General features: G+C 60.5%; 34 protein-coding genes and 1 tRNA gene. 15 read left to right on the forward strand and 20 right to left on the reverse strand.

Annotation, left to right across the window (positions count from 1 at the left end; all coding sequences use genetic code 11):
* Positions 1 to 155: 155 nt before the first annotated feature.
* A complete protein-coding gene (locus tag ACUN9V_RS18415; protein WP_075563248.1) occupies positions 156 to 818 on the reverse strand; it encodes a fumarylacetoacetate hydrolase family protein in 663 nt (220 codons plus the stop codon).
* Positions 819 to 988: 170 nt separating this feature from the next.
* Complete coding sequence (gene thpD, locus ACUN9V_RS18420) at positions 989 to 1,939, reverse strand: ectoine hydroxylase (RefSeq protein WP_110693833.1); 951 nt, start codon at positions 1,937 to 1,939, stop codon at positions 989 to 991.
* Between the two features lie 387 nt (positions 1,940 to 2,326).
* Between thpD and ACUN9V_RS18425 the strand changes: the two genes are divergently transcribed.
* Entirely contained in the window at positions 2,327 to 2,533 is a 207-nt protein-coding gene (locus ACUN9V_RS18425) for a hypothetical protein (RefSeq protein ID WP_439304669.1), read from the forward strand.
* A 78-nt stretch (positions 2,534 to 2,611) separates the two neighbouring features.
* Here ACUN9V_RS18425 and ACUN9V_RS18430 read toward each other — a convergent pair whose 3' ends face one another.
* The 4 genes from ACUN9V_RS18430 to ACUN9V_RS18445 form a co-directional block, all read right to left on the reverse strand.
* Positions 2,612 to 2,929 carry a hypothetical protein gene (locus ACUN9V_RS18430; protein WP_445512431.1) on the reverse strand — a complete coding sequence of 106 codons (318 nt, stop codon included), beginning with the start codon at positions 2,927 to 2,929 and terminating at the stop codon, positions 2,612 to 2,614.
* Between the two features lie 178 nt (positions 2,930 to 3,107).
* Positions 3,108 to 3,644: an HPP family protein gene (locus tag ACUN9V_RS18435; protein ID WP_075563244.1), complete on the reverse strand. Its 537-nt coding sequence runs from the start codon at positions 3,642 to 3,644 to the stop codon at positions 3,108 to 3,110.
* A 172-nt stretch (positions 3,645 to 3,816) separates the two neighbouring features.
* Positions 3,817 to 5,112 carry an ergothioneine biosynthesis protein EgtB gene (egtB, locus tag ACUN9V_RS18440; RefSeq protein WP_445512432.1) on the reverse strand — a complete coding sequence of 432 codons (1,296 nt, stop codon included), beginning with the start codon at positions 5,110 to 5,112 and terminating at the stop codon, positions 3,817 to 3,819.
* A 491-nt stretch (positions 5,113 to 5,603) separates the two neighbouring features.
* Entirely contained in the window at positions 5,604 to 7,070 is a 1,467-nt protein-coding gene (locus ACUN9V_RS18445) for a TIR domain-containing protein (protein ID WP_445512433.1), read from the reverse strand.
* Between the two features lie 461 nt (positions 7,071 to 7,531).
* Between ACUN9V_RS18445 and ACUN9V_RS18450 the strand changes: the two genes are divergently transcribed.
* Together ACUN9V_RS18450 and ACUN9V_RS18455 are read left to right on the forward strand one after the other, a co-directional pair.
* The gene (locus ACUN9V_RS18450; RefSeq protein ID WP_445512434.1) at positions 7,532 to 7,825 is read left to right on the forward strand and encodes a type II toxin-antitoxin system HigB family toxin; all 294 of its coding nucleotides are present in this window, start codon (positions 7,532 to 7,534) and stop codon (positions 7,823 to 7,825) included.
* Positions 7,822 to 8,283, forward strand: coding sequence for a helix-turn-helix domain-containing protein (locus ACUN9V_RS18455; protein ID WP_445512435.1), 462 nt, complete (start codon positions 7,822 to 7,824; stop codon positions 8,281 to 8,283). The genes ACUN9V_RS18450 and ACUN9V_RS18455 overlap by 4 nt, the downstream gene beginning before the upstream one ends.
* Positions 8,284 to 8,366: 83 nt before the next feature.
* Here the strand turns inward: ACUN9V_RS18455 and ACUN9V_RS18460 are convergent.
* The 3 genes from ACUN9V_RS18460 to ACUN9V_RS18470 all read right to left on the reverse strand — a co-directional run bounded on the left by ACUN9V_RS18460 (position 8,367) and on the right by ACUN9V_RS18470 (position 11,302).
* A tRNA-Thr gene (locus tag ACUN9V_RS18460) sits at positions 8,367 to 8,442 on the reverse strand.
* A gap of 109 nt (positions 8,443 to 8,551) precedes the next feature.
* On the reverse strand, positions 8,552 to 10,117 hold the full coding sequence (locus ACUN9V_RS18465; RefSeq protein WP_445512436.1) for an efflux transporter outer membrane subunit: 1,566 nt from the start codon (positions 10,115 to 10,117) through the stop codon (positions 8,552 to 8,554).
* 66 nt (positions 10,118 to 10,183) lie between these two features.
* On the reverse strand, positions 10,184 to 11,302 hold the full coding sequence (locus tag ACUN9V_RS18470; protein WP_445512437.1) for an AI-2E family transporter: 1,119 nt from the start codon (positions 11,300 to 11,302) through the stop codon (positions 10,184 to 10,186).
* Positions 11,303 to 11,736: 434 nt separating this feature from the next.
* Between ACUN9V_RS18470 and ACUN9V_RS18475 the strand changes: the two genes are divergently transcribed.
* The 3 genes from ACUN9V_RS18475 to ACUN9V_RS18485 all read left to right on the forward strand — a co-directional run bounded on the left by ACUN9V_RS18475 (position 11,737) and on the right by ACUN9V_RS18485 (position 22,403).
* The gene (locus ACUN9V_RS18475) at positions 11,737 to 11,988 is read left to right on the forward strand and encodes a hypothetical protein (protein WP_075563238.1); all 252 of its coding nucleotides are present in this window, start codon (positions 11,737 to 11,739) and stop codon (positions 11,986 to 11,988) included.
* A gap of 345 nt (positions 11,989 to 12,333) precedes the next feature.
* Positions 12,334 to 12,810, forward strand: a complete 477-nt coding sequence (locus ACUN9V_RS18480) for a hypothetical protein (RefSeq protein WP_445512438.1) — start codon at positions 12,334 to 12,336, stop codon at positions 12,808 to 12,810.
* Positions 12,811 to 13,406: 596 nt separating this feature from the next.
* Positions 13,407 to 22,403, forward strand: coding sequence for a GH36-type glycosyl hydrolase domain-containing protein (locus tag ACUN9V_RS18485; RefSeq protein ID WP_445512439.1), 8,997 nt, complete (start codon positions 13,407 to 13,409; stop codon positions 22,401 to 22,403).
* 93 nt (positions 22,404 to 22,496) lie between these two features.
* Here ACUN9V_RS18485 and ACUN9V_RS18490 read toward each other — a convergent pair whose 3' ends face one another.
* From ACUN9V_RS18490 to ligD, 4 genes are all read right to left on the reverse strand, one after another.
* Entirely contained in the window at positions 22,497 to 24,170 is a 1,674-nt protein-coding gene (locus tag ACUN9V_RS18490) for a methyl-accepting chemotaxis protein (RefSeq protein WP_445512440.1), read from the reverse strand.
* A 479-nt stretch (positions 24,171 to 24,649) separates the two neighbouring features.
* The gene (ku, locus tag ACUN9V_RS18495; RefSeq protein ID WP_445512441.1) at positions 24,650 to 25,819 is read right to left on the reverse strand and encodes a non-homologous end joining protein Ku; all 1,170 of its coding nucleotides are present in this window, start codon (positions 25,817 to 25,819) and stop codon (positions 24,650 to 24,652) included.
* Positions 25,812 to 26,585, reverse strand: coding sequence for a non-homologous end joining protein Ku (ku, locus tag ACUN9V_RS18500; RefSeq protein ID WP_445512442.1), 774 nt, complete (start codon positions 26,583 to 26,585; stop codon positions 25,812 to 25,814). The genes ku (ACUN9V_RS18495) and ku (ACUN9V_RS18500) overlap by 8 nt, the downstream gene beginning before the upstream one ends.
* 62 nt (positions 26,586 to 26,647) lie before the next feature.
* Positions 26,648 to 29,350 (reverse strand): DNA ligase D, encoded by a 2,703-nt coding sequence (gene ligD, locus ACUN9V_RS18505; RefSeq protein WP_445512443.1) that lies wholly within the window; start codon positions 29,348 to 29,350, stop codon positions 26,648 to 26,650.
* Between the two features lie 204 nt (positions 29,351 to 29,554).
* Between ligD and ACUN9V_RS18510 the strand changes: the two genes are divergently transcribed.
* The 4 genes from ACUN9V_RS18510 to ACUN9V_RS18525 all read left to right on the forward strand — a co-directional run bounded on the left by ACUN9V_RS18510 (position 29,555) and on the right by ACUN9V_RS18525 (position 35,081).
* Complete coding sequence (locus ACUN9V_RS18510; protein WP_445512444.1) at positions 29,555 to 30,019, forward strand: hypothetical protein; 465 nt, start codon at positions 29,555 to 29,557, stop codon at positions 30,017 to 30,019.
* A 312-nt stretch (positions 30,020 to 30,331) separates the two neighbouring features.
* The gene (locus ACUN9V_RS18515; RefSeq protein ID WP_445512445.1) at positions 30,332 to 31,156 is read left to right on the forward strand and encodes a manganese catalase family protein; all 825 of its coding nucleotides are present in this window, start codon (positions 30,332 to 30,334) and stop codon (positions 31,154 to 31,156) included.
* 193 nt (positions 31,157 to 31,349) lie between these two features.
* Complete coding sequence (locus ACUN9V_RS18520; protein WP_445512446.1) at positions 31,350 to 32,579, forward strand: acetate/propionate family kinase; 1,230 nt, start codon at positions 31,350 to 31,352, stop codon at positions 32,577 to 32,579.
* A 96-nt stretch (positions 32,580 to 32,675) separates the two neighbouring features.
* Complete coding sequence (locus ACUN9V_RS18525) at positions 32,676 to 35,081, forward strand: phosphoketolase family protein (protein WP_445512447.1); 2,406 nt, start codon at positions 32,676 to 32,678, stop codon at positions 35,079 to 35,081.
* Positions 35,082 to 35,115: 34 nt separating this feature from the next.
* Here the strand turns inward: ACUN9V_RS18525 and ACUN9V_RS18530 are convergent, their stop codons facing one another.
* The 3 genes from ACUN9V_RS18530 to ACUN9V_RS18540 all read right to left on the reverse strand — a co-directional run bounded on the left by ACUN9V_RS18530 (position 35,116) and on the right by ACUN9V_RS18540 (position 37,032).
* Complete coding sequence (locus tag ACUN9V_RS18530; protein ID WP_445512448.1) at positions 35,116 to 35,865, reverse strand: cytochrome c oxidase assembly protein; 750 nt, start codon at positions 35,863 to 35,865, stop codon at positions 35,116 to 35,118.
* A complete protein-coding gene (locus ACUN9V_RS18535) occupies positions 35,862 to 36,341 on the reverse strand; it encodes a DUF2243 domain-containing protein (protein ID WP_445512449.1) in 480 nt (159 codons plus the stop codon). The genes ACUN9V_RS18530 and ACUN9V_RS18535 overlap by 4 nt, the downstream gene beginning before the upstream one ends.
* A gap of 445 nt (positions 36,342 to 36,786) precedes the next feature.
* On the reverse strand, positions 36,787 to 37,032 hold the full coding sequence (locus ACUN9V_RS18540) for a hypothetical protein (protein WP_445512450.1): 246 nt from the start codon (positions 37,030 to 37,032) through the stop codon (positions 36,787 to 36,789).
* Here ACUN9V_RS18540 and ACUN9V_RS18545 point away from each other — a divergent pair.
* The 4 genes from ACUN9V_RS18545 (at position 37,031) to ACUN9V_RS18560 (ending at position 40,280) form a co-directional block, all read left to right on the forward strand.
* Positions 37,031 to 37,375: a hypothetical protein gene (locus tag ACUN9V_RS18545; RefSeq protein WP_445512451.1), complete on the forward strand. Its 345-nt coding sequence runs from the start codon at positions 37,031 to 37,033 to the stop codon at positions 37,373 to 37,375. The two genes, ACUN9V_RS18540 and ACUN9V_RS18545, sit on opposite strands and share 2 nt — an antisense overlap.
* A 657-nt stretch (positions 37,376 to 38,032) precedes the next feature.
* Positions 38,033 to 38,848 (forward strand): Crp/Fnr family transcriptional regulator, encoded by an 816-nt coding sequence (locus tag ACUN9V_RS18550; RefSeq protein ID WP_445512452.1) that lies wholly within the window; start codon positions 38,033 to 38,035, stop codon positions 38,846 to 38,848.
* Positions 38,849 to 38,996: 148 nt separating this feature from the next.
* Entirely contained in the window at positions 38,997 to 39,320 is a 324-nt protein-coding gene (locus ACUN9V_RS18555; RefSeq protein WP_445512453.1) for a hypothetical protein, read from the forward strand.
* 141 nt (positions 39,321 to 39,461) lie between these two features.
* Positions 39,462 to 40,280, forward strand: a complete 819-nt coding sequence (locus ACUN9V_RS18560) for an MBL fold metallo-hydrolase (RefSeq protein ID WP_445512454.1) — start codon at positions 39,462 to 39,464, stop codon at positions 40,278 to 40,280.
* A 9-nt stretch (positions 40,281 to 40,289) separates the two neighbouring features.
* On the opposite strand, the gene ACUN9V_RS18565 is transcribed toward ACUN9V_RS18560, so the two are convergent.
* From ACUN9V_RS18565 to ACUN9V_RS18580, 4 genes are all read right to left on the reverse strand, one after another.
* On the reverse strand, positions 40,290 to 41,600 hold the full coding sequence (locus ACUN9V_RS18565; protein ID WP_445512455.1) for an arsenic transporter: 1,311 nt from the start codon (positions 41,598 to 41,600) through the stop codon (positions 40,290 to 40,292).
* Between the two features lie 94 nt (positions 41,601 to 41,694).
* Positions 41,695 to 42,447: an arsenical resistance protein ArsH gene (gene arsH / locus ACUN9V_RS18570; RefSeq protein WP_245392319.1), complete on the reverse strand. Its 753-nt coding sequence runs from the start codon at positions 42,445 to 42,447 to the stop codon at positions 41,695 to 41,697.
* Positions 42,448 to 42,454: 7 nt separating this feature from the next.
* On the reverse strand, positions 42,455 to 42,871 hold the full coding sequence (arsC, locus tag ACUN9V_RS18575) for an arsenate reductase (glutaredoxin) (RefSeq protein ID WP_445512456.1): 417 nt from the start codon (positions 42,869 to 42,871) through the stop codon (positions 42,455 to 42,457).
* Between the two features lie 7 nt (positions 42,872 to 42,878).
* Positions 42,879 to 43,229, reverse strand: coding sequence for an ArsR/SmtB family transcription factor (locus ACUN9V_RS18580; protein ID WP_445512457.1), 351 nt, complete (start codon positions 43,227 to 43,229; stop codon positions 42,879 to 42,881).
* Between the two features lie 704 nt (positions 43,230 to 43,933).
* Here ACUN9V_RS18580 and ACUN9V_RS18585 point away from each other — a divergent pair.
* Positions 43,934 to 44,161, forward strand: a complete 228-nt coding sequence (locus ACUN9V_RS18585) for a hypothetical protein (RefSeq protein WP_445512458.1) — start codon at positions 43,934 to 43,936, stop codon at positions 44,159 to 44,161.
* Positions 44,162 to 44,605: the final 444 nt, after the last annotated feature.

The raw sequence follows: 44,605 nt of genomic DNA on the forward strand, positions 1-44,605 counted from the left end.
TAGCTCGTAGCTCGTAGCTCGTAGCTCGTAGCTCGTAGCTCGTAGCTCGTAGCTCGTAGCTCGTAGCTCGTAGCTCGTAGCTCGTAGCTCGTAGCTCGTAGCTCGTAGCTCGTAGCTCGTAGCTCGTGGCTCGTGGCTCGTGGCTCGTAGTGGCCTTATCGCGTGCGCGTGCCCACATCCAGCCCCAGCGACAGCGACAGCCCGAGAACGGCGTCGCGGGGAAGCTGGCCGACGCCGGAAGGCGTGCCGGTCAGGATCACGTCACCCGGTTCGAGGGTGAAGGTGCGGGTCATCTCCTCGAGGAGCGCCGGCAGGCCGAACAGCATGTCGCTGGTCTGGCCGCTCTGCTGGCGCTGGCCATTGATATCGAGATGGAAAGTCACCGCCTCCCAGTCGACATCCCCTTCCACCGGCACGAAGCGTGACAGCGGGCAGGCGCCGTCGAACGCCTTGGCCCGCTCCCACGGGTGGCCTTTCTCCTTGAGCGCGGACTGCACGTCGCGCAGGGTAAGATCCAGCGCCAACCCCGCGCCGATCACGCCGCTCATCGCGTCTTCCGCGCTGACCTGGCTCATGCGCTTGCCGATCAACAGCGCCAGCTCCGTCTCGAAGTGCACGTCGCCATGGCTGAATTGGCGTTCGATCGGGTCTTCGAGCTCGACCGCGCTGGTCGACGGCTTGATGAACAGGATCGGCGACGTCGGCACCGGATTGTTGAGTTCCTTGGCATGTTCGGCGTAGTTACGCCCCACGCAGAGAATCTTGCCCAGCGGCAGGCCGGTCTCGAGACCGTCGGTAAATCGGGTGATGAAAGGCATGGCGAGCTCCAGGGCAAAGGCGATGACCGTAAACGAAAGAAGCCGCCGCTGGCGGCGACTCAGCGAGTCTACCTCCAACGGCGGCTTATGGCATCAGCCCGACCTGCCGCGAATCATTACCTCTCGAAAGCGGTTCGCGGCGAGATCACTGTAGCCCTCGCACTGTTGTCTTAGTGCGTGTCCTGCTGCGGCGTCCACACTTCGTCCGGCTGGTGAGCCAGGAACGAGGGCCGCTCCTTCTTGGCGCCGAACGGTTGCACGCAGGCGTTGTCGCGACGGTTGTAGACGAAAAACGCGTTGCTGCGCGGATCCGGCGACATGTTGGCGTTGGAACCATGCAGCGTGTTGCAGTCGAACATCAACAGCCCGCCAGCGGCGCCAGTGGGCGCTTCGATACCGCGCTGCTCGATCAACTCACGTAGCGCGTCGTTGCTCGGCACGCCGAGTTCCTGCTGCTTCAACGACTGCTTGTGGTTGTCGTCCGGCGTTTCGCCCAGGCAGTGCACGAACACCTTGTGCGAACCGGGGATCAGCATCAGCGGACCGTTGAAATGATGGTTGTCCGTCAACACGATGGAAGCGCTGACGGCGTGCATCCCCGGCATGCCATCTTCGGCGTGCCAGGTTTCGAAGTCCGAGTGCCAGTTGAAGCCCTTGCCGTGGAAGCCGGGCTTGTAGTTGATCCTCGACTGATGCACGTAGACATCGCCACCGACGATCTGGCGGGCACGGCCGACCATTCGCGCATCGTTCGCCAGCTCGGCGAAGCGCTGCGACAGATGATGAATGGCGAACAGCGAACGGATTTCATGGCTGCGCGGTTCGGTGATCGAGAAATCGCGATCACGAAAGTCGTCCCGGTCGAGCATGACGGCCAGTTCGGCGCACAGCTCGTCGAGTTCTGCCTGACCCAGGAAATTGGGTTCGAAAAGAAAGCCATCGCGTTCGAAACGATTCAGTTGCTCGTCGTTCAGCGGGCCATCGAGATGGCGGCCCTTGACGACGTCCTCCTGCCGTTGTTGCCAGAGCGCGTCCTGCGGCTGGCGCAAACGAGTCGGGTAGCGATCCTGCTCCGTCCACGTGGAATTCTGGGTTTTGGGGGATGCGGTCTGTACTGACATCCAATCACCTCCGAGTTTGTGATCAGGTTTCAGATCCAGTCCTAGGTGCGGTGCACCATGGGATAACGCTAGGCGCTAAACTTGATTAGGAAAGGGTCAATAAATCCTCAGCTGTTTTTCAGTGGGATACTCATCCTAGAAAAGAGTACGGGAATTTCAATACTCCGACAGTCGGAGCCGATGGCTCTCGTCTAGTGCATCCACGGTGCCAGCCGGCGTTCGCAGTCACGATAACTTATGTCAATTCCGGCCAAATGAGCGTCAGATCGGCTCAGATCAGGACACGCGAACGCCATCGTCCGTTCATCACCACGTCATACGGTCGCGCCAGACTATCGCCCACGAAACGACGATGCTCAAAACCTTCACCCTCTCCAGAGGTGCGTCATGATTCGCGTCACGCTCGATCTCACCTGCTCGATCTGCGACCACGACCAGTTCTTTCTCCCGGTACGCGCCGAGGAGAGACAACAGGTGCGATGCGCCAACTGTGCCGCATTCAAGTGCTATTCAGCGGATCTGGAAAAAGCGATGATCGCCCTGTCTCGCGACCGGAAACGTCGTTGCGGACACGGGCAAGCCAACGCCGCGTGATGGCCAGCGCGACGGTTTGAGGGTCAAGTTCAGGCGGGTGACACCCAAGACAGGCCGAGGCGGTTCACCGCACGGCGATCAATCCCGAGCCGAGGGCCGGTGCCCCGCTTCATCGGAAGCGTCCTCTCGGGGCTGGCGAGATACCGGCATTTGCCGGGCCGTGGGTTCCCAATCGCGGTAGGGCCGCATCGGCTTGACCACCGAGTCGCGATAGAAAGAGACGAAGGGCTCCGCGATCAGCGGTGAATGCGCTTTCGGCACATCGCCAAAATCGCAGCGGAAATTGGCGCAACCCGTGGTCGAATCGGCGCCCGTCTCGCTAGCCCAGGCAATTCCCCAGCCCGTGCCCCCGCTCATCATCCAGCCCACGATCAGGCAACATCCGAGGGTTTTCATGGCATCCCCATCCCGTTGATCCGCCGACGTGGATTCGCCAGTCTTGCCGGAATCACGACGAAAACCCCGAGTGTAAGGAGCGCCAGCGGCCGCTGCCGCCTGAAAGGTGTGGTACCCGGAACGCGAGAAGGGTGAGAAATCGAAGCCGCCGCTGCGGCGATTGCGCGAACCGCGCGCCCTACCACCAGTGCAGCGGGTAGCGGCGATGCCGTGCCAGGTTATTGATCAACACCGCGATCAGCAGCATCAGCAGACAGCCGGTCGCCACCGGAAAGAACGCGTAGGACCAGCCCAGCGTATGGAGTTCCCCGGAGCCGATCACCGCGATCAGCGCCGTCGCGCCGCCCGGCGGATGCAGGGTATGGGTCAGCTGCATGAGCAGGATCGAGGTCGACACTGCCACCGCCGCCGCGACCCAGCTATCGCCCAGCAGCTTCCAGACCAGCACGCCGCACAGCGCCGAGAGCACATTGCCGAACAGCACGTTACGCGGCTGGGCCAGCGGGCTTTCCGGCGCAGCATACAGCAGTACCGAAGTCGCCCCGAAAGAGCCGACCATCAGCAGCGAATGGGTTTGAAGCGACTGAGCGCTCACCCAACCGACGCCTGCCATGCCCAGAAACGCCCCCAGCCACGACCAGATGGCATCGCGCCAATCCGGTGCCTTCCGGTTCGGTGGCGAGCCCTTCATCTTGCCGAGATATCGTTTGACCATCGTGACGCGAGAACCGGTGAAAAAAGGAGCGCTATAGTGCCACTCGTCACCGGTTCCGCCAAATGGCGTCTAACGTCTACCGACCGCGAATTCTTACAACGCCTCTGTTCTAATCCCGCCGCTATTCTGATCCCGCCCCTATTCTGATCCCACCGCTATTCCGACACCGCCTCTATTCTGACGTCGGGAGATCCCTGGCCAGGCGGAAACCGGAAAAAGCCCAACGGGCATGCGGGGGGAAGAAGTTCCGATAAGTGGGACGGATATGGTCTTCCGGCGTTACACAACAGCCGCCACGAAGAATCATCTGCCCGGACATGAATTTGCCGTTGTACTCGCCAAGGCTCCCCGGCAACTTCTTGAACCCTGGATAAGGCCGATAGGCGTTGCCGGTCCATTCCCAGACATCGCCGAACATCTGTCTCGGCACGTCCCTGGGCGCGGCGGCAGCAACCGGCTGCAAATGGTCCCGCTCGATGAAATTACCCCGCATGGGGACATTCCGCGCGACCGTTTCCCATTCGGCTTCGGTTGGCAGCCGGGCGCCGGCCCACTGGGCATAGGCGTCGGCCTCGAAGAAGCTGACATGACAGACTGGCGCACTCAAGTCGACCGGCACCAGGCCGCCGAGGGTAAAGTGATACCAGGCGCCATCTCGTTCGACCCAATAGAGCGGTGACTTCCAGCCTTCGGCCTTGACCGTGGCCCAGCCGTCCGCCAGCCAGGCATCGGGCTTGTCGTATCCTCCCGCCTGCATGAACTCGAGAAACTCGCCATTGGTCACCGGACGGTCGGCGATCTGGAAGGCTTCGACGAACTGACGGTGCTGGCCCATCTCGTTGTCGTAGGCAAAACCCTCCTCGGTTTCGTCATGGCCGATGAGCCGGACCCCGGCGGGATAGCCATGCCACCGGAGCTCGCCGGCCTCGTGTGCGGGCGCCGGCGCCAGGTCGTTTCGGTAGACGGCGCCGAGCGGGTTCTGGGCCAGAATATGCTTGATATCCATGAACAACAGTTCCTGATGCTGCTGCTCGTGAGGTAGCCCCAACTCAACACGGCGGAGGATCTCCTCGACATGGGCTTGCGGAGGTTCCTCGAGGAGTTCCTGCATCGCCCGGTCGATATGAGCCCGGTAGCGATAGACATCGTCGACAGTCGGCCGTGAAATCATGCCGCGGTCGGAGCGCGGAAACGGCACGCCATGCGTCTCGTAGTAGGAGTTGAACAGGTAGTCGTACGCGGGATCGAGGGTCTGATAAGCGGGGTGAAAAGGCTTGAGGATAAAGGCTTCGAAGAACCAGCTGACATGGGCGAGATGCCACTTGGGCGGGCTGACGTCCGGCATGCTCTGCACGATGTAGTCTTCCTTGTGCAGCGGCGCACAGATCGCTTCAGTGACCGCTCGAACACGCTGATACCGACGCAACCATTCCTTGGCATGGAACGTATCGGACGTCTCCCTCATCATTTTTTGGCCCTGTGGCATCGGATTCCCTCCCAAACGGCTCCATGGATTTCTGTCGGGCGAACGCACGGCAACGACTATCACGGCCCTCGTCCGCTCGCCCAACAGCTCCTTAACGATAGCCCCGGAATCAGAGGACGTCATCGTCACAAAGGCAACGATGCGTAAGTCAAACGACGACAGGCGGTATCGAGGGTTACAGCGAACGCAGCCGAGACGTACCCCCCGGATATCGAATACCACAGCGCTACGCCCATTCAGGACCTCAGCCACAAAAAAACCGCCGGATTTGGCGGTTTGGATAATCTCAGCACATTGAAGCCATCCGATGGCTTGGTGCCAGTAAGTGGACTAGAACCATCGACCTGCGTATTACGAATTCGTCTTGAAAATGGTCGCTGGCCGTCTTTGTACGTAAAACAGCCACTTACAAGAACCCAAACTGTCAACGCACGTCTCTAGGCGTCAATGTGGTTGACAGATTGTTGACACTTTTACTGAACTCTCTTCTGGATCTCGATAATTTCTGCAGCCAGCATTTCAGCGTTATCGTCCCATTTCCTGTAGAGTTTATCTTGAAGCAGAGCATATTTTCCCAACAATTTATCCCCATCACCGTTAACTAGTACAAGCAATTTGCTTTCGCCTTGTATCTCTCTCGCTAGTACCGCGTTTATTTCTTTTCTCGGCCAGCTTTTGTCCACAGAGTTTTCTGAGACTATCGCCACAACCAATTTAGCCTTGTAGAGGGCATCGTTGATAGTATCGACCAAAGAATCTCCCCACAAAATAGCTTTATTATCTATAAAGGTAGAGACACCTTTTTCATCTAAAGCATTATATAATGGCATTGCAACTTCATCTTTATCTTCTGAAGCATGACAGATAAAAACTTGATACTCATGATATTTTGCCATAACACCCTTCAAGAACTTTGGTGGGTCAGAATCATGGCGCCCCATCTTCATGGCCAACTTTATATATGAGGGATCACTATCGCCCTTCACCTGAGCCATATAAGACAAACGCCCATATATATTCCTTTTTAGGACCACTCCTCCTTCAGAGATTTCTATGTCACCTTCTTCTTTCTTTACTTCCATTAAAAACTTTCTTTCCGCTGCTTCGGGGTCATCACACCATTGATGAATAGCGCTCCTGAGCTGTTTTTTAAACTCAACAGGAACATTGAGCTTTTTATTAACCACTATTCCGGTGACTTCCTGCCTACTACGTGGAAATTGCAACCTAAGCTTCTTTTGATTGATTGAAAATCCCGACTTCGAAAACACGGCAGCTAGAACATCACCCATTATCGTCTCACCGCCAGATATATAAGCAAGTTCTCGATTCGGAACTCCATGCCCTGAGAAAGTTATATCATCGGCGTAACGGGTATATTTTATTCGATACTTTTTGGCCAACCTCAAAAGCTTATTGTCTAAAGACGATGCAACGATATTTGATATAACAGGGGACGAATGACTACCTTGAGGCAAGGAATTATTCAAAATGGTCAGCCTGGCTATCAAAGTTGCAACCTTTTCTGGCAGCTCAAACGGCTTGGAGATAAAGACCCCTCTTACTCTGCCGAAGTTTATACTGCCAAAAAAATCTTCTATATCTACATTAAGAACCCATTTCGCTCTCTTGTGTTCGTCGGCATTCCTTATAATGCCTTCATCTAGGACAAAACCTTTTACACATGTCTTGAACTCTATATTGCCAGCCAAAAGTCTGTGCGTGCGATCAAGGGCAAGTGCTAAACCTTTTTGAGGGCTTGAAATTGATCTTACTCCGCCACTCTTCTTGGGAATAGTGAAATGTTCATATCTTTTCTCAACACCCAAATCATAAAGCAGATAATAAACTTGACCTTTATTGATACCTATAGCGTCGCAAAAATCTTTTTCTGTTTTTATCGTTTTTAGAAAGTTTTCGTCACCGCCCGTTAATTTCATTGAGAACGCTCCCCCCGTCACTTTCAGGCATTACGATTAATCGCACAATGTCCAATTAGCGAGGATCACCATGAAGCGTATGTCCTCACATTTTCGCTTTTTGCAACGGTTGCATTGCATAGTTAAGGGGGAGCGTTTCTGTAACATAGCACTCGTTCTGCCTGTCGCCTACCCCTAGCTATCCTCTCCCTTTTCCCATCCAACACTAATTCCCTGTTCACCGGTGCCAACGATCCGCTACTCGCTTTGCGATCCTGTATCCGTTCCGATCGGTTTGAGCCGGCCTAAGTAACGTTTTGACACGTTTTAGAAAGCCTACCACAGCGTCCATGTAAGCGGGCTTACGACAATGGATGCAAGCGAAACAACATGGTCAACCTGATGCCGCGCAACGAAATATAGCATATTGCTATATATGACAGATTGCTATACCCTGCTCTCAACGCTACAGGGAAGTTCGCATGCACATCATCACTCAAAAGCGCATCTGGGAAGCCATGAGGAGATGGCCTCAGTCCTCGACCGCGCTAGAGTCGTGGTTTCGAATCATGAAGGTCAGCGAACCGAAAGACTTCGCAGCGATGAAAGCTATCTTCCCTGCAACCGATAAGGTCGGCCGCCACCACATATTCGATATAGGCGGAAACAAGATCAGGCTGATCGCCATCGTCCATTACCGGGCCAAACGGGTGTACATCCGCGACATCCTGGACCACAAAGAGTACGACAAGGGCAAATGGAGGAGTGACACATGAACGCCATCCTTGACCAAGCCGCCGTGCATTGGGGTCACATCGCCCCTCTGCTCTCCGAGCCGACCAGCGACGACGAGTACGACGGCAAGGTAGAAGCGCTGGATGAACTGCTCGACACCATCGGTGATGACGAGAACCACCCTCTGGCTGGCCTGGCCGAACGCCTGGGCGATCTCATCGAGGCATATGATGAAACACATCGTCCGTTGCCCGACGCCTCCGATGTCGACGTATTGCGCTACCTGATGCAAGAGCATGGCGTAGCCCAAAGCGGGCTACCCGAAATTGGAGCGCAACCCGTAGTTTCAGCCATCCTGGCTGGTAAGCGCTCCTTGAACTGGCGACAGATATGCGAGCTCTCGGATCGATTCGGCGTGCCGACTGATGCTTTCAGGGGGCCACAAACGACTCGAGGGCAAGCGAGGCCCGCAGCCGGTCGCCCTGGAGCGACTCTATAGCGAGATCAGGTATCTAAAGATGGAACTCGATTGGCTGAAAAAAGTGTCACGGGGCGGGATCGGGCGCAAACCCTTGATATGCCTGGTGCCGGTAAGTGGACTCGAACCACCGACCTACGCATTACGAATGCGTTGCTCTGCCAGCTGAGCTATACCGGCCAGGCGGCGCCTATGATAATCATCAACGCCGAGACGAACAACTGAAAACGCTATCCGCAAATCGTCCTGAAACAGGCGGTTGGCGTTGACGCCTGGGCGCCGACCGCGATCATTTCGTGGCGGTCGCGTTGGGGTCCGGGGCGGAGACGAACCCGCCACTGTGGTGCGGTACGGCGGCGTCCAGCGCGAGGCCGCCACCCAGCGCCTGGACGAGCTGCACCGAGCGGTCGAGACGCTGCGAGTCGACCTGGGTCAGGCTCTGTTCGGCCGATATCAGTTGCTGCTCGCTGCTGAGCACGTCCAGATAGTCGACCAGCCCGGCGCGGTAGCGCTCCTCTACCAGGCCATAGGCCGAACGCGCGCTTTCCAGCGCCTGCTGCTGGCTCTCGCGCTGGCGCTCGAGAGATTCCAGCGTGGTGATGTCGTCCGCCACTTCCCCCAACGCCGAGACGATGGTCCGGTTGTATTGCGCCACGGTCAGGTCGTAGTCGGCATCGGTACTGTCCAGATTGGCGCGGAGTCGGCCGCCTTCGAAGATAGGCAACGAGATCGCCGGCGTGACGCTGCCGGATTTCGCCGCTTCGCTGAAGAAGTAGTCACCCAGCACCGAACGGAACCCCGCCATCGCCGAGAGGTTGATGTTGGGGTAGAACTGCGCCTTGGCGGCCTTGATGCTCTGGGAGGCGGCCTCGACCCGCCAGCGCGCGGCGACGACATCCGGCCGATGGCCGATCAGTTCGGCGGGGATCACGCTGGGCAGCGCGGCGATGGCGGGCGAAAGCGCCGTGGGCCGGGGGATCGACTCGCCGCGGTCCGGCCCTTTGCCGAGCAGAATGGCCAGCGAGATTCGCTCGCTGCGGATCGACTGCTGCGCCGACTCCAGCGATTGGCGAGCGTTGGCGGCCGTCACCTGCGACTGCAGACTCTGGGATTCGTTACGGATGCCGGCCTGCAGCAGCTCGTCGTTGATATCGTTGATGCGCTGCGCCCGGTCCAGCTGGCGTTGAGCCACGTCGCGCATGGCGTAGGCGGTGGCCAAGCTGACATAGGCCCGCGCCACGTTGACCGATAGCGTCAACCCCGCCGCGCGGTATTCGATCTGCTGGGCACGCGCTTCGCCCAGCGCGGCCTCCCAGGCGGCGCGGCTGCCACCCCAGAGATCGAGATCATAGTCGAACGAGACCAGCAGCGACCGCGAGGTAGAGTAGAAATTGCCCTGCCCTTGCGGATCTTCCACCTTCGAGACCCGCGACCGCGAGACTTCGGCGGAAGCATCGATGCTGGGCAGTGCCCTGGCTCTGGCCGAGGCGATGGCGGCATTGGCCGAATGCAGCCGCGCCTGGGCCACGGCGATGTCCGGCGAATCGCTCAGCGCTTCCAGAATCAGGGTGTCGAGTTCGGGGTCGCCCAACCGCTTCCACCAGTCGATCTCGGGCCACGCCGCCGGCGACACCGGGGTACGCCCGAGAACCTCGGTCACGCTCAGCTGGCTGATGGGCGTCAGCGTCTGCTGCGGTTCGAGCCCGGCATAGTTGGCACACCCCGAAAGCGTGAGCCCAGCAAGCGCGATGGCGCCGACCCAGCCGGTCGCGCCACGTACCGATGACGCGCCATGCGTAAGTGACACGCCATGAGTAGGCGACGCGCCATGCAAAGGCGAAAGGAAATCAGACATCCGTCTCCTGATCAGTCAAATCCGGGATAATTAATTAGCAGTATAACAATTCAAACGACATGCCATCTACCCGGGCTGGCGATCCTGAGGTTGGGCGGGCGCCTCGACCGACGCCGGGGTGTCTTCCAGGCTCTCGGCCTCTTCGGCCTGTTCCTGGCGATACAGCGACCAGGCCACGATGAACAGCGCCGCGATCAGCGGGCCCAGCACGAAGCCGTTGATACCCATCAGGGTCATCCCGCCGACCGTGGAGATCAGCACCACGTAATCCGGCAGTTTGGTCTCCTTGCCCACCAGCGGCGGACGCAGGAAGTTATCGACCAGCCCGATGACCACGACGCCGACGAAAATCAGTATCGCGCCCTTGACGTAGGCCCCGGTGATCAACAGATACGCCGCCACCGGCACCCAGACGATGGCCGAGCCGATCGCCGGCAGCAGCGACAGGAACGCCATCATCACGCCCCATAGCAGCGCGGCTTCGATGCCCAGCGCCCAGAACGCGACACCCCCGATCACCCCTTGGACGATGGCGATGATCACGTTGCCCTTCACGGTGGCGCGTACCACGGCGGTGAACTTGTCGATCAGTTTGTAGGTGTACTCGTCGCTCAGCGGAATGGTGATTCGGATCATTTTGCCAAGCGAGCGCCCGTCCCGAAACAGGAAGAACAGTAGATAGAGCATGATCCCGGTGCTGACCAGAAACTGCAGGGTGTTCTGGCCAATGCTCAACATGTGCGTCGCGATCAACCGGCTCCCCTGCTCGAGCGCGGAGGCCAGGCGGTTACTGATATCGGACAAGCTCCCGAAACCGGCATCACCCAGCCAATCCTGAACCGAAACCGGCAACGAGCCTTGAAACTGCTGGACGTATTGATTGAAATCGATATCACCGCTTCCCACCCGCTGATAGACGCTAGCGCCCTCGCGCACCATGGCCCCGAAGATCAGCGTTATCGGCAGGATGACGATGAACACGCACGCCGCCACGCTAATGAGTGCGGCCCAGTTGCGACGCCCGTGGAGTCGACGTTCCAGTCGACGCTGCATGGGCTGGAACAGGATCGCCAGAATCACGGCCCACAGGACGGCGCCGTAGAACGGTAACAGCAGCCATACGAAAGCGATGGAAACTAGCGTCAGCAGTAAGATGAACGCCTTGTGCTGGCTCAGAGAGTTCATGAAGATTCCGAAGTCAAAGTGTCTTGACCCCTAGCATAGCGGTCTGCAGGCGTGGACGTTCACTAGAGAATGCATGTCATGTCGATAAGCGGCTGAAAAAGGGTCTACAAGGCGGGTTTCAGGATGATTTAGTGAGATTCTGAAAAAATTTTCCCCATTGCCGCCCAGCCGATTCAGCCACTTACTACACAAGACTTAACATGGGATAACTGGACGAAAAACTCGACACCGTACAACCCTTGTACAGCACTGGTTGCTGTGCCAGCATACGAATGCGGGACGAAGAAGATTGTAGGGCCGACAAGGAACGTCGGGCCAGCAGGAGCCGGCAAGGACGCCGGCAAGATCGGGCAAGGATGCCCAGCAGGACGCGGCAAGGAATGCCATCACCACGATCGGTCGAATGGCCGGTCTTCAGCCAAGGAGGGCTGTCTGTGAAAGATTCTATTTCATGCACCCGTTGCGGTAACGCTCAATCCATCTCGACGGAAGCCCATCTGGAATGGGACGAGATCAGCTGCACCGAGTGCGGCGAGTTTCTCGATACCATCGGGCACTGGGCGGATTCCCATTCACCCAACTACTCGATCCAGATTCTCAATCAGTGTCGTGGCCTGACGCTCAAGATGGCACGAGAGAATCAGCCGCTCAACGATCAAACCTCCACCTGGAGAGCGAGCGCGTGATCAAGGTAACGTTGGACCTCACCTGTTCAGTCTGTAGTCATCAACAGTTCTATCTGCCGATGAACGACGGTGAAGGTCAAAACGTGAGATGTGCCAATTGCAGCGCCTTCAAATGCAGGACGCTGGACCTGGAAAAAGCGCTGAGTGCCGTTCACCGGCCACTGTCCAGCGTCAATCCTGCAGCCGCGTGACCCATTACCCCCAATCTTGTAAACCGCCCGATAATGGGCGGTTTTTTATTGATCAACAACTACGCTTAGCGGGAACCGGCTGGATCAGTGCGGGAAGCCATCAGGTACATGGAGTGGCCATGAACACGGGGCTACGGCGAGCAAGGAGAGCGGTATGGCTGAGATCGCGCAGTTGAAAGAGTACATCAGGGACGAAGCCCACGCGTGTCAGGAGCGTCTGGCCGACTTCAAAAAGGCCCTGCACGCGAGCGAGGCCAACCTGCGCGAATTGCAGAGCCGCGTGGAAGCGTGGGTCGAGGATCTCGATCTCGACGACATCGAGATCCATCGTGGCGAAGCCCATCATTCGCTCGAGAAGTATGACGAGACGTTCGAGATCACGCTTCAGGTACTGACGATCACGTTCGGTAGCTGCAAGCTGCACGTCGAGCCGGAGGAGCAGTACCTCCATGGCAATCGGATCCTGTTGTACGCCTCCTCGGACGAAGATGACATCAAGGAGATCATCGAGTCCGAGAACAAGTACTACTTCACCGACCTGCAGTTCGGGCAGAAACGCGACCTGTCGAAATACACCGAGCTCGACGAGACCACTTTCTACAAATTGCTCTACGCGTGGCTCCGGTCCTGAGCGGATCTCGGCCCGGCATGGCGGGAGCCTCCCGCGCTTCGAGGTCCGACTGGCGCCTCCCGGCTTTGGATTCTCCGCTTCAATTTTCAGCTTCCCAAAAAAAAGGCCCCGACAGTGTCGGGGCCAAGTGCGTTCCGCAGGAAACGAAACTGCGTGCAGTCTAACGGGAACGGCGATCGGCAATGCCTTGACAAGGGATGTTTTTCGCCTGCAATTCTTGCCGCGGTCGTCGCCTTTCCTCTCGCTTCGCCGCCAGCCCTGAGACGTCGCTCAGCGCGATCGCCGTCTCGATTCCCGTATCGATCCCCGTCCCGACTCCCAGCCCTGTCTCCGAGCCGATTCCGGTATCGTCGAGCATTCGCTAATTTGCCGGCCTGCGCTCATACTCGGGTTAACTATCGAGTTGACGATCATGGCTGTCTGACCAGGTGGTCGAATCAGGTGGTCGAACCAGATTAACGAACCAGGTTGACGAATCAGGTCAGCAACCCGATCGACGATTCGCACGGACCTCGCCAGACGCGCACCGGTCATCAAGATCCGGTCAACACATCCCGCGACGCCCCCCATTTCGTAGCACGCCGTGACGGACGTTCATGGCGCTTATTACCTCGACACTCGACGAATTTTCGAGTGGCACCGCCTATCGCCAGCGGGCGTGTTTAGTTTTCGACCATGGCATGGAGTTCAACGCCTCGGCGCGAGCAGTGATTTTACTCGCCCGGCGGCTGGAGATTACCAATGCATCGATGCGTCATGTCACCGATCATCCGATATCGCTGCTCCTCTGGGGGTGTCAAGTGAACGCCCGGTGGCGGTGGCGCAGTGGCCGCGAAGAAGTCACGCCGCCGTGGCACACTCGAACGCCCGTACGCGAAGAGCTGTTCGGCCCCGAACGGCTCGAGCAGCACGCCCAGAGCCTGGCTCTGGCGCAGCCCATCACCCTGCATCCCCCCCGCGTCCAACCGCTGAATCAGCGCCTGCAGGAGAACACGGTGGCGCTGCGGATCGCTTATCGCAGCATCGTCGACGAAGTCGCCAATCGCCACAGCATCGTGCCCGCCGCGGAGTGGTTGCTCGATCACTATCATCATGTCGAAAAACATGTCAGCGACATCGTCGAAGATCTACCGCCCGGATATTACCGTCAGCTGCCGAAACTCGCCGATGGCCCTTTTGCCGGTTACCCCCGCGTCTTCGGGCTGACCTGGGCCTACGTCGCGCATACCGACAGCCACTTCGACCCGATCACGTTGACCCGATTCATCACCGCCTACCAGCGCGTCGAACCGTTGACCATTGGCGAGCTGTGGGCGATCGCGATCAGTCTGCGGCTGGTGCTGGTGGAAAACCTGCGCCGGCTCTCCGACCAGATCATGCATGCTCGGGATGCTCGTGCCGAGGCCGATGTTCTGTGCGAACGCCTGCTGCTCCCTGGCGCCGGCAGCGAACCGCTGCGGGCCTACGCCGATCTGGACATCGACGATCCCTTTGCCGCCCATTTCTACGCCCAGATGGCCAAGCGCCTCCGCGATCAGGACCCCGGCAAGACGCCGGCGCTGGCGTGGCTGGAGCAGCAATTCAGCCGCCAGGAGGTATCGATCGCTGCGGTGGTGCAAAACGCCCATCAACGCCAGGGCGCCTCCAACGTCAGCGTGCGCAACGTCATCACCAGTCTGCGGCATATCGCCGATTTCGACTGGGCGACCCAGGTCGAACAGGTCAGCCTGGTCGACCAGCAGCTACGCGCGAACAGTCGCTTCGCGGAGATGGATTTCGCCACCCGGGACCGCTACCGCAACGCCATCGAACAGCTGGCGCGGGGCTCGCACCGGGACGAGCTTTACGTGACCGAACAGGCACTTTCCGCGGCACGAGCGGCCCCGCCCGCGGACTGCCAGCCGGCCGAAGCAGAGCGGCTCGCCGATCCAGGCTATTACCTGATTGCCGATGGCCGCCGCGAACTGGAACGATCGCTCGGCTTCCGCCCGCCCCTGGCGCTGCAGGTTCGTCGTGGCGTGCTGAAACTGGGTCTGGCCGGTTATGCCTGCGCCACCGGGCTGATCACGGTGCTGTTGATGGGGTTGGCAGTCTGGACATTGAATGTGGTCGACCTGCCGTTCGTCTGGCAACTGCCCTGGTTACTGCTGATCTTCCTGCCCGCCTACGAAGTGGCAACGGCGCTGGCCAATCGCGCGCTGGGCGAAGGCGTCGGCGGCGAGGCGTTACCCGGGCTGGCGCTCGAGGAAGGCGTTCCGCCCACGCTGAGGACGTTGGTCGCGATACCCGCCATGCTGACCGAGGCGGTTGCCCTACGCGAGCTGATCGAGCGCCTGGAGGTGCATTATCTCTGCGGTAACGGGGGGGATCTGACTTTTGCCCTGCTGCTGGACGGTCGCGACGCCGACACTGCCGAGTTGCCGGGTGACGATACCTTGCTGAGTATCGCCGTCGAAGCCATGGCGCAGCTCAATCAGCGCCACGGCCCCGCCCCTACCGGCCCGCGATTTCTGCTGCTCTATCGGCGCCGACTCTACAATGCCAGCGAAGGCTGCTGGATGGGCTGGGAGCGCAAGCGCGGCAAGCTGACCGAGCTCAACCGTCTGCTGCGCGGTGCCGACGACACCTCCTACGTGTCCGTCGATGGTTACGCGCCCTGGGTGCCCTCCGAGGTGCGCTACGTGGTCACGCTGGACAGCGATACACAGCTGCCACGAGACACGATCGCCCGGCTGGTCGGCAAGATGGCGCACCCGCTCAACCAGCCGGTGTTCGGTGACAGCGACAGGGTCGTCCGTGGCCATGCCATTCTTCAGCCTCGAGTCACGCCCTCGTTGCCCATCGGCCGCCAGGGCTCGCGCTATCAGCGGCTGTTTTCGGCGCCGGGCGGCATGGATGTCTACACCGCCGCGGTATCGGATCTCTACCAGGATCTATTCGGCGAGGGTTCGTTCGCGGGTAAAGGCATCTACGCCGTGGATGCCTACGAGCGAGCGCTCTGCGGTCGTATCCCCGAGAACAGTCTGCTCAGCCACGACCTGCTGGAGGGCATCTTCGCGCGCGCCGGGCTGGCTTCCGACGTCGAGGTCGTCGAAGCGTACCCCGAACGTTACGACGTGGCGGCCAGACGCCAGCATCGATGGACGCGTGGCGACTGGCAGCTGCTGCCCTGGTTCTGGGGTCGTCGCGCCGATCGTCAGGCACTGACCGCGGTGGGCTGCTGGAAGATCGCCGATAATCTGCGCCGCTCGCTGCTGGCCCCGAGCCTGTTCGGGGCGCTCATGATCTGCGCCTGGCTACCGCTGACCGCCGCGCTGGCCGCCATGGGTCTGACCCTGGCATGCCTGATCATTCCGGCGCTGATCCCGATCGTATTTGCACTCAAACCCCATCGCCGCGACGGTAACTGGCGCCATCACTGGCGAACGCTGGGTCGGGACCTGCGTACCGAGATGGGCCGCTGCCTGCTGAGCCTGACCCTGCTGGCGGATCAGGCCTGGCAGATGAGCGATGCCATCGTTCGCACCTTGTATCGCGTCTACGTTTCCCACCGCCATTTGCTGGAGTGGACCACGGCCTCCCAGCTGGCCGGAGGCGAACGTCTGGGCGTTGCCGGTTTCGGTCGCGAGATGGCCGGCGGCACCCTGCTGAGCCTGGCCCTGGCGCTGATCCTGGCGGTCATCGAGCCACCGGCGTGGGCCCTTGTCCTGCCCCTGCTGGTGCTGTGGCTGGTGGCACCGCTGATCGCGCTGTGGACCAGCCGGGCCCCAACCGATACCACCGACAATCTAAGCCTGGCACCGCCCCAGGCTCAGGCGCTACGCCGTATCGCCCGGCGTACCTGGCAGTTCTTCGATACGTTCGTGACGCCCGCCTCTCACGCGCTGCCGCCGGACAACTTCCAACTGGATCCCAAGCCGGTCATCGCCGAGCGCACCTCGCCGACCAATATCGGGCTCTATTTACTGGCGTGCATCGCGGCGCGGGATTTCGCCTGGATCGGCACCCATCGCGCGGTGGAACGCCTGGAAGAGACTCTGGCAACGCTCCACGCGATGGAGCGCTGCAAGGGCCATTTCTACAACTGGTACGACACCCGGTCTCTCGAGCCGCTCGAGCCGCTCTACGTCTCCACGGTGGACAGCGGCAATCTGGCAGGCCACCTGATCACCCTGGCCAGCGCCTGTGAAGCGTGGATCGCGCATCCCCATGTCGTCGATCCCCGCGAGGGGCTGAGCGACACCCTGCTGCTGTGCCGCGAGGATATCGCCGCCACCCAACGGCTGGACGAGGAGACACGAACGGCGCTGCTGAACGAGCTGGAAACGCTCGCGACCCGTCTCGAAGCGACCGCCTACGGTATCGAGTACTGCGACTTGCTGCGTCAGTCGATCGACACCTGTCAGGGTCTGCTCGCCACACAGACGCTCGGCACTTTTGACGTCGATCCAGCGGCCGTCGATGCGGCGACCGGAGAAGTGTCGCCGCAGCGCTGGCTGCTGATTCTGCAGCAGTGTCTCGACGAGCATCGTCGCGACGCCGAGGATACCGAGCCGGTTTCCCGAACGGCGCCTTTTGAAGCGGCGCTGTCTCGCGCGCCGCTGGAAGCCGGCGATCATCCGACGTCAGGCGGCTCGGCGCCTCCCGGGAGCCTGCGCCAACGGCTGCACGCGCTGGCCGACCAGTCGCGCCACCTGGCCCTGGCGATGGATTTTCGCTTTCTGCTGGTGACCGAACGCAAGCTGATGTCGATCGGCTACGCGCCGCGAGAGGATCGGCTGGACGACGGCTGCTACGACCTGCTCGCCTCCGAGGCACGTCTGGCGAGTCTGGTGGCGATTGCCAAAGGCGACCTGCCCACCCGCCACTGGTTCCGCCTGGGCCGCGCGGTGACGCCGTTGAAGGAAGGCGTCGCGCTGATCTCGTGGTCGGGATCGATGTTCGAATACCTGATGCCATCGCTGGTGATGCGTGCGCCACTGGGCAGTCTGCTCGAGCAGACCAACCGCCTGGTCGTGGCCAGCCAGCGCCAGTACGCCAAGCCCCACGATATTCCCTGGGGCGTCTCGGAATCCGCCTACAACGCGCGGGATATCGACTTCACCTATCAGTATTCCAACTTCGGCGTGCCGGAACTGGGCCTCAAGCGTGGCCTGGGCGACAACCTCGTCATCGCACCCTACGCCACGGCGCTGGCCACCATGGTCGCGCCCCAGGCCGCTCTGGAGAACTTCGCTCGGCTCAGGGCGATGGAAGCCGAAAGCCACTTCGGGTTCTTCGAAGCGATCGACTTCACCCTCACGCGCCTGCCCGTCGACAAGAGCTTCGTCATCGTCCGCAACGTCATGGCTCACCATCAGGGGATGACGATCGCGGCCATCGCCAATGCCCTGCTGGAAGGACGGCTGCGCAGCCACTTCCACAGCGAACCGATGATTCAGGCCAGCGAGCTCCTGCTGCAGGAGCGCCTGCCGCGGGAAGTGGCAACGCTGCCCTCGCCTAACGACGCCGATCATGCCGCGCCCTCGAGCACCGTCGCACCGGCGGCGGCCGTGCGTCGACTCGAAGGAGAGCCGACCTCGCAGCCGGTCACGCACCTGTTGTCCAACGGCCGCTACAGCGTGATGCTGACCGCCGCCGGCGCCGGTTACAGCCGCTGGCAGCAGCAGGCGATAACGCGCTGGCGCGAAGACGCCACCTGCGATGAATGGGGGAGTTTCATCCTGCTGCGCGAGCACGATAGCGACGCCTGCTGGTCCGCCGGCGCGCATCCGATCAAGGGCCCGGCTGATTACCGGGAGGTAGTATTCGCCGAGGATCATGCGCGCTTTACTCGCCGCGACGGTGATCTCACCACCGTGCTCGAGGTGCTGGTCTCCGGCGAGGACGATGGCGAAGTGCGTCGCGTCTCGGTGACCAACGGCGGCCGCCATGCCATCACGATCGACGTGATGTCCTACGCCGAGCTCGTGCTCACCCAGCCGCCCACCGACGATGCCCACCCGGCGTTCGCCAAACTGTTCGTCGAGACGGATTTCGTCCCCGAGTACACCGCATTGACCGCGACACGGCGTCGGCGCGCGGCCCAGGAAGCGCCGATCTGGGCGGCCCATTTCGCGGTGATCAAGGGTGACTGCGTGGGTGAGCCGCAGTACGAGACGGACCGGGCCCGCTTTCTGGGTCGGGGGCGTCAACTCGGCAATGCCAGTGCGCTCGGTCACCAGCCGCTGTCGAATACCACCGGCGTGGTACTGGATCCGGTGTTCTCGCTGCGTTACACCCTGAAGATCGCCCCGGGTCACGCCGGCCACATCGATTTCTGGACGGTGGTCGCCGAGAGTCGCGATACGCTGCTGGCCCTGATCGACAAGCATCACGACATCAGCGCCTTCGAGCGCGCCCGGACCCTGGCCTGGACCCAGGCCCAGGTGCAGCTGCGCCATCTCGACATCGACCTGGAAGAAGCCGCGGATTTCCAGCGCCTGGCGGCGCCGATCCTGTACAGCGATGCCCGCTTCCGACCCCCGTCCCAGACGCTGAAGCGTGGCCTGTCGATACAGTCCAACCTGTGGCCGATAGGCATCTCCGGCGACCTGCCGATCGTGCTGCTGCGCCTTGGCGACCTCGAGGATATCGCCTGGCTCAAGCGGCTGCTGCGCGCTCACGAGTACTGGCGTGCCAAAGGCCTGGGCGTCGATCTGGTGATCATCAACGATCGCGCCCACTCCTATCTGCAGGAGCTGCAGGATGCGATCGAAACGGCCGTTCGCTCCAACCGCCCGCCCACGCATATCGAGGGCGATCTGGCGCTGGGCTCGGTCTATACCTTGCGCGCCAACCAGTTGAGTCTGGCCAGCCACGAACTACTGCTGGCCGTGGCCCGGGTCGTGCTGACGGCCCGCAAGGGTGCGCTTCCCGCCCAGCTCGATGCGCTGCTGGCGGCGCCGACCATTCGGCACGACGCCAGTGTCGGCCCCCGGGCTCGATCGGGCATCACTGAACAGGATCGCGCCAGCCAACAGGGCAATAGCGAGGCGCAGGCGGCTTATCAACGCCCGGCGGTGGCCCCCTCTTCGCGCCCACCGCTGGGAGATCTGACGTTCTTCAATGGCTCAGGCGGCTTCGACCGTGACGGCCGCGAATATGTCTGCGTGCTGGACGACGGCGCGACCACGCCGCAGCCGTGGATCAACGTGATCGCCAATGCCGGATTCGGGTTCCAGGTCTCGGCGGAAGGCGGCGGCTACACCTGGGCCGACAACAGCCGCGAGAACCAGTTGACCCCGTGGTCCAACGATCCGGTCAGCGATCTGCCCGGCGAAGTGATCTACGTGCAGGACGCCGACAGCGGCGAGCTGACCACCGTCACCGCCAATCCCGGCGCCGGTCGCGACTTCGGCTCCGGTTCCGACTCCGACTCCGACTTTGACTCCAACGGTTCCCATCGGCGCGAGGCGGGGCATCCGGTCCGTCACGTCGCGCGCCACGGTTTCGGCTATACCCGCTTCGAGCACGACACCGCCGAGCTCTCGATGGCGCTGTTGCAGTATGTCCCGCTGAACGATCCGATCAAGATCTCGCGGCTGACACTGGAAAATCGAACCGGCAGGCCACGCCAACTGATCGTGACCGCCTACACCGCTTGGGTGATGGGCACGTCGCGGGCCCGGACAGCGCCCTTCCTGGTGTCGGAACACGATACCGCCACCGGGGCAATGTTGATGCGCAACCCCTGGAACCAGGCCTTCCCCGGACGTGTCGGATTCGTCGACCTGGACGGGCACCAGAGCGGTTGGACCGCCGATCGTCGCGAATTCCTGGGTGAGGGTTCGCTGGCCGACCCCGAAGCGCTGACCGAGCAGCGCCCGCTGGCGGCCAGCGTCGGTGCCGGATACGACCCGTGCACGGTACAGCAGTGCACGCTGACCCTCGCCCCCGGCGAGTCGGTCGAAGTCGTGGCGTTCATGGGCCAGGCCGACAGTGACGAAGCGGCACGCGAGCTGATCGAACGCTATCGGCACAGCGATCTCGACGCCAAGCTGGACGAGGTCGAAGCCTACTGGCAGGCCCTGCATGGCACGCTCCAGGTCAGCACGCCGGACCCGGCCATGGATCTGATGCTCAACGGCTGGCTGCTGTATCAGACGCTGGCCTGCCGAGTCGTGGCACGCTCGGCGTTCTACCAGGCCAGCGGCGCCTACGGTTTTCGCGATCAGTTGCAGGATGGCATGGCGCTCACCTTCGCCATGCCGGGGCTGGCTCGCCACCACCTGCTGCGCGCCGCCGGGCGCCAGTTCGTCGAGGGCGACGTGCAGCACTGGTGGCTACCGCATTCCGGTCAGGGCGTTCGCACCCACATTTCCGACGATCGGGTGTGGCTCGCGTTCGCTGCCGCGACTTACCTTCAGTCGACAAACGACTTAGCCGTTCTCGACGAAAGCGTCGGCTTTCTCGAGGGCGCCCCGCTCGCCCCCGAGGCGCACGACGATTTCGCCCAGCCGCTGGTGGCCGACGAGGCGGCGTCGCTATTCGAGCACTGCGCCCGCGCCCTGGATCAGGCCCTCGAACAGTTCGGCGAGCATGGCCTGCCACTGATCGGCACCGGCGACTGGAACGACGGCTTCAATCGCGTCGGCGAGGCGGGCCGCGGCGAGAGCGTCTGGCTGGGCTGGCTATTGCTACGTACGCTTGCGCTGTTCGCGCCGCTGGCCGAGGCTCGCGTTGCCCCGGAAGACCGGGCCCGCGCCGCACGCTGGCGGGAACGCGCCGAAACGCTACGGCTGGCGCTGGAAAACGAGGCCTGGGACGGCGAGTGGTATCGTCGCGCCACCTTCGACGATGGCCAGTGGCTGGGCACCCACGACAACGACGCCTGCCGCATCGATGCCATCGCCCAGTCCTGGGCCGTGCTCTCGGAAGGCGCCGATCCCGACCGCGCCGCGCAGGCCATGGCGTCGGTGGAACGCCATCTGATCCTGCCCGAGAAACGGCTGGCGCTATTGTTCACCCCGGCGTTCGACAAGACCGCGCTGGAGCCCGGTTACATCAAGGGGTATCCGCCGGGGCTGCGCGAGAACGGCGGGCAGTATACCCACGCCGCGATGTGGTCGATCCTCGCCTTCGCCAAGCTGGGGCAAGCGGATAAAGCCTACGCGCTGTTCTCGCTGCTCAACCCGATCAACCACGCCCTGACGCCGGAAGCCGTCGAGCGCTACCGCGTCGAGCCCTACGTGATCGCCGCGGATGTCTACTCCGAGGCGCCTCACGTCGGACGGGGCGGCTGGACTTGGTACACCGGCTCTGCCGGCTGGATGTATCAAGCCGGGGTGGGCGGCATCCTGGGGATTCGTCGCGAAGGGCTTCAACTGATCGTCGCACCCTGCATTCCCGATTCCTGGCCGGGCTTCTCGGCCACCGTCAATCTCGAAGGCAGCACCTGCCTGATCCGGGTCGAACGCGTCTCGGAGGGGCAACCGGCCGGGGCGACGCTCGATGACGAGCCGCTGGAGAACAGCGCCACCGAGGCGCGGCTGACGCTAGACGGCCAGCCGCACTTGCTGGTCATCCATCTCGCCCAACGGGAGTCGACCTAACAAAACGCGCCCTGTATCGGGCGCGTGTCGAACCTCAAAGGCGTGAGGCTAGCGGTATTTCGACCCCGGCTTGCGGGCCGATACTCCGAGCCATCAGAACGAACTCCACTCCTCCGCCGCTTCCTCACGGGCCGGCGACTTGAGGGCCGGCCGTTTCAGCGATGCCGGCCGGGGCGTATCTCGACTGGCCGTCGTTGGCGTGGCTGCAGCCGGAGCGGGCCGGGCGACGTCGGCACCAGAGGCGGCGCCTTTGAAGAACGAGACCTCTTTCAGCAGGCTGGCGGCCTGGCCTTGCAGTGACCGGCCGGCGGCGCTGGATTCTTCCACCAGGCTGGCGTTCTGCTGGGTCACGCCATCCATCTGGGATACCGCAGTGTTGACCTGATCGATACCCTGAGACTGCTCGCGGCTGGCGACCGCGATTTCCCCCACAAGAATCGTCACCCGCTCGACACCGTCGACGATCTCTTCCAGCGCTTGACCCGCTCGGTTGACCAGTTCGGTGCCGGTACCCACCTGACCGATACTCTCCTCCACCAGGTGCTTGATCTCCTTGGCGGCATCGGCGCTGCGTCCGGCGAGATTGCGCACCTCGTTGGCCACCACGGCAAACCCGCGACCCTGCTCACCGGCGCGGGCCGCTTCCACCGAGGCATTCAGCGCCAGCAGGTTGGTCTGGAAGGCGATCTGGTCGATCAATCCGACGATGCCGGCGATCTTGCGACTCGACGTGTTGATGCCTTCCATCGCCTTGACCGCCTGCCCCGCCACCTCGCCTCCGGCGCTGGCCCGATGACTGACATCGTGGACGAGCTTATCGGCTTCGGCGGCGTTTTCCGCATTCTGGCGCACGGTCGAAGTGATCTCGTCCATCGATGCCGCCGTCTGTTCGAGGCTGGCGGCCTGCTCCTGGGTCCGACGACTGAGATCGTCGGTGCCCTGGGCAATTTCGTCCGCGGCGATGCTGACCGATTCGGCATTGTCGCGCACGCTCATGACGACGCGGGAAACCTGGACTTCCATGGCCTGAAGCGAGCGCAGCATCGCGCCGAACTCATCCTTGCAGGTGATATTGATCGGGGTGTTGAGCTTCCCGGCGGCCATGGCGTTGGCGAATGCCTGCGCTTTCCCCAGCGGCGTCATGATGCCACGGATCAGCCATAGCGCTATCAACGTTCCTATGACCAGCGATACGAGCATGATCCCGACAATGGCATTGCGACTCCATTCGTATTCGCTGACAGCGCCCGCGAACGCCTCGCCAGCCTGGGCACCGTTGCGTTCGATCAGGGTTTGAATGGCGGCGAGCGTCTCGGGATATTGCGCGCGCAGCGTGGTCGTCGCGATGACTCGGGCTCGGTCGAAGTCATTGCCGATCATCGCCGTGTTGAGCTCGGCGATGGTCACTCGCAAGTCAGCCAGCGCCGTGATGAAGGTGTCCGCCATTTCGCGCTCCTGGGGGCCGCCGATGCGTTGCGGGTAATAGTCGCTCCAGGCGGCATCGATGATGGCGTCGTTCTCCGCGATCTCCTGCTGCGTCGTCCGTGCGGACTCGGGATTACGATCCCGCTGCTCCGCGGTGATCTTGACCCGGTTGCTGAGCAGAGCGCGATCGATGTGGCTGAGATCCTCCAGGGTCAGCACGTTCCCTTCATAGGTTCTTTCAAGGGCGGTTTTGGTGTCGCTTAGGCAATACAGCCCGACGACTCCGACGATGAACAGCATGGCAATACAGGCGCCCAGGCTCGCGGCCAGGCGGAGTTTCACGCTTCGATTCAGTAACAGCATGGCAAAGCCCCGATAGGTGCCCTTGGCTCAAGCCTCAGGCGAATGGAACTGGTCTCGGCAGACGGGAAGTTCTCCGGGGGGAAATTCACTTCATGCCGCGAGACGCTCTATCGGCAGGCGTACAACAAAGCTTAATTTTATTTAGCTATCTTTGCGTAAAACTTTTCCTATGGGTGCAGTAGCCCCTCATATCCTCCACTTGAAATTTGTTATGAAAAATATTTCATATCAGATACTTATCAAGCAACTCCCTCCCGTTCCGTCAGGAAAGATGTATACGGAAATGCGGTTTTCAAATCGAGGTCAGCATGAATTTACTCATACTTTTATCCTACAAAAAAACCAGGGCGTACAAGATTTCGACAACCAGAGATGCCCTCGGCAAAGTCGTAGAGGCAGTTGCGGGGGGCTGCCGTAAAGAGCCCCAAGCGCCGGATGAGGACACTCTGCACCGGGTTTCAGCTACGGTGGCCTAACGCCTCGATCAGCTGCCTCTTGTTCATGCCGCTGCGTCCTTCAATCTTGCGCTGCTGCGCCAGCTCGTAGAGCGCCTCACGGGAAAGCCGGGAAAGATCGGATTTGCCGGCCTTGGCTGACTTCGTCGCCTTGACGGATTTGGCAGTCGTCCCGGACTTGTCAGACGTTTTAGGCCCGGCGGACTTGGCAGCGGCTTTACCGCCTTTTCCCTCGTCGGTTTTCTTCCCCGCCGGTTCGATCCGACCCCGCTTGAGGCTGCGCTTGAGCACCTGCATAAGATCGATGACTTCGGCGCCCTCTTCGTTTTCGTCGCCCTCGTTCCCTGCCTGGGCGCGAGTCGATTCGATCGGCGCGATGTCCTGACGACGCCGACGCTTCTGGCGTACGCGTTTCTTGAGCGCTTCGATGTGCGGGTCGATCAACTCGTCGGGGTCGAAATGCTTGGCGTTGAGCTTGTCCATCGCCTGATGAATCTGCCGCTCACGTTTGGCATCCGGTTCACCCGGCGCTTTCAGTCCGATGCTCTGCGGCGTGCGCAGCTCGTCGTGGAAGCGCAGCGCCTCGGCACGCAGGATGCCGTTTTCGGCGATGATCGCCACCAGCACCTCGCGCCCGCGCATCACCAGCGTGGCGATACCCGCCCGCCCGGCATTTTCCATCGCCGCCGCCAGCAGCCGATAAGGCTTGAGTGCGCCGCTGCCGCGATTCGAACGGGAATCCGGCACCAGAAAGTAGGCGCGTCGAAAATAGAGCGGGTCGAGCTCGTCCAGCGAGACGAACCGGCTCAGTTCGATCTCGCGCCGATGTTCGAGTGTGGCATCCTCGATCTCCTGGTCTTCGACGACCACGTAGCGGTCCTCTTCGACCTCGATGCCCCGTGCCAGCTCGCTCGACTTGAGCGGCTTGCGCCCGGTCTCGCTGAAGAAACGCCGGGACAGCGGCCTGCCCTGGTCGTCGACCTCTTTCAGCGTGATGTCCCGAGCGTGTTGGGCGGGGTAGAGCCCCACCGGGAGACTGACCAGCCCGAAGGCGATGGTGCCGGACCAGAATGGGCGCGGCCCGCGGAAGCCGCTGTCGTGATGGTGCTGCTTGTCCGGCTTCGAGGTTTCCGACTTCGAGGTTTTCGACTTTGTCGTCTTCGACTTAGGCACGTTTGCGCTCCTGGGCCAGGCTGGCCTTGAGCGACGAGGCGATATCGTCGGACGGCTCCTGCCGACGGCGACGCTTGACCTTAACTCGCTTGCCGCTGCGTTTGGCCTCCACCAGCGCTTCCAGCCGCTGACGATATTCGTCCTGATAGGTTTCCGGCTCGAAGTCGGCGGCGTACATCTCGACCAGATCGGTCGCCATCTTCACTTCGCCGCCGTTCAGCTTGTCACCGCCGGGCGGCTCGAGGGCATCGGCATCGACGACCTCGTCGAGATGGCGCAAGGTGATCAGCACCGGATGGCCGTCGTAGTCACGTAGCGCACCGACATAGGCCTTGTGCCGCATCACCCAGTGGACCAGGCCTTCCCGCCCGCTGCTGGCGAGCGCGGCGGCGAAAGCGTCGAACGTGTCGTCGTCGCCATCCGGCCCGAGAAAGTAGGGGCGCTGATACCACTGGTTATCGATCGCGCCTGCCGGTAGAAAGTGCATCACCTCGATATCCCGCGAGGGGGCCGGCGCCAGTTCGTCGAGCTCCTCGGTGTCGAACAGGATGCGATCCTGGTTGTCGATGACGGCCTTGTGCCGGTCGTCGAGCGATACGGTCTTGCCGCTCTGGGGCTCGATCATCGCCTGATGCACGGGGCGCTGCCGGCGCCGGTCGAGCAGGCGAAAATGGACGTTGCGGTCGCTGACCGCCGTGTAGAGCTTGACCGGCACTCGCTCTTCGCCAAAACCGATGACACCTTTCCAGACCGCGCGAGCGCTCATTTTTCTGTTCTCCTCACCGCTCTCTCCCCCTCGAACATTCTGATCAACATCCCCTCAGCCCTTCAGATTTCCATTCCGGCATCGCGGCAGCGCTTCTTGGTCAGTCGCTGGCGGGCGTCGTCGAAGCCCGCCCACGGGTCCTGTTTCAGTGACGACAGCCGGCGGGGCAGGTTGGTCAACGTGTACTGATCGGCGCTCAGCTTCGGCCCCAGATCCTCCCAGTGAATGGGCGTCGCCACCGGCGCACCGGGGCTGGCACGGACCGAGTAGGAAGCCACCGCCGTGGCGCCGCGGCCGTTGCGCAGGTAGTCGAGAAACACCTTGCCGCGGCGAGCCTGCTTGGACATGTTGAGCGTCAGCTGATCGGGATGACGCTCGGCGCAGCGTTCGCACACGGCTTCGGCGAAGCCCTTGGCGGTCTCCCAGTCGGCATGCGGTTTGAGCGGGACAACCAGGTGCAGACCCTTGCCGCCGGTGGTACGCAGAAACGCGGTGAGTTCGAGTTCGGAAAGCGTCTGGCGCAGCTCGCGGGCGACGTCGATAACCGCCTGCCACTTGCAGTCCGTTGCCGGGTCGAGATCGAACACCAGCTGATCGGGCCGCTCGAGATCGTCGACACGGCTGTTCCAGAGGTGAAATTCGACGGTCCCCATCTGCACCAACGCCACCAGATCGGCGGCACTGCGCGCATAGAGATAGTCGTGCTTGCCGGATTTTTCAGCGATCGTCACGCTCGGCAGATCGTCCGGCATGGTGTCGCTGGGATGCTTCTGGACGAAACACTCCTTGCCGACACCGCCAGGGCAACGCAGCAGCGTCAACGGTCGCTCGGCGAGCCCGGGCAGGATCCACTCGGCTTGCTCGGCATAGAATTCGGCCAGTGCCCGCTTGGTGATGCCTTCGTCCTCGAACAGCACCCGATCGGGATGCGTCAGCCGAATGCCCTCGATCTCGACATCGCCGCCGCTGGATTGCGTCCGGGTGGAACGCTTTGGGGCGGAAGATTCACTCGCTTTCTCGCTCATGGACGGCTCCGTCGCTCGTTGCTGGCTCAGCCGAATATCCTGGGGATCGCGATCCTCGCGCAGGCCGCGAAAGCGCGGATGGCGCAGGCGGCCATCATTGGTCCATTCACTGAAATTAACGTCGATCACGCGCTTGGGCGTGACCCAGTGGCTGCTGGCCAGATCGGGAATGTCGCGCTCGACGAAAGGCGAAGTCTTGCGCGGCGCTCGCGCCAGTTCCCGCTGCCACTCGGCGAGCTGAGCGTGGGAGAATCCGGCACCGACCCGGCCGCAGTAGCGCAGCTTGCCGTCATCGTCATAGGCGCCGATGAGCAGCGAACCGAAGCCATGGCGCGAGCCTTGCGGATCGGTATAGCCGCCGACCACGACCTCGGCCTGACGCTCGGTCTTGGTCTTGAGCCAGTCCCGATTACGGCGTCCGCGATAGAGGGAATCGGCGCGCTTGGAAACGATTCCTTCCAGGCCCTGGCGGCTCGCCTGTTCGAAGAATGCGCCGCCCTCGCCCTCGATATGATCGGTATAGCGCAGCAGGCCACGATTGCCGATCTTCACCGCGTCACAGGTCTGCGCCAATAGCGTCTTGCGATCGCGCAGGGCGACGTCGTCGAGCGCCATACCCTCGAACCCGAGGCCGTCGAGATAGCGCAGATCGAAGATCTGATACACCAGCCCGGCGGTCTTTTCTTCGCTCAGCGCGCCCTGCAGGCGCCGGAAGTCGCTGATACCGTCGCGTCTCAGCGCGACGACCTCGCCGTCGAACAGCGCCTTCTCCAACGGCAACGCTTCGATTGCCTCGGCAATCTCCGGAAAGCGATCCCGCCAGTCGTGACCGTTGCGCGTCAGCAGGCTCACCTTGCCGCGGTCGAGCCGCGCCAGAATGCGATAGCCGTCGAACTTGATCTCGTGGAACCAGTCGTCGCCGGCCGGCGCCTCGTCGACCAGAGTGGCCAGCTGCGCCGAAGGCCGGGCCGGGAGGCTCGCCTTGCGCGCGCCCTCGAGCTGACCGGGATCGATCTTGACGGCCGGAGCCTTGCGGCCACTGGAACGCTTGCCTTCGGTTTTCGCTGAGGTTTTTGACGATGAGGATCGGGAAGATGGGAACTTCGTTGACGACGAGTTCTTTGAAGAAGACTTCGATGCCGAGCCTGTCGATGAAGAGGCTGCCGATGAAGAGGATGGGGACTTCCCTTCGGCGATCTCCGTCATGCGCCGATTCGAAGCCACGCTGACGTCGTCCAGGCTGTCGGGAACATGGGCGTCGGCGGCGTCGTGGCGCTTGATCATCAGCCACTGTTTACCGTCCTCTCGCTTTCCGCCGCTTCCTCGGCCACTCATGCGCTTGAGCGTCCAGGCGCCCTTGAGCTTGTAGCCGTCGAGCGCGAAATCGATCTGGCCGTCGTCGTGCTTGCCGGTCACCCGCCATTCGCCACGATCCCAGATCATCACCGTACCGGCACCGTAGCCATCGGGGATCACCCCTTCGAAGTCACCGTAGTCGAGCGGGTGATCTTCGACCTGAACCGCCAGGTGTTTCTCGCCGGGCTCGAGACTGGGCCCCTTGGGCAAGGCCCAACTCCGTAACACGCCGCCCTCTTCCAACCTCAGGTCGTAGTGCAGATGACTGGCGTCATGTTTGTGGATCACGAAGCTCGACTGCGAACGCTTCCTGCCGCGCTTGCCGCGAGGTTCCGGCGAGCGCGAAAAGTCACGCTTGCGGCGGTAGGTTTCGAGGTCAGCCATCCGTTGCTCCCACAATGATCCTGCGAATCGATAGTCTTCAGCGTAGCCAATGCCCCACCCCGCGCCAGACGCTCTTTCACGACTTGCGACGGAGTCGACAAACCGGCGCATCCTCACTGCCATAGACGGCGACGAGACGAAGCTCAATCGCCTCGAGGTCGATGTCATCTCCCAGATTGGAATTCTTCGGGGGATGCCTTGGGAGTGCAAAACGCTTTCGACAATCTCTTCGAAAACCCCGGCAGGGTTGAAACCTCCCGGCGCCATCGGTCCCTGCCGAGTGGTTTCCACCAATCGGAAATATTCCGTACGTTTAGCCTCTTCGATATCAATGAGAGTGGCGGTATAACGCCCCTTTTCAGGGTGCAGCATAGCGATGATAAGCTCGATGAAAATCGCTTCCTGGCTCGTGTTACCAATGACGCAATGCGCCTAAAATGCCTTCCCGCCGCCACGGTTGACGATGATCTTGGGCTGACGCCACCTTCGGAAATTGAGGAAGAATATCTGAGCGTAAAACAGCAATACCAGGAGCGTACTGAAGTTGGTCATTGCCGTAATCGCCTGGCCATGACTGGTTATCCATTCCATGATTGGCGGGTTCCGCTGTCCATGATCTTCAGACTCCCTCGCGTCCAGCGTCGACTTCTACTAACCCGAAAGGCATAAATCAATTCCGTCAAGCGAGGGAAATAAGAAACGTTATCCTGGGTTAACGATTTCACTTTTTCCTGATGAAAGCGCCATTATTGATCGTGGCAACAACTCAGTCCGAAAACGATCAGATGACAGAATGTTTATATAACACCGTGGTGAGATTCCCTATAACGAATGTTGGTTACCGCTCCTCTAGCGCCTTCCTCGATACAAATAAATACCAAAATAGTCGCCCTGTTTAATCTGAATCAGTAGCGCCTTTTCCAAAGCGAACTAGCTTCAGTGAGCACGGAGCCACTTCTTCACTCAGGTAGGGAGACACCCATGTTTCAACATTCATCGAAGCTTCAGTATCCGGTCAAGGTCGACAAGCCCGATCCGCAGTTCGCCATGCTGCTGCAGCAGGCGATCGGTGGGGTCGAAGGCGAAATCCGCGTTGCCATGCAGTACTTCTTCCAGGCTATGGGCGCGCGTGGCGATGACCGCATTCGCGACCTGCTGATGTCCACGGCCACCGAGGAGCTTTCTCATATCGAGATGCTGGGCCACGCCGTCGCCTTGAACCTGGAGGGGGCGCCGGTCTCCTATCAGGAAGAGTCGGCCAAGGATCCGATCATCAACGCGATTCTCGGCGGCGCCAACCCGCGTCACCTGCTCTCTTCCGGCCTTTCCGCCATGCCGGTCAACGCCAATGGCGTGCCGTTCGACATGAGCCACGTCTATGCCACCGGCAATATCGCCGCGGACATGATGGCCAACGTCGCGGCGGAGTCCGGGGGGCGCGTACTGGCCTCGCGTCTGTACAACTGGACCAGCGACAAGGGCATGAAAGACTTTCTTTCGTTCTTGATCGCGCGCGATACCTACCATCAGCAGCAATGGCTGGCGGTCATCGAAGAACTGGGCGGTCTCGAGAAGAATCTGCCGATCCCCAACTCCACGCCCGAAGCTCACGAGGCGATGGAGCACTCCTACTACTACCTCAACACGCTGACCGACAAGGAAGCCCCGATGGGACGCTGGAATCAGGGTCCGTCGCTGGATGGCAGAGGCGAGTACTCGACGCGGCAGAAGCCGGAACCCGAAGGCCAGGAACCCTCTCTGGGCAAGGCTCGCGAAGGCTCCGGCGCTCAGAAAGAGCAGATGTAAGCCGAGGCTACCGGCCGCTGCGAGCCAGTAGCGATAACGACGGGTCTCGAGATGTCGAGGCCCGTTCTCGTTTGAAGGGTGGCCCAAGGTGGACCACGCTTTGAATGATCAGGCCGAAGCTAGGACCTCGGCCATTATACCGCCTGCTGTTTCCAGTGGCGGGTTGTGAGAATGGAACAGGGACGACGATCTCATGGCAGCGTCACAATCGCATATCATCGCGCTCAATGCCGGCTCCTCCAGCATCAAGCTTTCGCTATATCGCCTCAGGGCCGGGAGCGATGCTGCTCCTGAGTCCGAAAGCACCGCACCCGAGCTGGTTGCCCATGCCCAGGTCGAGGAGATCGGCGAGTCGTCCCATCTCACCGCCGAGCTCGCCGATGGCACCCGCTTTCTCGATGAAACGCCCGGCGATGACGAGATTGCGGATCATGATCACGCCTACGCCCGGTTGCGCGAGGCGCTCGATGACCAGTTCGGCGAACTTGAGCTGGTCGCGGTGGGCCATCGCATCGTCCATGGCGGAGACCTCTTTCCCGCGCCAGTGGCGATCGACAATGACGTTCGCGACAAGATCGCGGCGCTGTCGCCGATGGCGCCGTTGCATCAGCCGCATCATCTTGAGGACATCGACGCTGTCAGCCGATTCGCCCCCGAAACGCTGCAGGTCGCCTGTTTCGATACCAGCTTCCATCTCGACATGCCCCGCGTCGCGCAATTGACCGGCCTGCCCTACGCGTTCTTCGAACGCGGCATTCGCCGTTTTGGTTTTCACGGCCTGTCGTACGAGTACATCGCCGGCCGGCTGCCGGAGATAGATCCGCGGTTGGCCGAGGGCCGTACCGTGGTCGCGCATCTGGGTAACGGCGCCAGCCTCTGTGCACTGCAGGCGGGCAGCAGTATTGACACCTCCATGAGCTTCACCGCGCTCGATGGGCTGCCCATGGGTACGCGCTCGGGGGCGCTCGACCCGGGCTTACTGCTCTATCTCGAACAACAGCTCGGTTATTCGAACGAGGATCTCCAGTCGCTGCTCTATCACGATGCCGGATTGATCGGGATCTCGGGTATTTCCAGCGACATGCAGACCCTGCTGGAGAGCGACTCGCCCCGCGCCCGGCTGGCGGTCGATTTTTTCGTCTACCGGGTGGCCCAGGAAGTCGGTCGCATGGCGGTCAGCCTGGGCGGACTCGATGGCCTGGTGTTCACCGCCGGCATCGGTGAACACTCGGCGCCGGTCCGTCAGGCGGTGGTCGAGCGACTGGCGGGATTCTTGCCAGTGACGCTCGACGACGACGCCAACCGTGGCACCGAGCCGGGACGTATCTCGACGCCGGAGAGCGCCGTCACCGTCCATGTCGTCGCCACCGACGAAGAGGCGATGATCGCTCGCCATACCTGGCGCCTGTGGCAGTCGCGCTGACATCCGCGGTTGACGTCAGGCGCCGATGGTCGAGCGTCCCGATCCTACCTCGGCCCGTCGCCGTTTCACTCACTCAATCGATTCAGGAGCGCCCTCATGACCGGACCCACGACCCAGCCGATTCTGCCTGTCGAAAAGGACGAGGAGACGCTGAAGCGGATCGATCACTGGTGGCGAGCCGCGAACTATCTGGCTGTCGGCCAGATTTATCTCATCGACAACCCGCTGCTCGAGACGCCGCTGCAGCTCGAACACATCAAGCCACGTCTGCTCGGCCACTGGGGTACGGTGCCGGGGCTCAACCTGATCTACGCGCACCTCAACGCGCAGATCCGGCGGCGCGATCTCGACGTGATCTTTCTCGCCGGCCCGGGCCACGGGGGGCCGGCGATGCTCGCCAATGTCTGGCTCGAGAACAGCTACAGCGAACACTTTTCGCATGTGACCCGCGATGCCGAAGGCATGAAGCAGCTGTTTCGCCAGTTCTCGACGCCGGGCGGCGTGCCCAGCCACGTCAGCGTGCCGACACCGGGATCGATCCACGAAGGGGGCGAACTGGGCTACGTGCTGACTCACGCTTTCGGGGCAGTGTTCGACAATCCGGGGCTGATCGCGACGGCGGTCGTCGGTGACGGCGAAGCGGAGACCGGTCCGCTGGAAGGCTCATGGAAGGGCGTCAACTATCTCAACCCGGTGCGGGATGGCGCGGTGCTGCCGATTCTGCATCTCAACGGCTACAAGATCGGTTCGCCGACAGTACTCGCCCGCAAGAGTGACGAAGAGCTGGATCATTATTTTCGCGGCCACGGCTACGCGCCGATCTTTGTCGAAGGCAACAATCCGGCAATCGTTCATCGCGATTTCGCTGCCGCGCTGACCGATGTGCTCGACCAGATTCACGAAATCCAGCAGCAGGCGCGACAGGAAGGCATCGAACGCCGGCCGATATGGCCGATGATCGTGCTGCGCACCCCCAAGGGCTGGACCGGGCCGGTTTCCGTCGACGAGCTGCCGGTGGAAGGCACGTTTCGCGCCCATCAGGTGCCGATGTCCGGGCTAGGCGACCATCCGGAGCGTCTGCAGCAGCTCGAGCAGTGGATGAAGTCCTATCGACCGGAGGAGCTTTTCGACGCCCAAGGCGAACCCCGGGAGAACGTGACCGCGCTGACCCCGCAGAGCGAACGGCGGATGGGTTCCAAGCCCCACGCCAATGGCGGCAGCTTGCGCCAGCCGCTGGCATTCCGCTCGCTCGAGGCCTACGCGGTCGCCATCGACGACGCCAACCGTGGCCGCGAGTTTCACGGCTCCACCGAGCGCCTCGGCCAGTTCATGCGCGATATCTACGTCGACAATCCGCACAATTTCCGCCTGTTCTGCCCCGACGAGGTCAAATCCAACAAGCTCGACGCGGTGCTGGAAGTCACCGACCGCGGCTTCATGGGGCCGTTCGACGACAATGACGAACAACTGTCCATGGACGGTCGCATGCTCGAGGTGCTCAGCGAGCACAACTGCAGCGGCTGGCTGGAAGGCTATGTGCTGACCGGCCGGCATGGCCTCTTTGCCAGCTACGAGGCGTTCGTCTCGATCATCGATTCGATGGCGATCCAGCATGCCAAGTGGCTCGAACACGCTCGTGACGTGCCGTGGCGCGCCTCGGTGCCCTCGATGAACTATCTATTGACCTCGACCTGCTGGCGCAACGACCACAACGGTTTCAGCCACCAGGGTCCGGGATTCATCGACATGCTGTTGAGCAAGCAGCCGGAGGTGGTGAGAATCTATCTGCCGCCGGATGCCAACACGCTGCTGGCGACTGCCCAACACTGCTTCGACAGCGTCGATCATCTCAACGCCATCGTCATCGACAAGCACCCTCAGCTGCAGTATCTGACGATGGACGAAGCCCGGGAACATTGTCGTCAGGGGCTGGGCACCTGGGAGTGGGCCAGCAACGATGGCGACGACGAGCCGGATATCGTCATGGCCTGCGCCGGCGACATCGCCACGCAGGAGACATTGGCGGCGGTGGACATCCTGCGCACCTATCTGCCGTCGCTGAAAGTCCGCGTGGTCAATGTGGTCGATATCATGACTCTACGCTTGAACCATCCGCACGGGATCAGCCAGGAACATTTCGTCGAGCTGTTCACGGCCGAGCGCCCGGTGGTCTTCGCCTTCCACGGCTTCCGTGGCGTGGTCCATCAACTGATTCACAATCGCCCCGATACCGAACGTTTCCACGTCCGCGGCTATCAGGAAGAGGGAACCACCACCACGCCGTTCGACATGACGGTCCTCAATCACATGAGCCGCATGCATCTGGCGCTGGATGCCCTGCGCTATCTGCCGGAGCAGTGGGAGAACGCCGTTGAACTCATCGAGGATCTGCAGGCGTTACTGCAGAAACATCACCGCTATATTCGTGAGCATCTCGACGATATCCCGGAGATTACCCAGTGGGTCTGGTCGGGCGGCAAGATCGAACTTCCACTGGATTAGAGCGATCGGGAGCGATGACGCCCTTTTGGGCGTTTCAGGAAGTTATCGATGCCGGTGTTTCCCGATAGCGGGAACGCAGCCATTGACGTGCCAGCAGATAGACGAGCAGCGCTTCCGGCAGCTCGCCGGCATAGAACATCAGTTCGGCGCCCTGGCGCACCTGCTCCAGAGGAACCGAGGCCGGAAAGTGGAACTGGAACATCCACTTGGAGAGCATGGCGTGGCCCGCCATCGACACCACCAGCACCGCGAAGCGCCATTCGAGGGCCGGCCGCTGTGGCGCCGGGTCTGGCCCCGCGATCGCCCAGCTGAACAGGCATCCCGCGATGATGAAATGCCAGTGAAGCCACAGGGCGAACCCGGGCGAGTGGAGCATGACGGCGTACAGATCCGTGAGGTAGAGCGCCATCATGCCACCGACGTTCAATACCGCGGCCGTGACCGGATGACTCAATATCCGGATGGGCAGTGACGACACGAACCCGACCCAGCGTCTTCCCCAGCGGGCAGGTACGTTCTTCAACGCCAGCGTGACCGGCGCCGCCATCACCAGCCCCAGCGGGGCGATCATCCCGGCAACGAGATGCATCACCATATGGCCGCGAAAATCCCCGTGCGCCCAGCGCATCAGCGGCGGCGACAGCACGATGCCGATCGCGAGCGTGCTGGCGCAGAAGAGCACCAGGCGCCAGCGTGGCCACGCGCGGCCACGCGTCTTCAGCCGCCACCAGCCCCAGCCGTAGAGCCCGGCAAGCAGCCCGAAGACCAGCGTGAACCCGTTCACCGCTGACTCATCGCCTCGCCGTGTCGGGCGCGACGCAGCAGCCAGTAGCCGATGCCCAGCAGCAACAGGCCGGCGGCATTCCAACCGATATCGTAGATCAGCAGGTTGTCGACGTAGCGCACCTGATGGAGCCCCAGGATCTTGTGATCGACGATGCCGTCGAAAAGCTGAAAGCCGCCCATGCCCAGCAGGAAACCGGCCCCGCGGTATCCGGCAGCATGCTGACCGGTCTCGTGCAGGCGCAGCATCAGCGCCGCGCCGGAGACCAGGAGTACCAGCTCCAGCGTGTGCAGCAGCCCGTCCGAAGCGAGCGCCAAGGCCGAGCTGTCGGTCTCGACGAAATGGTGCCAGGCCAACAGTTGGTGAAAGATGATCTCGTCCAGCGCCGCCATCACGCCGATCCCCAAGAGAATCGCCGCCAACAGCGTCGCCCCCACACGAGTCCGGACCCGATTCTTCCTATCGCTGCCGTTCATGCCGACCTCCCTTTTCCTGCGCCATCGGTTCTATGCACCATCGGTAAAACCGTCATTCCCCACTTCGTGCAAGCGGGAGCGCCCGCTACTAGCCACGGTTCACCAGAATCCATTACCCTTCGAACTCGACGAAAAGGACCCGATGAAAAGGGCCCGGTGAAAAGAACCCGACGAAAAAAACCCGACCTGTGGGCCGGGTTTAGATCGTTGCGTTTCCTTGCATACTCTTCATGGCTTCCTGCCATGCATCCCTGTGAATATCGCTTCCCGCGATTTCCTTCCTTGGCACTACGTCTTCCTGACGCTGTACAAGCACTCTACGCCTCAAAGCCGCTGATAAAGCTTATCTAAGTTAAGTGTCCCCAACAGATATGTATCGAGATGTAAGTAGCGATATCGCGTTTCGCCCTGAACCCCGTGCGGTCACTGAATTGACCCGCATCTGTCATCGAATTGCGACCCACTGCCGATAGAGCTGTACGCAGTCCTGCGCCATGCGCCTGGACGTGAAGCATTCCAGAAACGCTCCACGGACCCGGCGGCGCTCCAATTCCCGCGCGCGCTTCACGGCTTCCACGGCCTCTGAGTGGGGGTCGACGACGAGTCCGCTGACGCCCCAGATCTTGTCGAGCAGCGCGACGATGCCGATTTCCCGCTCGAATCCGTCGAACAGCGAAGGATCGGCCGTCATGACACTGACCGGCGGGAGAAAACTCCCGGATGATGGCCATGGTGCGACGCGCATGGCCATTGCCCTGATGATGCACGAAAAAGCTGATGGGTTTTTTCATGACACGTGCCTTGTGCTGAATTTCCGCCCCAAGGTTCCGCGTTACTACTCCACCGAGCCTTTGGCGACTTCCGATCACCTGCCCACTCTCTACGAGTCTTCCACGATGGGTTTCCGTAGCCATGTCTCATCAAGGCTCAGGCGGCCGAGCCGAATCACTCTACGCCCGGCTTTGACTCCCAGCACTTCAAGCAGGCTAAGAAGCAGGCAGTTCCGCATGACCCATCATGGCCTGAAGCGCTAAGCCGTAAATAAATATGTAAATTTATGCAATATCAACACAGATTAATTTTAGTAGAAAAGCCCTCTAGAAATCAGAGCGCTTGCTACCCCAAAGGGTCTTTTCAATCACCTGCCAATATCCTGGGTTAGTTTTGCTAAAAACGCGATATTTTTTAAAAAATATCAATAATAACAGCATCTTGAAATTAAGTATGATGAGGCTCTCGGAAGCTCAAAATCGGGCCGAAATTTACGGCTAGTCTCGACAACGTTTGGTAACACCAACCGTTAGACATTTCCCGGCGAGCAACTAGGTTTAAAGCAGAAAACTCGCTGCTCCCGTCGAGCAGGAGAGTCATCAAAGTGAAAATTCATGTCAGCACCACACTGAATTTTCCGGAATAAACCCTTCACCCTATTTCACTCTGGCGCTACGACATTCAGTTGATTTCAATGCCGATCCTCGAATTTTTCCTTCACTCAGCCTTTTGATTGGAGGACCGTTAAGATAAGTACACCAGAGGGAATCGGCTAGTTATATTCAATATTTTTAATGAAATTCCTAGCACTTTATCGTCTGGAAAAGATCTGGCGTCAATCAGTCGGTGCGAGCTTGCGCAAGAAATGCTCTGCCGTTTTCCCCCAAGGAAGCGAAAACATGTCTTCGTATTCAATGAGCATGGATATCAACCTGCAGAAAGGCCACTGCTTGCAGGATAAGAACCGCGTTTCACTGAACGGACAGTCCTGGTTTGGTTACTCGATCTACTTCGACATTCTGTCACGACATGCTCCCTTAACGCGGTCGGAAAGAGAGGCGCTCCGTGGGGTGCAGCAGACTCCCACAAGAGTCAAGCGAGGCGGCGTCATCAAGAGCGAGAATTGCCATCAAGGTTCGCTTCTTGCGATACAGGATGGTTGGGCATACTCGTCTCGTTTGACGCGGGAAGGCGATCGAAAAATCATCGATCTCTATCTGCCCGGTGACATCATCGGCATGAGAGATTATTACCAGGGTGGCGGCGTCGAACAGATCGTCATGTTGACCGAAGGTCTGATCATTCCCGCCGCTAAAAACAAGGTCGACGAGGCCATGGAGGGCAGTTCGAACCTGGCTCGTGCTTTTCTGTCACTCGCCATGTACCAGAGCCATCTCATGGCGGATCGTCTCAACAATCTTATCAATCACGATGCCACGACGCGAATCGCCTATTTTATCCTCGAGTTGCACACCAGGCTGAATAGAACAGATCGGGACGCGCGCGAAGTCTTTCTCCCTCTTTCGCAGCAGGTCATCGGCGATCTACTGGGCATGACCAATGTCCACGTCTGCCGCTGCCTGAATCAGCTGGAGCTTATGGGTCTGCTCAGTCGACACAGGGAGAGCCGAATTCTCGAGATATTGGACTACGAAAAATTGGTCGATATCGCGCGTTTCAATACGGCCTATACGCATCATCTGCCGAGACTCTCCCAAGTCGCGGCACCTCATTGAGCGTTACTGACCAGCTTCATCGATGAACGTGCGTATGCCAGACGTATGACGATATGAATGTCAAATGTATGTCCGAGTACGGCACGTTACCTGACTTCCGTATTTGACGGCATTTCAATCTCAATTCAGTCCCAACTCGAGAGACGACATGATGAGTGATATTTCAAAAAGCGCCAGGAAGCCGAACCAGGAGAGCGATAAGGCCAGACAGGCCATGCAGAAAGACACGCCCTCCAGCGAATCCGGCAGTCAGCCAAACCCCGGTCAATCAAGCCACGAAGAGCCGAAGCCTTATCGTACCGATGAAAATGTGGACAACCAGAAATCGAAGTATTCGCGGAAAGAGCCTGGCCACAACAACGCCATGGACAAGACGCCCGTTCCCGGGGCGCAGCTGACCAGGGAGAAAAAGGCTCACAAGGATAATATCGATAAGGAATCCGACAATTCGAACCCCAAGGCCAGCGGCTGACTCGCTGAGCACTGCCGGCATAAACGGCTATTCACTGGACGATGTTGACGCTGTTGTGTGCGACGTCCTCGCGAATCACCTTGGCATCCCCGCCCTGGCAAATCAGTCTTTGCCCCCCAGTCCGACGGCACAGGAAAACTCATGAGAGAGGAAACGCGGCAATCTCTGGCTTCGGGACTGACATCGGTCAGACACAATCAAACCCTGCCGGTAGCGCCTGATGTCACCCAACTGACGCTGAAGTTCGTCAACGTCTGCTTCATCGCCGAGCCCAGCCGGCAACGCTGGGTGCTGATCGATACCGCCCTCCCCCGGCAGGAAAGCCAGATCGTTGCCTGGGCCGAGAGGGTCTTCGGCACCCTGCCCCCGGCAGCCATCATCCTGACACATGGCCATTTCGATCACGTCGGCTCGGCAATGGCATTGAGCCGCCATTGGCAGGTGCCGTTGTACGCCCACACGCTGGAATTCCCTTATCTGACCGGCGCGAATCCATACCCGCCCGCCGATGCGTCAGCCGGAGGCGGTGCCATTTCGCAACTCTCCCCGATATTTCCGCGCGGCCCTTTCCACCTCGAAGACGTCTTGTCACCGCTCCCCGAGGATGGGTCGGTACCCGGACTGGCATCGTGGCGCTGGATACCCACGCCGGGGCACACGCCCGGCCATGTTTCATTGTTCAGAGAAGAGGACAGAACATTGGTCGCGGGTGATGCCTTCGTGACCGTCCAGCAGGAATCGCTTCATCAGGTCGTCCTTCAGCGCGCCAGGCTCAGCGGCCCGCCGCGATATTTCACCCAGGACTGGGAGCAGGCTCTCGAATCGATCCGTCGTCTCGCTGCGCTGAAGCCCGCGGTAGTAACGGCAGGCCACGGCCCACCGATCGGTGGCGCCCTGCTAACCAATGGATTGGCGCATATGATCGATCACTTCCACGTTGACCACATGCCCAGACGCTAATCGTGGTATTTAAGATCGTGGCAGTGCCGGCAGCCACAGCGCCAGCGCGACGAGCGTCGCCAGCAGTACCGGCGGGGTGATCAAAAGGCCGATCTTCATGTACTGCCCCCAGCCGATCTTGTAGCCCTTGCCCGCCAGCACGTGCAGCCACAGAAGCGTCGCCAGGCTGCCAATGGGGGTAAACTTCGGCCCCAGGTCGTTGCCGATCACGTTGGCATAGACCATCAGCTCCTGGGTCACCGCCGGCACCTGGGCCCGGTCGATGGCCAGTGCCCCCACCAGCGTCGACGGCAGGTTGTTCATGATCGAGGCGACGATGGCGGAGAGAAACCCGGTGCCGATGGTGGCGACGAAGTCGCCCTGTCCGGCCAGCCACTGCAGCGCCCGGGCGCCGTAATCGGTCAGGCCCGCATTACCCAGCCCGTAGACCACCAGATACATGCCGATGGAGAACAGTACGATCTGCCAAGGCGCGCCCTTGAGCGCCGCGGTGACCGAGACGGCGGCGTCCTTGCCGCCCCGCCACCAGCGACCGGCGATCGCCATCAGCACGATCGCCGCGGCACCGGTGACGAAGGCGATGGGAATGCCCAGCGGCGCAGTGACGAAATAGGCGACGAGCAGCACGCTCAGCAGCGGAAAGGCGGCGCGAAAAATCAGCGAATCCTTGATCGCCGAGCGGGGGGCATCGAGCTCCGCCACCGAATAGCGCTTGGGAATCCGCCGGCCGAAGGCGATCCAGAGCACGATCAGCGTCGCCACCAGCGAGACCAGATTGACCGGCACCATGACCGCCGCGTAACGGTCGAAGGCGATATCGAAGTAGTTGGCGCTGACGATGTTGACCAGGTTGGAGATGATCAGCGGCAGGCTGGTGGTATCGGCGACGAAGCCGGTGGCGATGATGAACGCCAGCGCCGCCGGCGGCGAGAAGTCCAGCCGCAGCAGGATCGCGATCACGATCGGCGTCAGCAGCAGCGCCGCGCCGTCATTGGCGAAGAACGCCGCGATCACCGCGCCCAGCACTACCACTAGCGGAAAAAGCAGATGCCCGCGGCCGTTGCCCCAGCGGGCGACATGCAGCGCCGCCCAGGCGAAGAACCCGGCCTCGTCGAGAATCAGCGAGATGACGATCAGGGCGACGAAGGTGAACGTCGCATCCCAGACGATATCCCACACCACGCCGACATCGGACAGCCGCACCACGCCCGCGAGCAGTGCCACCAGCGCCCCGCCGAGAGCGCTCCAGCCAATTCCCAGCCCCTTGGGCTGCCAGATCACCAGGATCAGGGTGACGACGAAAATAGCCAGTGCCAGCATCGTATGACCGTGCCTCAATGAGTGCTTTTAATGAGTGCTTTGTTAGCGTGTGCTTCTCGCACGTACTTCTCGCACGTACTTCTAGCGCGTGCTTCTAGTGAGTGCCTTGATTGACGCGACGCGAAAGTTCTTCCGCGCTCTCCACCCGTTCGGAGTAACGATCGGTAAGATAGGCCGAGCGCCCCCGGGTCAGCCAGGTGAACTTAACGAGTTCCTCGCAGACATCGACGATGCGCATGTAGAGCGGCGAGGGTTTCATGCGTCCGGCGTCGTCGAACTCGTTGAACGCCTTGGGCACGGAGGACTGGTTGGGGATCGTGATCATCCGCATCCAGCGCCCCAGAATCCGCAGCTGGTTGACCGCATTGAAGCTCTGGCTGCCGCCGGAGACTTCCATCACCGCCAGCGTCTTGCCCTGAGTGGGGCGAACGCCGCCCAGCGATAGCGGAATCCAGTCGACCTGCGCCTTCATCACGCCGGTCATGGCACCATGACGCTCCGGACTGACCCACAGCATGCCATCGGACCATTCGGCGAGATCGCGCAGTTCCTGCACCTTGGGGTGCTCGGCCTCGGCATCGTCCGGCAGCGGCAGACCGGAAGGATCGAAGGTTCGCACCTCGCAGCCGTACCAGCGCAGCAGTCGGCCCGCTTCCTCGGAGGCCAGCCGAGAAAAGGAGCGCTCCCGCAGGGAACCGTAGAGCACCAGAATTTTCGGCGGATGGCGCGGTTCATCGGCACCGATCAGCGCCTCGACGTCGATCGGCTGCAGCTTGTCGAGATCGATATTGGGTAGGTCGCCGGCATCCACCGAACTCTTCGTTTCACGCGTGCTCATGTCACTCATGTCCCTTTCACTCACGCCCCGACACCTCGGCATGTACGACTTCACCGTCTTCCTTGGTGAAGGTCGCCACCGGGTTGGCCAGCAGCGCCAGCACGCGCTCCGAAGGTCGGCACAGCCGGGCCCCCTTGTCGGTGGCCACGATCGGCCGATTGATCAGGATCGGATGTGCCATCATCGCGTCGATCAACTGCTCATCGCTCAGGGCCGGGTCGTCGAGGCCAAGCTCGTCGAACGGGGTGCCCTTGCGGCGCAGCAGTTCGCGCGGGGTGATACCAATCATCGAGATCAATTCGAGCAGACGCTCGCGAGAGGGCGGTGTCTCGAGATACTCGATCACCTCCGGCGTCTCGCCGGAGGCTTCGATCATCGCCAGCGTATTGCGCGACGTGCCGCATGCGGGATTGTGATAGATCAGGGGATTCATGGCGCCCTCACGGTTTATTTTCGATAGCGGAACATTCACCCAACGCCTTCAAAAACGGCTCGCAGACTTCGGGATGGCCGGCGCAGCAGTCGCGTACCAGAAACTGGATCGTCTCCTTCATGTGGGAGAGATCCGCGCGATAGATGATCGACCGGCTCTGCCGACGCGACGCCACCCAACCGGCCCGTGCCAGCACCGAAAGATGCGCCGACATCGTGTTGTGGGGCACGGATAGCTGACGCGCGATTTCGCCCGCCGGAAGCCCCTCGGGCTCGTGACGCACCAGCAGCCGATAGGCCTCGAGGCGAGTCTCCTGAGACAACGCGGCAAAGCTCTGGGTAACGGTAGATATGTCCATGTGTCCGACATTATAGACATATCGTTGGCAATGGAAGACCTCGCGAACTGATTCACGTCCGTGTGCTGTGAGCTCACGCATCCGGAACGATCATGGTCGGGGCATCGCACAAACCCAGAGCAGCCGTCACCTACAAAATATCCAGGGATCAACTCTTCTTGGGCGATATTGCCAGAAAAAAGAATAAGGCGGTCAGGGTGAAAAAACGCGGGAGGAAATCAATCGATCAATCTACCTAGATAATCTACGTAAAACAAAAACTGCCAAAGCTCCGGTGCCGACACCACGTCGAACCCGGGACCTACTGATTACAAGATGTGTCCCTAGCGGCCCGCTCTGGGTAATTTTCTTTAAATTCAATTACTTATCGGCGCTATCTGGCTGGCTACGTACCACTATGGCTAGTGACAATGGACAACATTTGGACAGCGAATTGACTGATTCGCCTGACCATAGCGCTTGTACTAGCAATTTTAGGCTAAAATCCAGCTGCAAAAGACCACTCAACCTATTGCTTCTATAGGTAAATTGTGATCATCCACTGCACACACCAAGGCACGTTCCATCGACGTTACACTCCTATCCTTGCGAAAAAGGATAGCCTGTAGTGTACTTAAAATATGTATGTGTGAAGACATAAAGCGAAATAGTCAAAAACTAATAAAAAACGAAAATCAATAGCTAAACATAATGGAGAAGCCGCGATGAGCATCCTAGTCAGTTTACTGGAACCTATTCTTTATCCAAGTTTTAGGAAAGCTCGCTCCGAAAGCACAATTGTGTCTTCAAACGATATCGAGATACTTGGTCGTGGCACTGTTATTTTGAAAGAAGAAGCTATTAAAAGTAGAATTTCTCAGATCAATGATGATGATCTTAAAGAGGCACTGCAAAAGAGCCATCGAGTAGAACTTTCTCTCAATGAAAAATAAACTGTAAGACTATATATGCTAGCCTTCCTTATAGCACCAATTCTAGTATGTGGGATAATTTGGATACAAAGCGATCCTAGAGAATATTTTAAAATCAGCACATACCAAGGGTGGCTAGTATACTTACATGCTGCTAAATTTGGCTTTATCTTAGTTATTATTTCATATATTGTTTCTGAGGCCATCATTTCTCCTTTAGTAACATTGCTCTTACACCTAGTTAGCGTTGACTACGATTTTTCACCCCTAGGCATAATAACCCAACTGATTAACGGCTCATTACCTGGCGCTGTCAAAGACTCGACACAAGAAGGCATGGCGGTCTCAATGACCAAGCGCAACACGTGACCCATCAGGTACGGTGTTGCCATGAACCACTGCTATCGCCATCTTTCTGCTGAAGACCGGGCCGCCATCATGATGATGCGAGCCACGCATTCGATC

Source organism: Salinicola sp. V024 (assembly GCF_052645315.1).

Coding starts and splice junctions, on each gene's coding strand:
- ACUN9V_RS18585 (WP_445512458.1), top strand. CDS start 43,934: ATGAGCATCCTAGTCAGTTTACTGGAACCTATTCTTTATCCAAGTTTT.
- ku (WP_445512442.1), bottom strand. CDS start 26,585: ATGAGCGCTCGCGCGGTCTGGAAAGGTGTCATCGGTTTTGGCGAAGAG.
- ACUN9V_RS18455 (WP_445512435.1), top strand. CDS start 7,822: ATGAACGCCATCCTTGACCAAGCCGCCGTGCATTGGGGTCACATCGCC.
- ACUN9V_RS18425 (WP_439304669.1), top strand. CDS start 2,327: ATGATTCGCGTCACGCTCGATCTCACCTGCTCGATCTGCGACCACGAC.
- ACUN9V_RS18450 (WP_445512434.1), top strand. CDS start 7,532: ATGCACATCATCACTCAAAAGCGCATCTGGGAAGCCATGAGGAGATGG.
- ACUN9V_RS18435 (WP_075563244.1), bottom strand. CDS start 3,644: ATGGTCAAACGATATCTCGGCAAGATGAAGGGCTCGCCACCGAACCGG.
- ACUN9V_RS18555 (WP_445512453.1), top strand. CDS start 38,997: ATGATGAGTGATATTTCAAAAAGCGCCAGGAAGCCGAACCAGGAGAGC.
- ACUN9V_RS18465 (WP_445512436.1), bottom strand. CDS start 10,117: ATGTCTGATTTCCTTTCGCCTTTGCATGGCGCGTCGCCTACTCATGGC.
- arsC (WP_445512456.1), bottom strand. CDS start 42,871: ATGAATCCCCTGATCTATCACAATCCCGCATGCGGCACGTCGCGCAAT.
- ACUN9V_RS18445 (WP_445512433.1), bottom strand. CDS start 7,070: ATGAAATTAACGGGCGGTGACGAAAACTTTCTAAAAACGATAAAAACA.
- ACUN9V_RS18470 (WP_445512437.1), bottom strand. CDS start 11,302: ATGAACTCTCTGAGCCAGCACAAGGCGTTCATCTTACTGCTGACGCTA.
- ACUN9V_RS18430 (WP_445512431.1), bottom strand. CDS start 2,929: ATGAAAACCCTCGGATGTTGCCTGATCGTGGGCTGGATGATGAGCGGG.
- egtB (WP_445512432.1), bottom strand. CDS start 5,112: ATGATGAGGGAGACGTCCGATACGTTCCATGCCAAGGAATGGTTGCGT.
- ACUN9V_RS18525 (WP_445512447.1), top strand. CDS start 32,676: ATGACCGGACCCACGACCCAGCCGATTCTGCCTGTCGAAAAGGACGAG.
- arsH (WP_245392319.1), bottom strand. CDS start 42,447: ATGAGTGACATGAGCACGCGTGAAACGAAGAGTTCGGTGGATGCCGGC.
- ACUN9V_RS18515 (WP_445512445.1), top strand. CDS start 30,332: ATGTTTCAACATTCATCGAAGCTTCAGTATCCGGTCAAGGTCGACAAG.
- ACUN9V_RS18520 (WP_445512446.1), top strand. CDS start 31,350: ATGGCAGCGTCACAATCGCATATCATCGCGCTCAATGCCGGCTCCTCC.
- ACUN9V_RS18415 (WP_075563248.1), bottom strand. CDS start 818: ATGCCTTTCATCACCCGATTTACCGACGGTCTCGAGACCGGCCTGCCG.
- ACUN9V_RS18560 (WP_445512454.1), top strand. CDS start 39,462: ATGAGAGAGGAAACGCGGCAATCTCTGGCTTCGGGACTGACATCGGTC.
- ACUN9V_RS18565 (WP_445512455.1), bottom strand. CDS start 41,600: ATGCTGGCACTGGCTATTTTCGTCGTCACCCTGATCCTGGTGATCTGG.
- ligD (WP_445512443.1), bottom strand. CDS start 29,350: ATGGCTGACCTCGAAACCTACCGCCGCAAGCGTGACTTTTCGCGCTCG.
- ACUN9V_RS18550 (WP_445512452.1), top strand. CDS start 38,033: ATGGATATCAACCTGCAGAAAGGCCACTGCTTGCAGGATAAGAACCGC.
- ACUN9V_RS18545 (WP_445512451.1), top strand. CDS start 37,031: ATGACACTGACCGGCGGGAGAAAACTCCCGGATGATGGCCATGGTGCG.
- ACUN9V_RS18535 (WP_445512449.1), bottom strand. CDS start 36,341: ATGAACGGCAGCGATAGGAAGAATCGGGTCCGGACTCGTGTGGGGGCG.
- ACUN9V_RS18540 (WP_445512450.1), bottom strand. CDS start 37,032: ATGACGGCCGATCCTTCGCTGTTCGACGGATTCGAGCGGGAAATCGGC.
- ACUN9V_RS18580 (WP_445512457.1), bottom strand. CDS start 43,229: ATGGACATATCTACCGTTACCCAGAGCTTTGCCGCGTTGTCTCAGGAG.
- ACUN9V_RS18480 (WP_445512438.1), top strand. CDS start 12,334: ATGGCTGAGATCGCGCAGTTGAAAGAGTACATCAGGGACGAAGCCCAC.
- ACUN9V_RS18485 (WP_445512439.1), top strand. CDS start 13,407: ATGGCGCTTATTACCTCGACACTCGACGAATTTTCGAGTGGCACCGCC.
- thpD (WP_110693833.1), bottom strand. CDS start 1,939: ATGTCAGTACAGACCGCATCCCCCAAAACCCAGAATTCCACGTGGACG.